Origin of the sequence: Pseudoalteromonas sp. ECSMB14103 (genome assembly GCF_000813065.1) — a bacterium.
Classification (GTDB): Bacteria; Pseudomonadota; Gammaproteobacteria; order Enterobacterales; family Alteromonadaceae; genus Pseudoalteromonas; species Pseudoalteromonas marina.
In genome coordinates this window covers 56,770-114,440 of the sequence record NZ_JWGY01000009.1, presented here as the reverse complement: position 1 = coordinate 114,440, position 57,671 = coordinate 56,770, and the positions used below count along the sequence as shown (strand labels likewise).

Below are 57,671 nucleotides of genomic sequence, written 5' to 3'. Positions count from 1 at the left end.
AATATCTCGCTTAATGGCCATGCGCAATATTGTATTTGGCTTAGGTTCACTGCAGGTGATTGTAACAAGCTTAGTGCTTATTATAATTTTGTACTGTTTAAACTTCAGTTTGCTTACCAGCTTTACTATTGGTTCGATTATGGCGCTGTCTTCAACGGCGGTAGTCGTTAAATTGCTCAAAGAAAGTGGTGAGCTTAATCAGCGTAGAGGGCAATTAGCAATCGGTGTATTGTTGTTTCAAGACATTGCCGTAGTCCCTTTACTTATTATTCTTCCTTTATTTGCCACAAGCGATTCACAAACAATTGGGTGGGCGTTAGCATTTTCTCTAACTAAAGGGGCTTTTGTTTGCGTATTACTGTGGGCTATTGGTAAATGGTTACTGCCTAAAGTATTCAGCGAAATAGCCTTAGTGCGCACTGATGAGTTATTTGTACTTACTACGCTACTGGTTGCTTTGTTTGCGGGTTTACTAACCTATATGTTTGGCTTATCAATGGCACTAGGTGCATTTTTGGCCGGGATGATGCTTGGTGAAAGTCATTACAGGCACCAGCTTGAAGCCGATATACGGCCATTTCGCGATATCTTAATGGGGCTGTTTTTTGTTACCGTAGGCATGCAGCTCGATTTACTCTATGTGTTTAGCAATGGTCTTATTATTGTTGGCGCATTATTTGGATTATTGGTTTTAAAAATAGCCGTGGTTGCCATCAGTGCACAACTTATGGGTGAACGAAAGCAGGACTCTTTAGCGTGTGGCATTATGCTGTGGCAAATGGGTGAATTTGGTTTTGTATTAATTGCTTTGGGTAGGCAGCATCAATTATTAACCAGCGAACACATTTCATTTTTAATTGCCCTTGGTGTGTTATCGATGGCGTTAACGCCATTTTTAATTGAAAAAACACCCTATATTTTAAGGCGTTTAGGGTTATTAAATAGCCCAAGCATTGCATGGGAAGGCGAGCCACAAGTAAGTGCACTTTACACAAACCATGTAGTCATCTGTGGTTTTTCGAGGGTAGGGCAAACTATAGCGCGCTTTTTAAAGCCAGAAGCTATTGAATATGTTGCTGTTGAAAGTAACCCCATACTTGTTCAAGAAGGTAAGGCTGCAGGTGAGCCTGTAATATTTGGCCACGTTAAACAAAAAGATATTTTAAAGTGTGCGGGCGTAGAGCGAGCGCGGTTGGTGATTATTACATTTACCGAGTTTGAACAAACACAAATAGTGATAGATGCAATAAAGCAAATAGCTCCAGAGGTAAAAATACTTATACGTACCCGAGACGATAGCCAGCTTGAAAAACTACGAGAGCTTGGTGTCACTGAAGTTGTACCAGAAACGCTTGAAGCAAGTTTAATGATAGTCTCGCATGTTTTGTCTATGTCGGGTGTACCCATGAGCCGAATTATTAGGCGAGTGAGTGATGAGCGAAGAAATCGTTATCAATTTTTGCAAAGTTTTTTTACAGGTGAGCATATAAACAACGATGAAAGTAATTCAGATAAATTAGAGTATTTGCATGTGGTTGCTCTGCCCGATAAAGCACATGCGGTTAATAAAAGTATAAATGAGCTTAATTTAGTAAAGCGCAAGGTATCTATTAAGGCATTGCGACGCCAAGACCGAGAAATAGACGCCCCTTCAGATCAAATCATTTTGCTTGCCAACGATATACTCGTTTTACAAGGTAAACCAAGGCGTGTGGAACGCGTAGAACATTTTTTATTAGACGGCATTGAATAAATTAATCGAGCCCTAAAAAAGCTCTTATTTCAGGTAGCTTAGCCATGCCGTCTTGATACCCTATTTCCATTAAGTGCTGGGTATAGCGTTTTTCAAATAATAAGTAGCTCGTTAAACTTGATTGAGAGTGCTTTTTAACACCAATAGTACGCAATAATACTTTTATCGCCCATGGCATATCGTTGTAATACTGTGCTGCAATGACATTAAAGTTTTGTGAGGGGTTAATAATAAAGCTATCTATTTGCTTTAGCTCTTGGTGTTTATCTCGTGCAGGTAAAAGCCCCAAAGTGCGGTTTATTCTATCTAAGCGTTCTAAGTCTGACTGCATGGTGTCGGTAAATACACTATCAAGCAAGTGTCCGGCTACAGCAGAAAGCCCAGGATAATGCGCAGTATATCCCGGTAGATGCGGCTCTTTAGGTTCATCTACACCAATGATAAATATTTTTTCGGCACCCAAATGTATTGAAGGGCTAAGTGGCGATAGTTGATGTATAGAACCATCACCAAAGTAATGATTATGAATATTCACGCTTGGGAACACCATTGGAATAGCACTAGATGCCATTAAATGCTCAACATTAATGCGTGTTGGGCGGCCTTCTCGTTTAGCTCTTTGCCAAGCTGTTTGTGTATTTGACTGAAAAAAAGCGACTGAATCACCTGTGGTATAGCTTGAGGCTGTAATCGAAAGCGCCTCTAAATAGTTTCGGTGTAAATTACGCTCTATGCGATGCAGGTCTAAAATTTCGTTAAGTAAACCACGTAAAGGGCGGTTATTAAGCAAGCTTGCTGGTGGGTGGTTAATATGCTCTGATTGAAAGCTAGTTAAAATATTACGCGCAATATGGCCAAATACACTTAAAAAATCACTTTTATACACCATTGAGGTCGAAAAGTTTTTCCAAACAGATTCTAATTTTCGCACTGCTAAGTGCGCACAAGAGGCATAACAAGCCAAGGCTGCAGAGTTTATTGCGCCTGCAGACGTACCATTTATTATTCTAAAAGGAAGAGGTGCCGTACGTGGCATACTATGCGCTAGCGCTTTTAAAACACCTACTTGATACGCCGCTCGAGCACCACCACCAGTGAGTAATAAGGCTGTTTTAGGTTTTTTGGGATCTATTTGCTTAATTTTCATATTGGTGGTTAAACTGTTCAACGTCTTTACTTTATTTATTAACTGTAAGTCTTTAAGCTAGAAGAATCAAAGGTTAACTGTTCATAGAGTTATAACTGTATAATTTAATGCTGAATTCAGCATGTCTAACTTAAGATAACTATTGATTTAATAAAAAACTCGAACAGAATGAATTTAATCCACTTAGCCTACTCTAAGTGATATCGCATTTTTATTTTTTATGGAGTTCGTATGTCAGACTCACCAGATGTTCAAAAACGCTCAACAAACAGTAACTTACTTCTTGCCATTATTACGCTAATTGTTGTTGCCTGTGTAGTTGCATTTATATTACTTAAACCAAGTGACGAACCGGTTGCGCGCATAGAAGCAACAGAGCCCGTTAAAGAGCGGCCAATAATGGAACTTAAGCCATTAAATGAACCAGATATAATTGAGCCAGAAGAGCCAACAACAGTTGAACAGCCCGCAGAGCTCGAAGTGCCAGCGCAGCGCATAGTTGAACCTGAACCTGAACCAGAAGTAGCTACGCTACCTGCCTTAAACGATAGTGATACTATGGTTGTTGCCAAAATTGACGAGTACCTAAGTGACTCTGTGATGAGCCTATTAGTCACTGATGATGTTATTCGTCGAGGTGTTGTTTTTATTGACAACTTAGCTCAAGGCAAAGTAGCTAAAAAACACAATCCTGTTATTAAACCTCAAGAAAGCTTTAGTGTTACCGAAGGGGATATTTTAACAATTGATCCAAATAGTTATGAGCGTTACACACCGTATGTAAAAATTTTTACTAGCATGAGTGCAGCGCAAGTGGTCCGTATGTTTGAAGAGTACCAGCCACTTATTAACGATGCATACACTGAAATTGGTTATGGCGATGACGAGTTTAAACAAACATTGAACGACGCTATCGATTTACTACTTGATACTCCGGAGCCTGAAGGCGCCTTACCACTTTTACGTGACTCAGTAACTTATCAGTATGCGTTTTCTGAGTGGGAGCAACTTCCGGCTGCTCAAAAACAGCTTTTACGCATGGGTCCAGACAACATGAAAAAAGTAAAAGCAGCACTTCGTAATATAAAAGCGCAATTAGAGAGCAAATAACAGTCACAAATTAAATTTAAAAGCCGCGATTGTATATGAAGTATGCAATCGCACCTTCTTTTTTGATTATCCCTTGAATAACACAGTAAAAGTAGAGATAATCTCTTCCGCGCCAACCAAGGCCCTCAATGGTAGTCTTATTGGTCCTCTCGCAACACTAGCAGGCGAACCTGGTCAGGCCCGGAAGGGAGCAGCCACAGTTTGTGACGTGTGTGCCGAGATGTGGCTGGTAAGACTGCCACCCAAATTCCTCATTTGGGTGACTACAGCTAATCAATTTAAAAAACTTTAACCAAATACACACAAGTTTATTTTCTGATATTCCCTATATTTCTGCTATATAGACAACACTTAGATATTGCGCAATAATGAAATAATACGTTAACGTTAACGCTACACATGTTAAATCAGATGCCCAAGGGTTGTTGTAATGTCTCAAAGAAGTAAGTGGGCACTAGCTATTTTATTAGGGTTAATAGGCGGGTTGGTTAACCTTTTACCCCTGTATTTTTTCGATAGTTCTGAATTTTTATTTGGACAATTTTTTGTTTTATGCAGCTTAGTATTCACTGGACTGCGTTATTCCTGCCTTACGCTCGCAATTGTCTCAAGCTTTTTACTCTATAGATGGGGGCACTGTTGGCCCAGCATAGTTTATTTGTTGGAGCTTTTATGGCTTTATGTTTTTTGTTTAAGGCGCTCTAAACCTATCTTACCCTTAGGTGCCGTATTTTGGTTTTTAGTTGGACTGCCTATCATTTGGGGTATAGGCCAGTTTGTAATGGATTTAGCATCGCTAACGCTTATTGTTGCAGTGTTTAAATACCTGGTAAATGCATTAATAAGCTTAGCACTCGTTGATTTGATGAGCATATTTGTTCCCTTTGCTAGTCGTGCTTATCAAGGACGCCCACTCGCCCGTATTCTTAGCTATGTTGTCAGCGTCATTATTGTTTTGGTTGTCCTTGTTACAAGTGTTTTTTTAGTGAACGATCATCACTCACGCATAGAGTATGAGGTAAATGCTCAGCTTGAAGAAAAAGCGAAATCAATTAGCACACAGTTGAATGACTATTTACAGTTTCATAAAAACGCGGTGGTAATGAGCAGTGATGCCATAGGTGGTGGAATTACTATACAACAACAGTTAACGCAGTTAATGGATTTATACCCAGGTTTTACTACAAGCTTATATGCAATGCCAAATGGCTATGTAGCTAAAAGTATTCCCAGCACATTATTAGAAGGACTTAGTGAAGAAAAGCGCTTTGTAAACGACCGCCCTTATTTCTCTCAAGCTAAACAGTATCCTCAAGGTTATAGCAGTGGTGTGTTTCAGGGGCGTGGCCTTGGTAATGAACCTATAGTTGCACTTTCTGCGCCTATTTACAGAAATGATGAGTTTTATGGTGTAGTGGAAGGGTCGTTAAAGCTTGAACGTTTAGAGCAATATATACCGAATTTGTTTAACCAAACTGGTGAGCTAATTATACTCGATGCTGAGCAAAGGATTGTTTTTAGCTCATTAGCACAATTTGACATTTTGGCTGACTTTAAAACTTTAGATTTTACGATAAGTAACTTGGGCGATAATCAACTGTTCCGTTCTGTTAATAATGAAGTATTTCATACCAATCAGTATGTTGATACTGTTAGTAAATGGCAGGTCATCACGTTTTACAATCGTAAGCACTTAACAAAGGTAGTAGCAAGTGCTTGGTTACCAACAATATTATTTAGTGCAGTGTTGATATTTTTAGTGGTGTTGTTTATACATCATTTGTCTAACTTATTAGTTCAGCCAATTATTGGTTTAACTAATTTAATGCATGGTTTTGATAAATCAGAAAAACAACATTTTAATACAGAGTCTAGTTGGTACGAAGTACTGCAGCTACAAGAGCAGTTTAAGATGCTGGGAAGTGCGTTAAGGGACTCAATAGAGAGCTTACAAGCGTCTAATATTAAAAATCAGGATCTAAATAAACAGTTAAGCCAATTTAACCAGCAATTGGAAGTTAAAGTGGCAGAGCAAACAGATGAGCTAACAAAAGCAGTTAAATCTGCTAATGAAGCTAATAAAGCTAAGTCACAGTTTTTGGCCAATATGAGTCATGAACTGCGCACGCCTATGAACGGGATCTTAGGTATGGGTGAGGTATTACTTCGTGATACCACCCTTACCGATGAGCAGCGTGACCTTCTTGAAACACAACAAAAAAGCTCAAAAAATTTACTACAAATATTAAATGATATTTTAGATTTTTCTAAAATTGAAGCTAACGCTATGCAAATAAGCCCCCGTGCTACTTTGCTTGCTCCGTTTATAGAAAATATACACTCGTTATTCTCACCCATTATTCATTCTAACAATGTTGAGTTTATTATTCAGCGCAGCCCAGACTTACCCGATTGCTTAAATGTAGATGACTTACGTTTAAATCAAATAATTATTAACTTATTGTCAAATGCACAAAAGTTTACTCAGGCTGGGTTTGTGCGTTTATCGTTTGATTACAAAGATGAGCAACTGACGGTAAGTGTGTCTGATAGCGGAATTGGGATTGAAAAAGAGCAGCAACTATTACTTTTTAGTGAGTTTACCCAAGCAGATGCTAGCGTAGCTCGTAAGTATGGCGGTACAGGGCTTGGGCTGGCTATTTGCCAAGGTTTGATTAAAAAAATGGAGGGTGAAATAACCCTCAATAGCGTGCCAGGTTTAGGCAGTACGATTAAGTTTTCGATACATGCACCTGAAGCGAAAATTGTCGATTTAGCAAAACGTGTACAAGAGCAATCTTTACCAGATTTGATCAATAAGCATATTTTGCTAGTAGAAGATAATCCTATAAACCGCCAAGTAATTGCAAAAATGTTAGAGCCAACAGCTGTTACTATTACAATGGCAAACGACGGCTTAGAAGCGCTGAAAGCATTAAAAAATAATGTGTTTGATTTAATTTTAATGGACTGTCAAATGCCTAATATGGACGGTTATGAATGTACTATACGCATTCGCGAAAATGAAATAGGGGAAGATAAAAGGGTTCCAATTATCGCTATTACAGCCAATGCATATGAAGAAGATAAGCAGCGTTGTTTAGATGTAGGTATGGATGACTTTATTTCAAAACCGGTTAACTCTCAGGGTTTATATAGTGTTATTGCTAATAACCTTACAAAGATAGGTTAAGTATAATTGATAAAGGCCAGACAAAATATGGCCTTTATGAATAGTGCTTTAATTTTATATAAAATCGAGAGTAAGCAGTAACCTAGGGGCGCTATTAGTTCCAGCCAACGGTGGCGAGCGATGCACTAAACCTGCGCCTTCGTTTTCATCCCAGTATTCGCCTTTAAGCAGTGCAACATCTCCTTCTGTTAGCTGGTTAATATTATTTAGGCTATTAAATAAGCCAGACTCTTCATCGGGTTTACCTAAATTACCAGTACCTAGCTTTGAGCGGCTTACATCGCTGTGATTTAACCATTGCGTTGCAACGCCGTGATAAGTAGTCACTAATCGACACGGAATTTTGTCTACATGAAAACGCGGGCACATAGGTTTTTCTAATATTTTTAGCCTTAAACCGGCGCGTTTTAAATCAAACAGGCAGCAAAACATTTCAACCAACAGTGCAATGTCTTCACACAAAGCTTTAATTTCATCGCGGTTATTATCTTCAGGCTTAAGCGCTTTTATTAATTGATCAAACGCATCATCGGGCGATACCGCAAGCTCAATTGGTTTTAAAGCATTAGCGCTAATGAGTGTATTAACTGCACTTGTTAATGTTTGCTCAAGGTCTCTTTGCCAAATAACAATGTTAGTGTCTTGGTTATAAATTTGTGGCAATACATTGGCGTCACACTCTATAGCTGCTCTTCGATATAGCGGTTCAGCCGGTTTTACTTGGGCTGTTATTGGGGCTAGGGCATTCATTACTCTTCCTCCCAAATAGGAAACGGGTCGTTAAAGGTTTTCCAAAAATCTTTACCTTTTAGAACAGCATCTTCTGGGAGTAGGCAGTCATCAAGCGCTTTAATCATGGCTTTTTTATCTAACGACTGACCAATAAACACAAGCTCTTGGCGCATGTCACCAAAGGGCTCTAACCACTTACTGTTTATATCAGCAAGTAGTTCGGGCTCTGTGGGCCAGTCTTTTTTAGGTATTGCTTTATAAAACATGCCTGCAAACCCGTAATGCGCTATACCGCCAGCTTGGCTCCACTGCGCGCAAAATAAAGGACGTGTTGCTAACCAAAAATATCCTTTAGAACGAATAAGCTTGCCAAATTGCTCGGTGTTGTGCAAAAAGTTATAAAACTTTTCAGGATCAAATGGGCGGCGCGCGGTGTAATTAAAGCTGCTAATACCATACTCTTCGGTTTCGGGAATATGTTCACCACGCATTTCTTTAAGCCAACCCGATGCTTGTTGGGCACGTTCAAAATTAAATAAACCGGTGTTTAGCACTTGGTTAATATTAATATGCCCGTTTGAAATAGGAATAATGTTAGCTTGAGTATTGAGCGTATTTAAAATGGCAGTGAGTCTATTTAATTCATCGTTTGTAATTAAATCAGTTTTACTAATTAAAATAACATCAGCAAATTCAACTTGGTCAACAAGTAAGTCGGCTACGCTTCGCTCGTCGTCTTCTCCTAATGATTCGCCGGTATCTTGTAAATCATTTGCTTGTTCGTAGTCGTTTAAAAAGTTAACCGCGTCAACCACTGTTACCATGGTATCGAGGGTGGCAACATCACCAAGTGAAACCCCGTTTTCGTCGGCAAAGGTGAATGTTTCGGCAACGGGGAGGGGCTCAGATATACCTGTAGATTCAATAATGAGGTAATCAAAACGCCCATCTTTGGCAAGTTTGCCCACTTCAATAAGTAAGTCTTCTCGTAGTGTGCAGCAAATACAACCGTTACTCATTTCGACTAGTTTTTCGTTACTGTGATTGAGCGATACACCACTTTTAATAGCGGCTGCATCGATATTTATATCGCTCATATCGTTTACTATAACGGCGACTTTTTTACCTTGTCTGTTATTAAGAATATGGCTAAATACAGTGGTTTTACCAGCCCCCAAAAAACCTGATAACACTGTGACGGGCAGTTTATTTATCATTTAATAATCTTACTAAATTGCAATTTTGGATATGTTATATTATATCAATATTGTATTCCAGTAATGCTAATTAATTTATTCACAGTTGAGTTGCCAATTTAGCGTGTTGCTCAAAACTCTTCATTCGAAAAATAAGGATGAATATGAAATTATTTACATTGCACATATTAATGATAGTCGTTATCATTCGCGTTGTTTTGTAATCGTCTTTTCTGGATCAACATGTTTAACCAAAAATATTTGGCGCTCAGTATTGCTGCGTCTTTTTCTGCTTTTTCTAATGTAGCATTTGCCGAGCAAAATAACGAAATTGAAACAATTGAAGTAACAGGCCGTGCTCAGCAGTTTTACCTAGAAACCGAAAGTAAAATTGGGACTAAAACGGATTTAGATCTTATTAAATTACCGCAATCTGCGCAGGTATTAACCGAGCAACTTATTATAGACCAAGCTGCGCGCGACATTACCGATTTATACCGTTCAATAGCAGGGGTAAGTGAGTACAGTTATTCGGGTGTAACTTTTCGTGGTTTTAGAGACGAAGCCAATGTATTTTACGATGGCGTACGTGGCGATCCTTACTCGGGCTTTGGTGTACCCCAATTATTTAATGTAGCGCGTGTAGAAGTATTAAAAGGCCCAGCCTCTGCGTTATATGGTGGTGGTGAGCCAGGCGGTATGATCAACTATGTGACTAAAAAGCCCTCGTACACGCAAAGCAAAGAGCTAAAGCTAACGCTTGGCAATTACAACACACGTGGTGCATCACTTGATATGACCGGCGGTTTAACCGACACCATGGCGTATCGTGTAGGTGGTTATTACGAGGAGCAAGACAGCTTTCGTAATAATGCAGATTCAAAAAACAGTGAGTTTACCGGTGGTTTATTATTTGATTTAACAGATTCAACCACACTAACCACAAGTGTTGACTACATCAAACAAGACTTAGGCGGTAACCGTTTACGTGGTGTACCGGTAGGTGATAACGGTAATTTTTTAGTTGACCCAAGTTACAACGCAAACGAAGCATTTGACTACCAAGACATGGAAGCGTTAGTGCTGCAAGCCGAGCTAAAGCATTACTTTAATGATGATTTTTCGGTAAGTAGCACACTTCGTTACATGGATAACGAACGCGACCAAGCCTACCATGAGTCGCAAAGCTGGGTAGATGTAAACGGCGATGGTGAAGCCAACATTGATGACGAAACCATTAAACGCGAATACCGAAAGCAATACCGCGCCAACGAAGAAACAAGCTTAACCACCGACTTTGTTTATAGCTTTGAGCAAGGCCAATTAGCGCACCAAGTATTGTTTGGTGGCGACTACCACATAGTCGATACCGAGTACGATTACTTACGCGCCCGTTATGAAGCAGACGGTGTGGCTAACTTAAAAATATTTGACTTAAATTACGGCGAAACCGACCCAAGTACTTATAACCTGACAGACATGAACCGCGATGGTGTTGATACTGACCGTTTTGGCCTATACGTACAAGATGTTGTAAGCATTAACGAGCAATGGACCGTGATTGCCGGCCTGCGCTATGACCATTTTAAAGAGCTAAACAAAGAAACCGGTTACAGTTACTCAGATAACGATATAACACCGCGCGTGGCTGTTACATACCAACCTGTTGAAAACACATCGGTATACATAAATTACTCAGAAAGCTTTAACCCCGCATCATCAGGCGATCAAGAAGATGTAGAGGGCGAGGGCAACTTAACCCCAGAAACCGGTAAACAAACCGAGATTGGTATTAAAAACCAATGGCTTAATAGCAAAATTATGAGCACCTTTGCTATTTACCAAATTAATAAAGAAAACGTAGTAATGAGTAACCCAGACGACACTGGCGCGGGTGACGGCATTGCAGCGCTTTTAAATATAGGTGAGGTAGAAAGCCGTGGGTTTGAAACAACGCTGGTGGGCGATTTAACCGAGCACTGGACGCTAACTGCTAACTACGCATATAACGATACACTGGTTGTTGAGGGTGTAACGGGCGATACTATTTCAAGCACCTACGGTGATGGCTCTCGTTTTGCTAATGCCCCGCGCCACCAAGCTGGTTTATGGTCGCGTTTTGCGCTTGATAGCATCGACTCGTCTATAGCATTTGGCGCAAATTACGTAAGCGAGCAAATAAGCCAAGATGGCCAAAAAGTTAAACCTTTTACTGTATTTGATATGAGCTGGACTACCCGCTTTGATGATGTGTTATTAAGCGTAAATATTAATAATATATTTGATAAAGAATATGCAGTAAGTGGCTTTAGTGAGCGTAACGGCCACTTCCCGGGCAGCCCACGTGAAATAGTAGGCCAAGTAACCTATAAATTTTAAAGTAAATTAAGCGCGAGCTTATCTCGCGCTTAATTTTTATCACTATTAAAATTAGCGGCTTCTTGCGCTGTGTTAATAGCTGTAATAGGAAAGGGGATCACAATACCTTCTTGGTTATAGCGTTTGTGCAGCGCTTTAATAAAAGCAGATTTAACCCAAAACCGATTAAAGTACTCTTTTGCGCGCAGCATTACGGTAAAATTAATACTTGAGTTATCAAAGGTGTGATACACCACAAAGGTATTGTAATCATCAACGCCCCACTCATGGTCAATCAGTACTTGTCGCGCAACTTCAAGCGTTACTTGCTCTACAAATTCTAGGTCTGAGCTGTAATGTACGCTTACATCTACAGGTACACTCAGCTCTTTTTCGGGGTAAAAGTAATTAATAATACGCGATTTAGAAAGCTGACTATTAGGAATAATAATCATATTATTTGGCAGCATTTTAACCCACGTAGAGCGCCAACCAATTTTTTCTACAAAGCCTTGCTCCTTTGACTCAAGCTCAATAAAATCCCCGACCCGTATGGGTTTATCTATAACAAGCTGCACGCCCGAAAAAAAGTTTTCAAGGGTGGGTTGTAAGGCAAGTGCCACCGCCAATGACGTAATACCAAGAGATGCAATAATAGGTGTAATTGAAATACCCAATGTGCCTAATAAAACCAACAACCCTACTGAAAACAATGTAACGCGAATAACCCCCTTAATAATACTTTGAGAATTGAATATAACGGCAGATTGTTTAGCGTAGTGATTAACCGTGCCAATAATAAAGTGATTTAAAAAGAAAATAAGTGCAAGTAAAGCTAATACAATATTGATGCTGTTGAACGGAATTCGGTTCGCTAACTCGGGGTCAATAACGAATGTATCGTGCTCCAAAATGGTGATTAGCACAATAAATGTGCAAAGTGTGAGTGGTTTAGATATTGAATCAAGAAGTAGGGTATCGAAGGTAAAAGTGGTTTTTGATGTCCACTTTTTTAACCAATACATTATAAAAAAACGAATAAAAAACAAGAGTATAGTTATGAGTAAAAGGTAAGCTGCTGTACTCAACCAAGGGGTGTTGTTAATAACGTCAAGCGTATTTTTGAGCATAACTTAAACCTAATAAATATATTTATATTTATTACAGCAAGTTATGTACCTATGTTTAGAATAAAAAAGGTGTATTGCCGAGACAAGCTCGGCAATAGAGGATTATATTTTTTTGGCCAACCACATTCCACCCAGTACCGAGGCAAAAAACAGCCAAAACTCCATTTTGAGTGACACTAACTGAACCAAGCCTGGGCCTGGGCAAATACCACTCAATCCCCACCCTAAACCAAACAAAACAGAGCCCGTAATTAATCTACGATCTACATTTTTTAGATTACTCAGGCTAAATGTTTCACCAAAAAATGGGCTGTCTTTTTTAGAAACCCAAAACCACGCCAACATCATTATTCCCATGGCTACCGCCATTACAATAATTAAACTGCCATCCCAGTTCTCGCCAAAGGTTAAAAAATTGAGTACTTTATCAGGGTTAGTCATTCCACTAATAATAAGACCTAAGCCGAAAATAAAGCCTAAAAACACCGATGTAATTGCTTTCATGTTTTATCCAATTAAGTTAGCAGTGATAACGGCAACAAGCATAAACACACATGTTGAAACCCAAGAGCGAGTAGAAAAACGCGACATACCACACACGCCATGCCCGCTTGTACAACCATTTGCAAGTGAGGTACCTACACCCACTAAAAGTCCCGCTACAATAATTAACCAAGAAGGTATATTTAAATCGCCCTCTAATAATTCAGGTGCAATAAATGAGGTAGCAACGCCTGCAATTAGTAAGCCTGCAATAAAGCATACTTTCCATACATTATCGGGTTTTAATGGGGTGAACAGCGATTTAACTAATCCTGAAATACCGGCTACTTTGCCAAATAAAACCAGTAATAGTGCGCAGGCTATACCTATTAAAGCACCGCCTAAAGCGGCTGAAATGGGCGTAAATTCGGTTACCATTTTAAATTCCCCAAACAATAGATACACCAACACCAGACTGTTGCATTTCAATTGATAATTGTTGGTTAGGCGCTAAAAAATTTGCACCCGATACTTTTTTAGCTGGCGAGTAAAAAGCCATAGCGTTTAATTGTACTTTTTCGCTAACTTTATGACTAAAACCCGTTGTAAAATGCCACTCTTGTACACCCGGCGCTAAAATATTAAATAACACCTCAGACGATGGAATAGGCTGTTGCGTGTATGAAACACCAAAGCGAATTTTTTGTTTTGCAGTGCGCTGCCACTGATAGCCTAATTTATATATATCCATATCTTCCCAGCCAAACCCAGCACCTGCGCTTGCACCTAAAGGTGCAGACATTAAGTTACTCATTGGATTGGCAATGCTTTTAACTTCACTGTAGTTTATTTTTTGCCAATCAAATACAACCTGGTTTGTAGGCGTTAACTTATAAGCGGCACCAATTTGAATCGAGCTTGGTAAATCAAAGCCACCGTTTTCTGCGAATAAACCTTTATAGCTATCAAACTCATCCATAGACACCGATGATCGGTAACTGGCACCCCAGCTAAACGATGTGCCTACGGTTTGAGTTATACCCACTTGTACACCTAAACCTGTGCTGGTGTCGGTGCCATTATTTGTAAGCGCTTGGGGCGATTGCGAAAAAGGCGCAAAGTTTCCAAGGCCTGTCGCTTTAAACTGTTGCACAACATAAATAGGTGAAACCCCCACTTTTGTTTGCTCATTTAACTGGTAGTTAATAGTTGGGCTAATAAACATCTGCTTTAAATCAACGCCAGTCGTGCCAGCATAAAATGCGCCTTCGGGTTCTGACTCGGCGTTGTAGTCGGTGTTCATGCCGCCATTGCCGTAAACTAATAAGCCAATATTTATTTTGTCATTGAGCTGGTGGCCAATGGCAAATTCAGGAATGGCAAATAACGTGTTATCACTTTTTTGGGTTTTTGCTTCAAGATAAAGCGCATTAGGATAAAACGTATCTACAGATGAAGCTGTGTATTTTCTATCAGGTGAAAATAACTCTAACCCAACTGAAATTTCAGTGTCATTTACATTAAAGCTAGCAGGATTATTTGCACCCGACATCAATTCTTCCGATAGCGCAACACCTGCACCTGCCATGCCTTTGTGGGTCATGCCATAACCATGAGTAAAATACCCATTGGTAGCAAGTACGTTAAAAGAACCTAGGGTAAAGGTTAGGGCCAAACCAGATACTAACTTATTTTTCATTTTGACAGACATACGTAGTTGGAAAAGGCGGACAATAGCTAATTTTCTATATTCAAAAAAGGAATTTAAATCGATTACTTATAGTAAAAAAGAATATTAAGGGTGGGTAGTGAATTCAATATTTAGCGCAGTAACTTCTTAATCCTTGCATACAACTGTTGAATCAATCATTTAACTAAAAAACACAAAGCGGTGAGAGGGTTCACCGCTTTTTATTGGGCTAATTACATAGACTCAAGTGTTTTACCTCGGGTCTCTTTAATGTATTTAACAACAAAAAATATACTAATAAGTGCCGATAACGCATAAAAGCCGTACGCACCTGCAAGGCCAATATTAGCCAGCATAATAGGGAAGGTCATGGTAATGGCAAAGTTAGCAATCCACTGTGCGCTTGCAGCAACAGCAAGCGCTGCGCCGCGAATACGGTTATTAAACATCTCGCCTAATAACACCCACACAACCGGGCCCCAACTTAAACCAAAAAATACCACAAATAAGTTAGCCATAATAAGCGCAAATGTACCCATGTTATCGCTAAGTGCAAGCTTGCCTGCTTCATCAAGGCCTGCGCTGCCAAATATATAAGTAAGCGCACTTAAGCTAATAAACATACCCACACTGCCCACAAGTAAAAGTGGTTTCCGACCAATTTTGTCAACAAGGGCAATAGCAATAAAGGTCGATACAATATTAGTAGTACCCGCTAATACATTTATAAATAGCGATTGCGACTCGTCAAACCCAGCAGCTTGCCAAAGCTCAGAGCCGTAATAAAATACCACGTTAATACCTACAAATTGCTGAAATACACTCAGCGCAACACCCGCCCAAACAATTGGGTGTACTTTTTTACTGCCATCAATAAATAAATCACGAATACTCGGCTTTTTATCGCTATGCAAAGAGCTTTTAACATCGCTTATTTGCGCATCAGCACTGTCGTTCGAAATTTTACTAAATACCGTTTTTGCATCGTCTACTTTACCTTGCGCCACTAAATAACGAGGCGACTCAGGAATAAACAACACACCCACTAAAAACAGTATTGCAGGCACAAGCTCAACCCAAAACATCCAGCGCCAAGCGGCTATATCAAGCATTAAAATGTTTTGCGCACTACCTGCTGCATCAGCAATTAAATAGTTACTTAAAAACGCAGCAAACAAGCCCAATACAATAGCGAGTTGTTGAAGTGTAGCTAAACGACCACGAAGTGCGGGTGGTGCAACCTCTGCAATATAAGCCGGCGCCAATACCGATGCAGCACCAATACCTAAGCCACCAAATAAGCGGTAAAAAATAAACTCGGCCGAGCTTTCGCTAATGCCTGAGCCAAACGCACTAATAGCAAAAATAATCGCGGTGATGATCATAATGGCACGGCGACCAAATTTATCAGCCAGTGGCCCCGCAGCAAGTGCCCCCACGGCGCACCCTAATAATACCGAGGCAACATTAAATCCCGTAGCCACACTGCTTGAATTAAAAGCATTACCGAGTGCCGACACCGTGCCGTTAATAACGCCCGAGTCAAAACCAAATAAAAAGCCACCAATAGCAGCCACGGCCGATATAAAAATTACATAAAAAAGAGAGCATGTGCCCAATGTGTGGGCCGAGCTATTACTGCTCGGCGAGATAGGTGATGTCATAATTGTGTGTCCTGGTTTTTATTATTGTGTACTTTACTAAATTGAGACGTGTGGTGCAGCGTATTTTAGGCGAATTTTATCAGGGCTAACTCTCTCATAATCAATATTAAAATTATTGTTTAATACTTCTAATAGTCCTTTAATATCGCCCGTTTTGAACATGCCAGCTACTTGTACTTGTTTGAGACGGTCATCTTCTGAAAGCTCAAAATCTATATTTGTATAGCGGCTGATTTCAGCCATGGCTTCAGCAAGTGATTCACCTCTAAATATTAAGCTACCTTTGCGCCAAGATAATCTAGCGGCTACATCCATAGGATCAACTTTTTCGACCGCTTTAGCAATTTTACCTTTAAAGCTTAAATCAAGTTTTTCTCCCTTTGACACGGAAGTTGAACTATTTGATAAATACTGTCCTTGTTTATTAGTCCCCAGGGAAAGGTTGGGTAACGATTCGGCTTTTTGCTCTGCAACAAGGACTTTGCCATCTGTCACAATGAGTTCTATTTGCTTTTGACCTACTTCTACATTGAATGCAGTACCAACAGCCTGAATAACTTTATCACCAGCGATAACACTTAAAGGACGCGTTTTATCGTGAGCTACGTCTATATGAATTTCGCCACGCAGTAAATTTATTACGCGAGAGTGTTGGGTATACCTCACTTGAACGAAGCTATTTGTGTTTAAGGTGATTTTGCTTTTATCAGAAAGCAGTATGTCCTTACTTTCACCTACGTCGGTTTGAAAATTAAGTTGTTTAGCAACCACTGCTGACTGATTAACTGGGTAAAAAAATGAAAAGTTAAACGCTTCTTGAAAAAGGCTAAGTGCAACCGCTAATAAAATAGAAGCAGCAGTTGCACCCAACCACATAGGGAGACGTTTTTGTTTTACTGGTGTTTGTGGAAATAAATCTGACAAACGACTGAGATCGTCCATTTTATCCCACAGCTTTGCTACCTCAAGTAACACTTCTACATTTTTATAAGATTGTGCTAACCATTGCTTTAGCGCTTGCTCTTCAGATTTAGTCAATCCACGATCAAGTTTAGCCAGCCACTCACTGGCTTCATCAAGGCGCGAATCGTCGCTAGTGTTACGCTCGTTTATGTGATGAATATTAGTCATTCCTACCTCCTGCATTTAGCTGGGAAGAAGTATTTGGTTGCTCATAAACACTTTTTTTAGATTGACGCATAAATTGCGTACAACGTTTCATGCCTGTTGCTATATGTTTTTCCACGGTACTTTCACTAAGGTTTAATTGAGCAGCAATTTCTCGCTGCGAATAACCATACACTTTTTTTAATACAAACACTTTGCGGCACTGCACGGGTAAAAGCCGTATGGCTTCACAAAAATTAGAAAACTCACTATCGGTTAGTGCTTTTTCATACATTTCGTCTTGCTGATGCTCCGCTAAGAGTTGCTCTAACGCTTCCATGTTGTCGATCCCATCGACTAGGCGTATATTGGCTTGCTTTTGGTAATCGAGCGCTAAATTTCGCGCCGTTTTATAAATAAAAGATTTTGGTGAGCTTATGTTTTCAGTGTTTTTAATCTGACAAATTCGCACATAAGTTTCTTGCACTATATCTTCAATTTCATGTGGCGGCACTATGCGTGCAACTACATTTGAGAGACTTTTGCGCGAGGCCAAATAGACCTTATAAAAAAGTGTGTCTTTCGTCATTTAGTGTGTGTCTCGTGTGTGTGTTTACGGCAATTATTGTTATTGCTTTGCCACTACAAACTAAGACGAATGGTAAGAAAAAATCCGCCATTAAACTTAAAAAATAAATCAGCATTTTATTTTTTAAATTTAATGTTCATTAACCGCACGGGGCATAAAGCTTGTAATGTAAAGGCGAAGTGTACTACAGTTTTTTTCATTACAAATACCTCACCAGGTACTGATTATTCATTTTAAAAACTTTAACTTTTTAATTAATAAGTAAAAAATGGCAATTTGGACTGTATTTTTAATCGTTTAAAAATACAAGTAAAAACGCTAACAATAAAAATAATCAAGGCAAAAACAAATTAGCATGGCAAGTCAAAAAAATAATTTATTTAAAAAAAATAAAAAATATTTATGGAGGAAAATAAAAAGTCACTCGTCTTTGTTCAGTGTATGGCCAAAAACTATACACAAGGAATATGTGCATTTGCCGCTTTGTTTACCAATTTATGTGCTGGTTTTTAGCTTATTCACCACCGAGGTAAAAGCGAGCCCTGTAAACGATAAAGCAGTGTTTAATATTCCTAGACAAAGGGCCGATTTATCGCTAATAAATTTTGCCGAGCAAGCCGATATTACTTTGCTTTTTCCGCTGGATAAAATTCAGCAGTTACAAACAAATACTATTGCTGGCGAGTATTCAATAATAAACGCATTACAGATTTTACTCGATGGCACAGGTTTGCAACCGCATGTTAGCGAAGATGGGCAAATATCTATTTTAATAGATCCAAGCTTCGAGAGAACTGACAACATGGCTAACTATAAAAAAAATGGCGTGTCGAGTGCTGTACTAGCTGTACTAAGCACAATGGCAACGCTCCCTGCAGTAGCAGAGACAGCAGCACAAGAACCAGAAATAATTGAAGTACGCGGAATTAGAGGCTCGCTTGGCCGAGCTATGGATGCCAAAAGAGAAGCGGGTGGCGTGGTTGACTCCATTTCAGCTGAAGATATTGGTAAATTTCCTGACACAAATTTAGCTGAGTCTTTACAGCGTATTACAGGGGTTTCAATAGACCGTTCAGGCGGTGAAGGGCAGCTCATTACAGTACGTGGTTTTGGCCCTCAGTTTAATACAGTGCTTGTAAATGGACGCCAAATGGCCTCTGAAAATCAAAGCCGTGCCTTTAGTTTTGATACCATTGCATCAGAGCTGGTTAAAAGCTTAGACGTATTTAAAACCTCAACAGCCACAAAGCAGTCAGGTGGTATTGGTTCAACAGTCAATGTAAATACAGCGCGCCCATTTGCTATTAATGGCTTTAAAGTTGCGGGCAGTGTTAAGGGTATTTACGATGAAAATAGTGAAGAAACTACACCTGAGATATCTGGGTTAATCAGCAATACGTTTAATGATGACACACTGGGTGTGTTATTTGCTGTTTCTCGCCAAGAGCGCGAAACACGCTTAAACCAAGCGCAGGTAGATGGCTGGTTAGAAAATGTAGGCGTCCCAAACCCGCAAACTCAAAGCGGGCAAGCATACACCGGTAATATTTTTTCGCCGCGTAACTATGATCATAAAGTTACTACAGAAACACGTACACGTACTAATGCAAATTTAGTTATACAGTATGCACCCTCAGATGATTTAGTCATAACAGCTGATGGGCTTTATTCTGATTTCGATGTAGAAGCAGACACCACGTCATACGGGCATTGGTTTACAGCGCCAAACATAGAAGGCTTTGGCGGGGCTGCAGGCCCAACCGTAGACGAAAATGGTACTGTGGTTGATTTATATCAAGAGGTAGGCCTTGCTACTGATATGCACGCTAAAAAGTTTGATCGCTTAACAAGCTCTAGCGCATTAGGTTTAAACTTTGATTGGCATGTAAACGATAATTTAAATATGAAATTTGATTTAAGCCACTCAAAGGCTGAGCGTGAGGCTAATAACGGTGGTGGCGATCAGCTGTCCTTGATTGGCTATGCTAACCGAGTTCGATTTGAAGTAGATGGCGGCATACTACCTTACGCAAGTGAGTTTGCCTCTGCTAATCCCAATATTTACAGCGGTCAGCAAGAGCTTGACGGTGTTGCCTATAACCCTGCTGTTACGCCCGATGGCGTATCAAACCATTTAGATACCGCCAATAGCCGAGCACATGTAATGCTACGCCGTGGTTGGGCTGTAGAAGATACCGTGGATCAATTTCGCTGGGATAATATTTGGTATAACGATGGCACCTCTGGCCTAGTTTCGGTCAAATTTGGCGCTATGTATTCAACAGAAACTAAAAACCTTGATCGTTGGGACAACGAAGGTGTTGGTATTCACTGTACTTTTTGTGGTTACCCGGATGATCCAAGTATGGATGGCTTAGCGCAATTCGTATTTGACGCAGGGGATGACTTTTTAGGTGATGTAAGCGGCAGCGGTCGAATGCCAACGTCATGGCTTGCACACGATGGCGAGGCAAATTTTGCTTACCTTGAGCAAATAGCTGCGGCGAATGGTCAGCCTATTAGTTTTGACGCAGTTAAACGTAATAAGTCGTTTGAGATCACTGAAGATACGTTCTCGTTTTATACAGAGTTCGACTTTGAAGCTGAACTTGCAGGCATGCCTTTATACGCAACAGCGGGCTTTAGATACGAAAGCACTGATGTAAAAGTAAAGGGCACAGATGAGCCGGTTAGTGCATTAACCATTTTAGATAAAACAGAAATGCTCGCTAACTTTGGCGGTGTAGAAAATATTTCAGCAAGTTCAGATTACGAAGCGATTTTGCCTAACTTCAGTGTAAAGCTTGAAATAAGTGATGAGATAATAGCACGTGCTGCGGTATCACAAACAATTACACGGCCAACACTCGACAGTATGTCGCCTGTAACAGTAATTGAAACAACTCGCCAAGGCGGCAATTTAACATCGAGTTCTGGTAACCCAGCGCTTGAGCCATTTACCTCTGATAACTTAGATTTATCGTTGGAGTGGTATTACGCTGATGCCAGTTATTTATCTGCGGGTTACTTTAGAAAAAATGTTGCTAACTTCATTATTAATACGACCGAAGACTTAACCTTTGAATTGTCTGGCGGCGGATTGTTAACTGACCCCTCTACAGGTAACGATGTAGACAACCCTGATGCTGCCGACTCTACGGCTGTATTCACTAATACATTACCAAATAATAGCGAATCGGCGATTGTTGATGGCTGGGAAGTCGCCTTACAACATAGTTTTGATAGTGGCTTTGGTTTTATGGTTAATGCAACATTTGTAGACAGCGATGCAGAGTTAGACTCTGCAGATATAACTCAAGTTTTTGCATTAACAGGCTTAAGCGACTCTTATAATGTGGTTGGCTTTTATGAGAATGGACCATTTCAAGCGCGTTTAGCCTATAACTGGCGCGATAGCTTTGTTCAGTCACTTACACAGCTAAATGGTGATGGTGTAACCATTGTGGAAGATTACGCACAACTTGATGCTAGCGGCAGCTATGACATTACCGAAAATGTATCGGTATTTTTTGAAGGTATTAACTTAACCGAAGAATATGTGCACAAACGTGGTCGTTTTTCTAATCAATTATTGTTGGTTGAAGATAGCGGAAGACGTTTTGCGTTAGGTATTCGCGGTAGTTTTTAACTTTAATCAATAAAGTGGCTTTTACATTTAGTAATAGCCACTTTTTAACCATGCCTTTATAGGTAACAAGTATGAACCAGCAAAATAAAAAAATAAAAACAGTGGTTGTCGTTGGTGGTGGTATAGCGGGCTGGCTAACAGCCGGACGATTAGCGGCGCACCACAAAAGTAATACCCCGGATGGCCTTAATGTTGTTCTCGTTGAGTCTCCAAATGTACCAATTATAGGTGTTGGGGAAGGTACTTGGCCTACCATGCGCATTACATTAATAGCACTTGGTATTAGCGAAACTGATTTTATACGCGAGTGTGAAGCAAGCTTTAAGCAAGGAGCAAAATTTGCCAAGTGGGTGGATGGCTCCGAGGATGATTTTTATTATCACCCATTAGTTTTGCCACAGGGCTTTTCAAAAACAGATATGGCAGGGCATTGGTTAAATAATGCCGCTGAGTCCACGTCTTTTTCAAATGCAGTGTGTTACCAAGAAGCTATTTGTGAGCAAGGGCTTGCCCCTAAAACTATTCGCACACCAGAATACGCAGCTATAGCCAACTATGCCTACCACTTAGACTCGGCAAAATTTGCCGTTTTTTTACAAAAGCATTGTACGGAGCAGCTTGGCGTTAAACATATTTTGGCTGATGTAACACAGGTTAATAGTGCTAAAAATGGCGATATTGCAAGCGTTACCACAAAGCAACAAGGTAAAATTAGCGGTGATTTATTTGTTGATTGCACCGGCTTTTCATCATTGTTATTAGGCGAGCATTATAGGGTTCCTTTTATGCCTTGCGATGATGTGCTATTTATTGATACCGCCTTAGCAGTGCAAGTCCCTTATGATAATGAAAATGAGCGTATTGCATCCCACACAATCTCAACAGCGCAAGAAGCAGGTTGGATATGGGATATAGGGTTACAACACCGCCGTGGTGTAGGTTACGTGTATTCGAGTAAATATAGTAGCGAAGCTGAAGCACGAGAAAAGCTCAAAGCGTATGTTGGCGATAAAATAGAGTCGTTAACAATTAGAAAAATCCCTATTAAAAGCGGCCACCGCTCACACTTTTGGCAGAACAACTGTGTTGCGGTTGGGCTTTCAGCTGGTTTTTTAGAGCCGCTTGAAGCCTCTGCATTGGTATTAGTAGAAATGTCAGCGCAAATGATAAGCGAACAACTCCCCCAGACCCGCGATATTATGGATATTACCGCCAAACGCTTTAACGAGACGTTTACCTATAGGTGGGAAAAAATAATCGACTTTTTAAAACTGCATTATATTTTATCAAACCGTGACGATAACGCATTTTGGCGTGATAACAGAGACCCAAAAACGATTCCTCAAAGCTTACAAGATCTAATGAAGTTGTGGCAATACCGCGCTCCTGCTGATCACGACTTTACAAGTAATAATGAGGTGTTTCCAGCGGCCAGTTATCAATATGTTTTATACGGCATGGGCTTTAAAAGTGATTACAGCACAACTGCCTATATGCTTAAAGACACTGTTTTCGCTAAAAGTCAGTTTGATAAAAATAAGAGCATGATAAACCAAGCAGTCACTAACTTACCTAGTAACCGAGAGCTGCTTAATAAAATTAAGCACCATGGTTTTAGTGCTATCTAGCTTAAAAAATTACACATAAAAACAATAAAGAGACACGCATGGAAAATTTAGTCGCATTAGAGCAAAGTGCTCATCAGCATATAAAAATAGATACACAAAAAGCACAATCACACGCTAAAAATCTTAATATGATCCCCGTAGTTATGGCGGAGCTTAGCCAAATTGCCGTTCAGCAGCCTATAGTTTTTGCAAAAAACTCAGAAACAGGCGAGTTTACACTCAATGCTTTATTAGGCTTTGAGCAACATGAGAACTTGTTTTATCAGCAATCACAGTGGCAGGGCGTATATTTACCGCTTCAGTTACAGCGTCAGCCATTTTTTGTTGGTGATACGCATTCGCAGCAGACGCAATACCCTGTGTGTATTAATTTAAACAGCCCTGCAGTAGTTGATAGCTCTGCGCAAAGCGAAAATAATTTAGAACCAATTTATACCCAAAGCGCAGAAGAAAGTGGCTATTTTAAACAAATAAAGCAGTGTTTAGGGCATTTACTACAAGGCGAATTAGACAATAAAAAGTTAATTGATGCGTTGTTAAAGTATGAACTACTACAGCCATTATCGCTTGAAGTAACGTTTGAAAATAACAAAAAAACAAAGTTAAACGGCCTATACACTATTAATCAAGAAAAGCTCTCACAACTTAATAGTGATCAAATTACGCTTTTACATCAAAGTGCTTTATTACCTGCCATTTATACAGTAATAACCTCACTTGGTCAGATATACCCATTAATAGAGCGTAAAAATGCGGTGCTTAATTTAGCCGATGATTGATTTTACACTTAACAAAAATATGGTGTTACACATACACACTGTAGGGGAGGAAAAAACCCCAATAATTGTTATTGATGATTTTGTTAATAATGTAGATGCGCTAATTAATTTTGCTGTGTTTTCTCAAAATACGAGGGAAACATTTTACGCACAAGAAAGTGATTTTTATCCAGGAGTAAGAAAAGCAGCACCGCTTAGTTATATAGAGCAGCTAAAAGCACTGTCGCCAATTATTAATTCACACTTTAATATGGCAGATAAAAGCGAGTTTGATGTAATACTTTCTGCCTTTTCAATTGCATGCACTGAACCTGATAAACTCAGGCCAATACAAATGCTTCCCCATTTTGACACACCTAATATGAACCAACTTGCTATGGTGCATTTTTTATGTGATGAAACACATGGGGGTACTTCATTTTACAAACATAAAGCCCTGGGGTATGAACGCATAACAAAAGAGCGACTCATGCCATTTAGGCAAGCTATAAAGCAACAAGCCATGGCACAAAAGCTTCATAAAAACCCACATTATATAAATGGCAGCACAGCTTTGTTTGAGCAAATTTTCAGTGTAGAGGCAAAGCTAAATCGGGTTGTTATATATCCAAGCAACTTATTGCATTCTGGTAATATAAATGCGGCTAACGATTATGCTCGCGATCCAATTAATGGGCGTTTAACTATTAGTAGCTTTGTGGTTCTGTGCTGACTATTAATGTGTTGTTTGCAGCGGGTAGACGCTAATTCATATGATTATAAATTGATTTTTATAAATGGTTTTTAGAATTCATATATCTTAAAGTTATAAAAGGGGATTTATTGCCACCTCTTTTATAAAATAAAATACTTTAAATTTACCTAAAATGTTAACAAAAAGATGACAAAGATAAAATAATATTCTACTGTAAGGTTGACTGTGTATTTTTTGTTCTTCTTAGAGTGAGTGTAAAAATTAAGCTCTACTAAGTTGTATGTTTTCGCAATAAATATACATTTGTAATCTACCTAATTATTTTAATTTATAGGGATAATTTATGAAAAACATTTTAGTTATTACATTAACAGCAACAGTACTTTTAGGCTGTTCAGCAACAAGCAACATCTCACTGAAAGAAAAAGACCAAGCATATGCAAAGTACTTGTCTGAAGAAAACCTAGCAGGTGAAGATAAAATTAATAGCTTTAGGTTCAAAGGTTGGAAACCACTATCTGATAAATTTTTAATTATTTCGGCGGCACATAAGAAAGATTATTTGATTGAGACTCAGGGTACTTGCCATGATCTTAATGAATCACATGGAATTGAGTTAAACCGCTTTTCTAATTTTGTTATACATAAGGAAGGGGATTCAATTTCTACCATTGAACAACCTACAAAAAAATGTTTTATAAAATCGATTTACCCACTTACTGCTGGCCAAACAGAGCATTTAGAAAGTATTGGAAATCCTATCCAAAGTTGAATTTAATAACAACAATAATAGTTGACCTTTTAAGGTCAACTATTATTTAAGAAACGTTGAATAAACGCATTTTTAGTTCTAGATTTAAAATCAAAGCCATGCCAGGTTAATGTTACACCTCGTAAATACCTAAATCATAAACTCTTCAAAGTACTCTTTTTGTAATTCTATAGTCAGTGCTTTAGGGCGAATACCTTGTACTAAGCTGTACACTTCATCCTTTGTGTAACCTGCTGAATTTAAAATAAGCGCAGCAACCAACCCTGTGCGGCCAGTGCCGCCTTTGCAATGTATGGCAATGGTTTGTTTTTTCTGTATGGCTTGTAGTATATCTGTTTTGTGGGTGTTCCAACTTGATGTAAAAGGCTGTTTGGGTGCTTCGTCGTCATTTATTGGTAAATGAAACCAGGTTATATCGTGCTTTTTGCACTCACTATTAATTGTTTGTACGTTGTTTTTTTCAAGCTCCTTTTGCGGCATAAGCGATAACAGCATGTGAGTGCCAGCGGCTTTTAATGTAGCGATTGAATCCGCTAGGTTTTGCGTTTTTGTACCAGGGCAAGGCGTAAAAATAATATTTGCGCCGTTATTGAGTGATAAAACATCGTATGGGTGCGCGCTCATGGTAAGTCCTTTATTTTTAGTAAATTTACTTTTATACGCTCACTATAGCGTGTTTTAGTTACAAGTTTAAGATTGAATAATAAGCACAAATGCTAGATACTGTTTTTATATACAGTTGTGGCGGTATTATGAAAAAAGAATTACCAGCAAAATACTATTTAGCGCATTTTAGAGAACTTATTGAGTTTGTAACAAGTAAATGTATGCATTTACTTGAGCCTAAACATAGTGAATTTATTAGTAAAATTAACCAACTAGATGAGCAAAGCCAATGCATGTTGGCGCGTGTGTATTCGCGCAAACCTTATTTAGTGCAGGCGCAATCGCTTAATTATGAAGAAATAACTTCGCCGCATCAGGCTATTTATACGCTAAAAACAGCGGGTATTTTATATGAGCCAAACGCAAAGCATTACAAGCAGCTTATAGCGCATTTAACCAAGCCCATACTGGTGGAGTTACTCAGTAATTACAGTGAGCAAGTAAGCTTTAAGAAAAGCGCAGCTAAAGGGGAGTTGGTCACTATTGCGTGTCAGTTTTTTAGTGAGCGCGCAGATGATTTAGCCCCTTTATATAGCCAATATGTGATAAATAACCGTGAAGATTATTACGAGTATTTTGAGTTTTTATTTGGAGGGCGCTTAAGTAGTGGCGATGTAAACCATCAAAACCGCTTTGTTATGCGCGATTTAGGGTTAACCGCTACCCGCGAAGGGCACAGCGAGAGCTTATCGCGCTTTAACACACTAGCTGAGGCGCAATCTAATTACGTTTTAAATCGTTACCGTTTAGCGTTTAAAAACATTGGCAAAACAGCCGGTAATACAAAAGATGAAACCTTTGATGACAAAACACCTTACACCGAGCTTGCGCATTTAGTTTTAGCGCAACCGGCGCATGGCGCACAAGCGCACGACATTAAAAACAAACTGCTGGTTAGGCTGTACAAACAGCTTAAAAATACCGATAGCGAACTTGCCTTTAGCCTACTTGAAGGCTGCACCGATTACGCTGAAGCCCAAGAAATTCAAATAAGAGAGCAATACCGTCTAGGTAATAAAGCGTGGGTAAAAGCGCAGCTAGAGCAAATTATAGAAAACCCGCTCACCGACGATTTACTGTACTTTGCTGATGATTTTTTAATGCGTAAGTTTAATAAACAAACGCGTTCGCGCTTAAGTACTATGCTGGCCGACACCCAGTGTGTGCTGGAAATTGACGAAATTTACCGAGGCGATGTAGAGCAAGGCGTAAATGAGTATTACAGTGCAAAAGGGTTAACGGTTTTTAATACCGAAAACACCTTATGGCAAAGCTTGTTTGGCTTAGTATTTTGGCACGAGTTATTTATTGAGTCGCCATACCCGCCGTGTAATGAATTTGATATTTACCCGCAAGTTTTACAGCTTGGTAATTTTTATGAAGCACAAAGCACGCAAATTGACGCACGTTTAAAAAGCTGTAGCACTAATCAGGCGCTGCTTAATTTGGTATGCAAACATGCCGCGCAGTATTTTGAGCAGCCCAATGGTTTATTTAGATGGCGCAGCAATTTATTAGAGCCACTAGAGGCACTTATTTTAAACAGCCCGCTTGAAGCGTTAATTGCGCACTTAACGGCTATGAGCAAACACTATTTACAGTTAAAAGATGGTTACCCCGACTTAATGGTTATTAATAATGGCCAAGTACATTTTGAAGAGGTAAAAGCCCCAGGGGATAAGCTTAGGCGCAACCAACTTACCACTATTGATAATTTAAAAAATGTAGGTTTTACAGTACATATTGCTGCTGTTAAGTGGTTTGTAGACCCTAACCGTATTTACAGCGTAGTTGATATAGAAACCACGGGCGGCTTAAAAGGCGGTAACCGTATTACCGAAATAGGCGTAGTTAAAGTGCAGCACGGTAAAGTGATTGATACCTGGACGACTCTTATTAATCCGCAGCGCCATATCCCAAGCTTTATTACTAAATTGACCGGCATAAGCGATGGCATGGTTTACAACGCACCTGTATTTGCCGATATAGCACAGCCACTACTAGATAAACTCGCAGGCAGTATTTTTGTAGCCCATAACGTAAACTTTGATTACGGTTTTATAAAAAAAGAATGCGAGGTTGCAGGGCACTTTTTTAAAATGCCAAAAATGTGCACCGTGGTTGAATCGCGCAGAGCGTTTAAAGGCTTAAAGTCGTATTCGCTTGGTAACCTTAGCGCGTATTTTAATTTAAACTTAACCAGCCATCACCGCGCATTGACCGATGCTACCGCCACTGCCGAGCTGTTATTGCTGATCCAAAACAGTGAAACGCTAACGCAGTAAACGAGTATTTTATATTTAAGAGCATGAAAATTAAGTAATTAAGTAACATTATTATAATTTTTTATTTATTTTTGGAATAAAGTGTTTTTGTAAATCGTCTTCTTTATGTCAATCCGACAAACTAGAGGACAAAACAATGACTAAATTAAATAAAATTGTAAGCGTAATGATGTTAAGCGGTGTGTGTACTTTTACAGGTGCAGTGCACGCCGCAGATATTGAACTATCTCAGTCAACGTCGGCGCAGCAACAAACATCTACATCTATTACGCTTTCACAAAATGGTTTAACAGCCAGTGGCAGCAACGAGTCAAACGTATCTAACGATACACAAGTAACGGCTGATGACTCGCAAAACACAGATTCAACGGCGAATAACACGCAAACTCCAGCGCAAGAAAGCAGTGAGGCCGCAGAGCCTGCAAATAAATTAGTTGCATCTGCAAGCGGATCTTTAAATAATGCATTAAATGCATCGGCCTCGTCTTTAAATGCCACAGCCAATTCCACAAGCAATACAACAGTCAATACAGCGCTTGATGCAACAGCGCAGTTAATCTCATCGGCGGGTAATTTAACAACCGCTGTGAGCCAGTCGTCATTACTTTCTCTTACCTCTGAGCAAGGCGCTCAGCAAGACACTACCGACACACCAGCCGATGCCTCTTTACTTTCAAATGTGGGCAGCGCTACCGATTCAGTTACACAAGCTGATGCAACAAATGCGCTTAATGCCGGTGAGCTTACAAACCAATTAGCAATTACTAATACGGCTGCAAACTCAGTGAGTTCTGCACTGCAAGTGGGTGATGCAATTAATACCAGTAATGAAGTAGTAAGCAGTGTTCAGCAATCTTTAATTGCCAGTGTGCAAGATAGTACGGTTAGCAGTTTACAAAGCACGGTACAGCAAAGTGTTAGTGGGCAGGTGAGTGCAGCGGTCACTGATCAAATTAGTAACGATGTAGCACTTAGCACCGCAAGTGAAGTAGTAACCAACATTACTAACGATTTAGACCTAGGCCTTTAATACGCCAAGTGCTTGCACAAATGCCGAATAGGGAAACCTATTCGGCCTGTTGGAGAATAAATATGAAAGCAGTTATAACCGCCACTTTGTGTGTTTTTAGTGCTCAAGCGGTGCTTGCACAAACTAACCACATTAAAACAGCTGAGCAAAATAAGCCCTTTAAAAGTAGCTTTGAGCTAAATGCAGATGCAGAAGTTGGGGTATTAAGTAACTCGGCGCTCTCTGTTCAAGAGCTTGACGATATTTCGTCGCAAAGCGACAGCGGCATAAAAACCGCAGCCGGTGTTAATGCAAAATGGCAATTAACCAAAAGCGCTAAATTAACCTCAAGCTATAAGTTTGAACAACAAGACTACGATGAGTTTGATCAATACGATTTAGATCTGCATCAATACGGTTTAGATGGCAGTTATAGCTTTAATAGCCATGAGCTAGGGGTTCGTTACGATGGGGCAAAAGCAAATGTAGATGGCGATACATTTTTACATTTTAATCAAGCCAGTGCCTACTATGGCCATTTTTTAAACCCGCATACGTATTTGCGTATGAGTGTAAAAACCAAAGCTAAACGTTTTGCTACTGCAAAAGCACGTAATGCCGACGGCGTAGGTGGCGATGTAGCGCTTTATCATTTTATAAATAATGGCCAAACCATGCTAATGGCAGCGCTAAGTGCTGATAAAGAAAACGCCGACGACAACCAATACGACTTTAACGGCTACGGCTTTACTACTAAAGTTACGCACAAATTTACGGCCTTTAATGTAGCGAATAAAGTGGGCGCAGGCTGGCGTTATCAAAATAAAGATTACGATGAGCAAACAACGGATGATTTTTTTGAGCAAATACCGTCGCGAGATGAGCACAGAAATGTCGTTAATGCGTTTTATAACCTAGCTGTGTTTGAGCACGTAACACTAATAGCCGAGGCTGAATATGGCGATTATCAATCAAAGCTTAGTAGCAATACCTATACGCAATCGGTTTTATCGGCGTCAGTTAAAGTGCACTTTTAGGTGGGTAAATAGCACCATAACCAAAGGTGGTGTCTTTGCCTTGCTCGCCTAAATCGACGGCCAGCGAAGTAAGCTCGTTAAGTGCTTTAGTTTTATTATTACCATGCTTTAACAATAAACAACTTAATGCCGCGCTTACATGCGGCGCCGCCATTGACGTACCCGACTCCCTCCCAAATTTTCCATTGCCTTGGCTTGTAACAACATTTACACCAAAGGCTGTAAAGTCTATGTAATCACCTTTATTTGACCATCTATAAATTTGGTTATTTGCATCAATAGCACTTACCGCTATCACGCTTTTATACGCACCTGGGTATAACGGCTGCGACGCCGGCCCTTGGTTACCTGCAGCGGCTACAATTAACACGTTTTGTTTTATTGCTGCAGTAATACTTGCTTCTAAAACTGCGTTATTTGGCCCTGTTAGGCTCATATTTATTACGGGTATTTTATTACTGACTAGCCAGTTAAGTGCTTCTACTATGGCAAATAATGTAGCCCCTTGAGCATATTCAGATTGCCTATAAAACACCTCGGCACTGTAAAGCATGGCACTGCCTAAAAGCGGGTTAAGTTTTGCGCCTTTACCTGTAATTAGCCCTGCAATGGCGGTGCCGTGTAAATTTGGCGAGCTTAACCCTTGTGGTAAAAAGCTTTGCGTGGTGATATTTGCACCTTCAAAAGCACTGTGTTTGGTATTAATGGCGCTGTCGATCATGCCAATTTTTACGCTTTGTGTGCAGTAGGGGGCAATAGAGTTATTTGGTGTTACTTTTTCGGTAGGCTCGCCAGTTTGCGCCTGGTATATGTGGTTTCGGTCAAGTATTGCAGACTCATCTAAGTTAAGTGCTTTTAATAACTCACTTTTAGAATTAACACCTTGGGGCACGTTAAAGCGCACTAAGCTCATGTTTAGTGCGTTGTAATTTTTTACCGATACAATGGTTACATTTTGCTGCTTTAGGGTATTAAGTTGTTGGCTATTTGCCATTAATAACCATTGGCGCTCTATTGCTCTAAAGCCGTTTTCTAGCTCTACTTCAACAAATGCGGTATTTTGGCTATTTATATTAATGTTAAGCACATTGGGTAAGCTGCTAATTGGCTCACTAATTTGCGCTTTTAGTTCATCAATCGACACTTGTGGTACAGGCACCGGAAGCGGCAGGCGCTGTGCTCGTTCTATTGTTTGCTCAATACGCTGCTCTATTGGGTTTAACTGCCCAAGCACTTGATCGACTCTCACTATATTGGCAGAACTCGTTGCGCTAAATATGCAAAGCGAAGCGGCTATTATGTGTTTAACGCGTGTGTTTTTAATATTCATAGTGGGTTACTTCTATTAAATTTATCATGCTTGTAGTTAACGTTTAACACATAAAAATATTTCATTATTCAAATTATTTTGATTATTTGGGAATAAATGTTTTTTTGAATCGTCTTCTTTATAAAAGGGGTAAAAATCAATGAACGAAACATTAAAAACCTTATTGCCCATGCTTAGGCGTTTTGCCTATTCGCTAACGGGTAGTAAAGCAGATGCAGACGATGTAGTGCAAATAACAATTGAAAAACTATTAGTAAAAGGCATTCCGGATGACGTTGAGCCTGCTAAATGGGCGTTTAAAATTTGCCGCAATGTGTGGATAGACGAATACCGCTCACGCAAGGTAAGGCAAAATACGGCCCAGGCCGATATATTACCAGAGCCAATTACAAGTAATGAGCACCAAACGCTAGAAAACAAACAAATGCTTAAAAATGTAAATACAGCACTTGGGCAATTACCCGAAGAGCAACGTGCCATTGTATCGCTGGTGGCAGTGCAGGGCATGGCCTATAAAGACGTAGCACATACACTCGATATACCTATAGGCAGTGTAATGAGTAAATTATCGCGAGCACGAAGTACACTTTATAACTTAATAAAACCCGACTTTAAAAAGGAGCAAGTATGAACATTAACGACGAAACACTTAGCGCCTTTTTAGACTCAGAGCTCAGCGAGCACGAAATGGAACAAGTGCGTAAAGCCCTTGAAACCGATGATGAACTAGTAATGCGACTTGCAGAGCTAAGCGAAGTAGACATGCGAGTAAAAGAGCACGCAACAAGTATTGATGACGCCCCCCTTAGTGACTCATTAGCTAAAACGGTTGCAAAGCTTGATACAGCAACGACAAAAAACACGTCGAATAGCAATGTAGTAACGTTAACGCCTTGGCAAAAGGTTAAGCACTCGGCTAATAAAGGCTTAGCAATAGCTGCAAGCGTTGCCGTGGTATTTGGTATTGCAATGACCAGTTATTTACAACCCAATGAGTCGCAAAATTTAGTAGCCAGTAGCATAGCCTCAGCCCTTAATACACAGCTAAGTAGTGGAGAGTATGAGCAAAGTGATGGCTCAGTATTTAGCGCGCAGCTTAGTTTTAAAAATCAGCAAGGTGAGCTTTGTAGGCAGTATGCACTAAGTTCAAACAATACAACGCAAACAAGTATTGCATGTAAAACGCAAGGCGGTTGGCAAATTAAAGCGCAAACAGCTACGCAGCAAAGTAATAATGGCGCGCAATATCAAACGGCGTCTAATAACAGTCAGTTAGATGCTGTTATAGATAGCATGATCAGCGGCGCACCACTAGATAGAGCGCAAGAGCAGCAAGCAATTAGCGCAAAGTGGCAGTTAAACAAATAATAATGTGTATAAAACGAGGTGAATTATGAAAACATCTATTTTAATTATCAGTATTTTACTTATGGCGGGGTGTGCATCTAAACCTGATTACCGCGCCGCGAATAATGGCTCACAAGGTTACAGCGAGCAAAAAATTAGCGACGATCAATACAGAGTAGAGTTTAAAAGTGTGTCAAACAACGTAGCAGATGCCGGTGACTATGCATTGTTACGCGCGGCTGAACTTACCCAAGCGCAAGGCTACGACTGGTTTGTTGTTACGAATAAAGAAACCTTTGTTGAGTCTAAATCGCAAGCGCCCGCGTCAACTATTAGTGCATCACACAGTCAGCAATATGAGCGAAGCTGCGGTTTATTAACTTGCGAAACACGCGCACGCCCAACAAGCAGTGTAGGCGTGCAGGTGAGCAACAATGATAAACGCAAAGAAGTACACACCCTGATTGATATTAAAATGGGCAAAGGCATTAAACCCAGCGACAATAGCTATAGCGCACAAGACTTAATTGAAAACTTAAGCAAAAAAGCACAAAAGTAAGCGCTTTGTAAAAGCACTTAGCGTGTTTTAGCTAGGTGCTTTTTTCGCGGTAAAAATCCAGTAACCAGCATAGTGCCCACAATAACAAATAAAGCGCCTAGTAACGTGTTTGGCCCAATTTGCTCATCTAAAATTAAATGTCCCCAAAAAATGCCAAATAGCGGAATTAAAAACGTGACCGTTAAAGCTGAGGTTGGGCCTATATCTTCAATAAGTTTAAAAAATAAAATATAAGCAAGCGCTGTACACACTACGCCAAGGGCTAAAACGCCAAGCATAACGTTGGTGGTTGGTACTTCACGCATTGGCATAAAAAGTATAAGGGGCAGTACCATAAAACTTGCTGCCCACATTGAGCCGTGTGCGTTATCAAACGGTGCAAGCTTTGGCGCATTTTTTGTGTAATGAGATGCAATGGCATAACAAAATGAAGCGCTTAGCGCTGCTACAATAGCAATAAGTGACTGAGTATTTAGTATAAGATGGTTTTGCCCAACTAAAATTGCCACACCTACTAAACCCAACAGCAAGCCTAAAACCATACTCTTAGTTGGCTTGGTTTTACTCCAGATAATACCCACAACTGCGCCCCAAATAGGCGTTGTAGAATTTAAAATAGATAACGTAGATGCGCTGATAGTTTGCGCGGCATAAGCAAAAAGTAAAAAAGGCAGGGCGGAGTTAAGAGCGCCAATTATAAAAAAGTGCTTTTTGTGTTTAGTAAACGCCAAGCGACGTTTTAAATACAGCGCAACTATAAATAGTGTGAGTGCCGCAAAGCCTACTCTAAATTCTATTAAGACTGCGGGCCCTAAACTAGTGGCGGCCATGCGCATAAATAAAAATGACGCGCCCCAAATTGCAGCCAGAAAAAATAATCGAAGTAAACTTGCTAAGCTCATGATAATATTTTAATTATACGAATAGAGTTATAGAATAACAGGCTTTACGAAGAGTGTAAGCCAGATTCGGTACTCGCATATTAAAAATAATAAAGGATTAGTTATGGTTAGGTGTTTACTGGCTACAGTAATTTTGGCTGTGAGTTTATTGAGTGGGTGTGGGTCGACCCCAGTTACTTTATACAGCGATAATACAATGAAGAAAAAAGAATACAACGGTATTAAAGCCTATAAAAATGGGCTGTACGAGCAAGCTTTTAATGATTTAAAAGAGCCTGCAGCACTTGGGTATAAAAGCGCACAATACACCCTAGCGTTTATGTTTTTAAAAGGTCAATATTTAGACCAATCAACCAAACTTGGCATGGGGTGGTTAGGTGTAGCTGCAGAAGCTGGCGTTGAAAATTGGTCATATCAATATGATACTTTCTATGCCGCTGCAACATTAGAAGAGAAGCAGCAAATAGATGCAATTGTTGCGCTCTACATTGAGCAGTTTGGTGTTAAAGCTCAAAACATGACTTGCCGAAGGTCAACATCAGCTAGAAGAACATTTGGCGAAATTAAAATTGATTGCACTAAGCGTGACGGAGCGGTCACTGTGTATGAAGTAGACACAGTTGAAAGAAGCTAGTTGTTAACTAGCTTCTTTTCAAAGTCACTTTTTACTATATCGAGCGCTTTTAAGACTTCTTCAGGCTCTACGTCGTGTTGCTCCAGTATCATAATTAAATCAACAGCGAGTTTAATATGCGTTGGAGCTTCCTCAAGAGGGTTGGTCATTTAAGTTTTTCTTTTTAGATATTTGACTAATAGCCACATCAATAGCGGTTTGAACACGTTCTTCCATGTGTATGCGTTCAGCTTGTGGTAAATAAAACGCCATATCTACGTCGTAACGAATGTAACGAGGTGGCAGTTGGTTTAACACGGTACAGCAAAAGTCGGCCATAACGTCGTCGTCATATTTTTCGTCTAGTTTTCGTTTTATGATTTCTTCAACAACAATTTTTTCGTAATAGTTATGTATATCGTCGTGTAATCGCATGTTCCTACCGCTTTGTTATGTTCCATTTAAGTAAGTCTATACTAAGGATTGTTATAAATCGATAGCCGCTTTAAATAGTTGTTTATGCACATTGATTAAGCTGTCTAAATTACGTTGGTAACCGCCGCCTAAACCACACATAAGGGGAATGTTATGTTGCTTACAAAAATCAAGAACAAAAAGATCTCGTTCATAAACACCTGTAATAGATACATTTAATAAACCTAGCTCATCTTTTGTGTAAATGTCTGCGCCCGCGTTGTACAGAATAATATCTGGCTGATGGATACTTACACACAGCGCAAGTGCGTGTTGTAATGTGTCGATATACTCATCGTCGCCAGATTTAGCAGGTAAAGAAAAGTCGTAATCAGATTGCTGCTTTAAACGCGGAAAGTTTTGCTCGCAATGAATTGAGCAAGTAATGATATTTTTATGGCTTTGCTGATTAATAATCTGCGCTGTGCCGTCGCCTTGGTGCACGTCGCAATCAAAAATCAGCACAGTTTTAGCTTTATGAGTATTTAATAAGTGTGTGGCCGCTATGGCTAAATCGTTAAATATACAAAAACCACTGCCGTAATCGCTATAGGCATGGTGATAACCACCGCTTAAATTGCAGGTTAGTCCGCTTTTTAAAGCCTCTTCTGCTGCTTGAATACTCCCACCGACAGACAGCAATGTTCGTTCAACTAATTGAGCCGAATAAGGAAAGCCCATCTTTTTTATCGCTTTATCAGATAAGTTCCCAGTTAAAAAATTATTAATATATTGCTCGCTATGACAAAAGGCCAATTGCGAGGGGCGTGCCTTGGCGGGCTGCTTGAATGCGGTTGGTAAAAAGCCTAAATGTTCTATTTCGGTTTTAAGCCGTTGATATTTTTGAATTGGAAAGCGGTGCTTTTCGGGCAAAGGCAAATTTGAATAAAGAGGGTGGTAGTATAGCTGCATGAAAAAAGGGCTAACGGAGTTGCTGTTTTTCTACTTGTTGTATTTTATCTTCAGTGGCTGAAATGGCTTTTCTGCATCGACCTAAACGTGCGTGAGTACTTAATATTTCAAGGTTAAGCTTTTGAGCTTTTGCTGGGGATGCATTTTCCATTTGCATTTTTCGCTCTTCTATCATCAGCATTAAGCGGCGTTCAAACTCATGGTTTTGTTTTAACTCGTCGTAAAGTTCATGAGAAGACTGCATCACTTTTTTTACAGCTTGCTTATAAACAGCTTGTTTTGGGCGAGGTTTAAACCGACTTTTATTTTCTTTTTCCCAAATTGGTGTTGATTTAATGACATTAAATACGGCCTGGACTTGCGATGCAATTCGCTCTAGCGCGTAGGTATAAGCATGGCGGTGATCGCTTGGTGGTAAGCTTGCTACTTCTTCTTCTATTTCGTTTACGTAATCAGCCAGGTTCATGCTTTTAGTTTGAAATACAGCGCGGTCAAATAGGCTAGGTTGTGCTTGCATATAACGGTTTTTAGCAAACAATTTAGCTCTGTCAAATTGCTCAGCTTGTTGCTTGAGCGAAGTAACTTGCTGTTGTAGTTTTTCTAATGCATTCACTTGCATGCTAAAAGTAAGCCTCGTAAATGAGTTTTAATGCTAAAAGTATAACCATGGTATTAAAAACAGGGCGTATAAATTTACTACCAAACCTAATTGCAGAGTGCGCACCAAACCAGGCTCCTAACATAATAAAAAAGCCCATTGTTATACCAAGCAAAAAGTTTACATGCCCTAAAGCTACAAAGGTTATAAGAGAAATAAAGTTAGACACAAAGTTCATAGAGCGGGCTAAACCGCAATTAAGAAGCAAGTTCATTTTATAAAGCATGCCGTTAGACGCGGTCCAAAATGTGCCGGTGCCTGGGCCTGCTAATCCATCAAAAAAACCGAGTGCTAGGCCTTGGACCCACTGCTTTACTTTCATTGCATTGTTGAGTTTTGGTAACTCATCACCTTGTGTGGTGCTCAAATTTCCAAATAAGCTGTAGCAGGCAACAACAATAATTATAATTGGTAGCAACTTATTTAAAAAATCGATGCTTAAATAATCAACAATAACCGTGCCTAGTAGCGCGCCTATTGCGGTTGCAATAATTGATGCCAACCAAAACTTGGGGCTAAAAAGGTTTTTTTTGTAATAGGTAAAACTTGCTGTTAACGAACCAAAGCTCGCAGCGAGTTTATTAGTACCTAATGTTAGGTGCGGTGGTAAACCGGCCGTAAGTAATGCGGGCACGGTTAACATGCCACCGCCACCGGCTATTGCATCTATAAAGCCTGCTGCCAATGCAACAGCACATAAAATTGCCCAAGTTGTCGGGTCGAGTGCGAGTTCAAACATTAATAGTCTATTTGTCTTTTAAATGGTGGTAGGGTGTCGAGCATGGCTTTACCGTAGCGTTTGGTTACTAAACGCCTATCAAGAATAGTAATACAGCCTTCGTCACTCTCTTTTCGCAGCAGTCTACCACAGCTTTGTACCAATTTCTTAGCAGCATCTGGGACTGTAATTGTTAAAAACGGATTACCGCCTTTGCTTTGCACAAATTCTGCTTGCGCTTCTTCTATTGGAGAGGTAGGCACAGCAAAAGGGATTTTTGTGATAATGAGGTTCTCTAAATATTTACCAGGTAAATCAAGACCTTCTGAAAGGCTTTGCGTACCAAATAAAATACTACCTTTACCACTATCAATATTTTGGCTGTGTTTTTTAAGCAGTGCTTCTCTCGACATCTCACCTTGTACTAATAAGTTAAAACCTTTTGTTCTAAGAAACTTTGCTACATGGTCCATTTGCCAGTACGAGGCAAACAAGACTAAGTTTGCCTTTTTAGTGCTTAAATACTCTGGCAAAGTGGTTGCTAAGTGATCGCTAAAGTCTTTATCGGTAGGTTCAACTTTAGACACGGGAATGCGTAATGTTGCCTGTTTTGGGTAATCAAAGGGCGAGGGAACCTTTATAAATTTAACGCCTTCCTCTTTTGCTAAACCACTTTCATAAGCAAAATGGTCAAACGAACCAAGTGCACTTAATGTGGCAGAACATAAAACAGCGCCGGCGCACTCGTTCCAAAGTTTGTCTTTTAGGTAGTAGCCTACTTCAATGGGGCAGTCGCTTAAAAGGTGGTCATGATGACTTTTATATTCAAGGCGTTTTATCCAACGTGCGTGGGGTATGCCTTCTCCTTTGTTGGCATAACTAAACCATAATTTATTTAGTTGCTCTAAGCGATTAATGTAGTGACCGCTTTCAGCAAGAATAGGATCGGCAACATAAGGTTTTATGTCGCCGTCGCTCACATCTTGTGTAAGGGTGTCGTGCATTTTATTTAAACAACGTAGTGCATCTTGTGTGGCTTCGCTTATATCTTTTGCTTTGCTGTGAAGCGACTTGGGGATTTCACCATGTTCAAAACGGTATGTGTCGTCTTTTGAATATTCAAAGTCAGCATTATCAAGAATATCTCGCACTACTTTTAGATCTTTATTTGCATCGTTTATACTATCGCAAAGCTTAAAGTTTTGACCTATGGCTCTTTGTCCTACTAATATTTTTGCCATTTTTCCGCTGAATTTAGTGAGCTTATCGAGCCATTCTATTGTGCCTTTAATGGTTGCTGCAGCAGACGAAAAGTCGCGTGTTATATGGGCTAAATGGTGTGCTTCATCAATTACATAAATAGTGTTGTCTGGTTCGGGTAAAATTTTACCACCGCCTAAATCTAAATCAGCCAGTAGCAAAGAGTGATTAATAACCAACACATCCATTTGCATGAGTTGTTGGCGAGCTAATTGAAATGGGCAAGTCAAATGCGCTTTCATTTGACGTTGGCAAGCATGCTTGTCGCAAGCAATTAAATTCCAAACTCTGTCGGGAATTGTATCTGCCCAGCTATCTCTATCGCCTTGCCATTTTTTATTTACGTAAGCATCGTATAGCCCTTGCAAGCATTTGCTTTCCATATCACTTAATGGAGAGGTAAGCGTTGGCATAAAGTCCATTTGAGTTTGGCTATCACCATTAACAGCATTATGTAGTTTATGAGCGCAAATATAGCGGTGGCGCCCTTTAACTAAATCAAACTTAAAGTCGAGCCCAGAATGTGTTTTAAAAAAAGGCAGTTCTTTTGCGATTAATTGCTCTTGCAATGCCACGGTAGCCGTAGAAATTACTAGCTTCTTTTTTTGTGCCAATGCTAAAGGCAAGGCCCCCAAACAATAAGCAAGTGACTTACCGGTACCTGTGCCAGCTTCTATGACGCAAATTCGTTGTTTTTTGTGATACTCACCAGCCAATGTTTTTGCAATTTCTGCAACAAGGTAATTTTGACTGCTGCGCGGCCTATAATCATTCAGGTTTTTAGCCACATGCTGATGCACTTGCCTAATAGTTTTTTTTAGAGAGTCAGAAAGCATGGAATGATTTGCCTAAAGTATGTATATAATTACAGTGTGTATATTAAGTGGGATCGTGCATTGACACAAGCAATCTATCAGGGCTTTATTTTATCAAGGCAACAATATTCGTCTAAACATAGTGAGGGGATCACACTATGCTATTGGCTTGCATCCGATCACGGCCCAATTAAAGTTGTTATTGAAAATCAGCAAGCTGTGTTTTTTATCTCACAAGATCAACAGCAACATGCCCAGCAGTTATTAGATAAAGCACGTATAAGTGTTAATTTTAAAACAATTGAAATGAGTCACTTTAGCGGCAAAGCCTGTGTTGCCTGCTATTTTAATAATACCAGCAGTATTTATAAGGCACGAACATTATTTGAAAACACCATAACTGTTTACGAGGGTGATATTCGCCACAGCGATCGCTTTTTAATGGAGCGCTTTATTAGAGGTGGTGTTTGGGTTACTGGAGATGTTAGTCAAAAAAATGGCTTTTTACTTATACAAAACGCAAAGTTGAAAGCAAATACAGATTACACGCCCAAGCTTAAGTCGCTGTCATTAGATATTGAATGTGATGGGGAAGGAGTTCTGTTTTCAATTGGTCTTGTTGGTAATGGACTTGACTGCGTTTTAATGATTGGTGAACCACACAATCATAGTGAACAAATCAACATTGACTGGTGTTTAGATGAGCTTGAGTTACTTACAAAATTACATACTTATTTAAGTAGTAATGATCCCGATATTATTATTGGGTGGAATGTAATAGAGTTTGATTTTACAGTACTTAATGCCCGTGCTGAAGCGCTTGGAATTTCCCTTAAATTGGGCAGAGATAACCAACCAATTAATATCAATACGGGGCACTATACACGCCTTACGTTGCCAGGGAGATGTGTTGTTGATGGAATTGACACTTTAAAAAATGCGACTTACCACTTTGATAATTACTCTTTAGGGAACATTGCCGAAAAAGTATTAGGTGAAGCCAAACTAATTCAATCAGACAACCGGTTAGGCGAAATTATTCGTCAATTTAATGAGGATAAACTGAAGTTAGCGGCTTACAACCGCCAAGACTGTATTTTAGTTAATCGTATTTTTACTAAATTAAACTTATATGAATTTGCTATTGTTCGCACACAGCTAACAGGCCTTGAGCTTGAACGAATGGGCGGCTCTGTGGCTGCTTTTACTAATTTGTATTTACCCTTGCTGCACCGCAGTGGTTATGTAGCCCCTAATTTAGGGGACCATGGTTTGTCTTTTGACAGCCCTGGTGGCTACGTGATGGACTCATTGCCTGGGCTTTATAAAAATATTCTGGTTTTAGATTTTAAAAGTTTATACCCCTCTATTATGCGCACTTTTTGTATTGACCCTCTAGGATTAATAAAAGGGTTAAATGCCCCTAATGATGCAATACAAGGCTTTAATAATGCAGTGTTTTCTCGTAGTGAGCATCATTTACCAAAGTTAATTGAATACCTAACTAAAACCCGCCAAAACGCCAAAGACACCAACCAACCAATGTTATCGCAAGCAATTAAAATTATTATGAACAGCTTATATGGTGTACTTGGTTCCAAGGGATGTCGATTTTATGATCCTCGTTTATCAAGTTCTATTACACTGCGCGGCCATGAAATTATGCAAACGACGCGTAAATGGATGGAGGAGCTTGGGTACAGTGTTATTTATGGTGATACAGACTCAATTTTTGTAAAAGTGGATGAGAGCTTAACTGCCCAATGCTGCAATAAAATTGGTAATGAATTGATGACTCATATTAATCATCAGTGGGAGCGGCATATAGCGAAGCATTTTAATTTAAAAAGCTATTTAGAAATTGAATTTGAAACCCATTACAGTCCCTTTTTTATGCCTACAATTCGCGATAAAAAAACGGGCTCTAAAAAACGTTACGTTGGTAAAGTAGTAAAAGGTGATGAATCTAAAATCGTCTTTAAAGGTATGGAAACCGTGAGAAGTGATTGGACTGAATTTGCCCAGGAGTTTCAAAAAGAGCTATTTGAGGCCTTGTTTGATTCACAGTTTGAAATTGCCCAACTTGACGAAATAGTAAAAGATTATACTAAGCGACTTTTTGCCGGTGAGTTTGATCAAAAGCTTGTTTACAAAAAACGCCTTGGTAGAAATCTAAACGATTACGAAAAAAATACTCCACCACATGTACAAGCGGTAAAAAAACACAAGGCAGAACATCCTGACTTTGAAGTAAGGCGCGGGCAAATTATAGAGTATGTTTATGCGATGTCAGGGGCAGAAATATTTAATGGAAAAAATGCACTTAATTACCCATTATATCAACAGAGACAGCTGGTTCCGATATCTGCAGCAATATTTGATGCCTTAGTGATAGATAATAAAAAAAACAACCTCGGTCAGCTTTTTCTGCCTGATTTTTAAGCTCTTTGCTTATTAAATTTGCGTTGAACTACAAAACTTACAAAAGTAAATATTTTAATTTGAAGTGAAAAAAGCAACAAACTGTTAATGCACTAAATTTAGATTGTGTATTTATTTGTTAATTAACAATAGTTTAAGATTTATTTTTTTTTGATGTAATTTACGTTTAGCTCTTTTTAGTAATTAATTATTAACGCAACGTTAATTCCTTGTTGACCTTGCTCTTTCACTAGTATTATCATTGAAGGCACAGTGATTGGGGTACTCAATACGTTTTGTACCGCTAGACTGAAAAAATTATAATTAATAAATGTATTCCTGGGAGAATCAAATGTTAAATAACAAAGTTTCAAAAGCAGTTCGCTTAGCGATCGCTTTTGGCGCAGCATCTACAGCTGCATTTTCAGCAAGTTCTTTTGCTGCAGAAGAAGATTCTGCAGAAAAAGTTGAGCGTATTGAAGTAACTGGTTCACGTATCAAACGTGTTGATATGGCTGGTGATTTACCAGTAACAGTTATCGACCGTACTGCAATCGAGCTTAGTGGTGAAACTTCAGTAGCTGATTTATTACGTAATACTACATTTAACAGTCTGGGTTCGTTCCGTCCGCAGTCTGGTAGTTCTGCTCAGGGCGCTACTACGGTAAGCTTACGTGGTTTAGGTTCTGACCGTTCTCTAGTTTTAGTAGATGGCCGTCGTTTACCTAAGTCAACTCTTACTGGTTCAAGCCAAGATTTAAACTCAATCCCAATGGCAGCTGTTGAGCGTGTTGAAATCCTTACTGATGGTGCTTCTGCACTTTACGGTTCAGATGCTATCGGTGGTGTAATTAACGTAATTTTACGTAAAGACTTTAATGGTGCAGAAGTTACTCTAGGTTCTGGCCGTATTGAGCATGAAGGCGGCGACCGTGAAAATGGTTCTGTACTTTTCGGTGCTTCTTCAGACAACTCTCGTGTACTTGCTGGTGCATCTTGGAGTGGTCGTGACATTGTTTACGCTCGTGACTTCCCATGGTACAGCCCAGGTGGTTCAGTTTATTCAAACAACTTCACAACATTCACAACTACAGATGGTGAAAGAGCAAGTAATTTTGATTTCTTCTCTCCAGAAGCTACATGTGAAGGCGTAGGTAATGAAAACTTCTACCGCATTGGCGCACGTTGTGGTTTTAACTTCGCAGCAGTATCTGCTGATGAAGCGTCAATCAAAAACCGCTCAGCTTTCGTTAAAGCTACATACGATGTGAACGATGACTGGAGTATTTACACAGACATCAACATCGCACAAACTAAATCATTTGGTCGTTACGCTCCAGGTCTAGATACAACAGCGTTTGACGCATCAACAGATACAGTATTTGTTAGTGCCGATAGCCCTAACAACCCAACTAACCCTAACAGCCCAATCTACGATGCTTCTCTAGAAATGGAACAGCAAGGTTTAGATTTCTGGCATCGTTTTGCTGCGTTAGGTAACCGTGACAACAACTTATCTACAGAGCTTAAAGATATCGGTTTTGGCGCTAAAGGTATGATTGGTGACGTTTCTGTTGAAACAGGTGTTCGCAAAACAATTAACGAAAGCCACAACGTAGGTACAGGTTACATCCTTCGTAGTATTGCTCGTCAATACATCAACGACGGTACTTACATGCTAAATGACCCGTTCGGTGCATCTGAAGAAGTTAGAGGCGCAATGACGGTAACTACTTCACGTACTGGTAAGTTTAACCAAGAAGAGTTCTATGCAAATGCTGCGTTTGACCTTATGGAAACTGACGCTGGTGCAATTCAAGCATTCGTAGGTTTTGAATACCGTTCAGAAGATTATGCTGACGTATACGATTCACTTTCTGCAGCAGGCCAAGTAGGTGGTTCTTCAGGTAGCAGTGCAGGTGGCGCACGTTCAGTTCGTGGTTTATTCTTTGAAACATTAGTTCCAGTAACTGAAGAGTTTGAGCTTAACTTTGCTGGTCGTTACGATGATTACTCTGACTATGGTTCAGATTTCTCACCTAAAGTGTCAGCACGTTACAACCCAATCGATGACTTAGTACTTCGCGCATCATGGGGTAAAGGTTTCCGCGCTCCTTCATTACCAGACCTAACTCAACAGCCTTCTGAATCAGCGGATTCAGTTTCTGATGAAGCTACATGTTTAGCAATTGGTGAAGCTGCAAATTGTTCTTCACAAATTAACGCATTAGTTATTGCTAACCCTGATTTAGGTTCAGAGCAGTCTGACCAATACTCACTTGGTGTTGTTTACCAAGTAACAGATGCGATTTCTGTAGAACTTGATTACTACAACATTGAAATCACTAACCGAATCCGTGCGTTCTCTGCTCAATCTATCATTGATGCACGTTTACGTGGTGACTCTGTGCCAGATGCGTTCACTGTATCTCGTTCACCAAATGGTGCTATCACTCAGCTAGTACGTGGTTTTGGTAACGATGGTAGCTTAGAAACTTCAGGTATCGACTTTAAAGCTAATTCAATGTTTGAATTTGGTGATGCTGGTACTTTAAGAACTAACTTCAACCTATCTCACATTGTAGATTACAGCACAGATGGCGGTCGTAACTTCGTTGATGATCCAGGTGTACCGCAAATGCGTCTAAACCTGTCTAACGTTTACTCTATCTCTGATTTTGATTTCACTTGGAATCTAAACCTGATTGATAGCCAGTGTGAAGACATCACTGCAGATGGTGAGTGTGAAGGTCACATTCCTTCATGGGTAACTCATGATCTACAAGTTGCGTACAACACACCTTGGAACGGTAAAGTGAGCTTCGGTGCACAAAATGCATTCGGTAAACAGCCACCACTTTTCGCTTCTGGCGGTCGTGACTACAACTTCGATCTTTACTCAGGTTTTGGTCGTACAATGTACTTAAACTTTAAACAGTCTTTCTAAGTTTTTAGTTTAGATATAATAAAGAGTGACTCTTGAGTCACTCTTTTTTTTGGAGAAAATAAAATGCACTGGGATCATTACTGGGACCTTACAAAAGCTTTATCTAGTTTTGGTGATGCAAATACAGCCCTAGGTTACCCAGAAGAAGTGTTAAACTTTTGGGATGGCGTTGTATTAGAAAAAGGAGAAGGTGCTGTTTATCTTGATTTAGCAACCGGTAAGGGAGCTTTAGCAATCTGGCTACAATGCCTTTTAAAAAGAAAAAACTTATCTGGCTCGGTGTATGGCTGCGACTTAGCAAACATTGATGAGTTAAAAATTACTAGTGATGTTGACGAAATTAATAGTGCTATTAACAAAGTTAAGTTTCAGTTTAATACTTCATTAGAAAACCTACCTTATCCAAATGAGTACTTTGATATATTAGTTAGCCAATTCGGTTTTGAGTATTCTAATTGGTCACACTCTTTAAATGAGGCACGTAGAGTGCTTAATAAAGATGGTGAAATTATATTAATGATGCATCACCCTGACTCAGTAATAACCAACGACTGTAAAAGCGGTTTGAAAATACTTAATTGGATGTTGGAAAACAACATATTAAATGAACTTGAAAGCTTAGTAACTTTGAAGCTTCAAGGTCATATTGAGTTATTTCAGACACGAAATAAAGAAGTGATTCAAAAAATTCAGAGCTTAAATATATCCAATGATGAAGAAAAGCTCTGGTTTGCAGATATAATGTCTAAAGTATCAAAGATAATGCTAAATATTGATCAAACTAGTAAAACAAAATTAAATAGCTTACAAAATGCTTTAAGACAACAAATTGAAAGGTTATTAGATCAAACTTCTGTTGCATTTAGTGAAGATGAAATTTACGAAAAATTTGAAGCTGCAAAGCTTGAAAATATGAAAATGTCTATAGCGACATTCAATGTAAATAATGAACTGTTTTGTTGGCAAATAAAAATTTCTCCAAAGGAAATGTAGCTTTAATTTAGTTAACAGTTTATATCAATTTTGCTTTTAAAAAAGTTGAGAGTTTTTTAGTTATTTTGTGTTTTAATTTTAGTAATAGCATTTTCTTATTTTTTAAATCTTTATTCTTTGTCATAGTTATTTTAAATTAAAGTATCTATACTTATTTTGTTATGTTTATAAATTTAAAGAGATATAAATGAAAGAAGTTCGAGCTTTTATAAAGACTGCATCCTTAACTGAACTTGAAAAAGCACAACAATTAGTTACTGATGCAATTTCAAAATATACCCAACAGCAAAAAGCAAAACAGGAAGTTTTGGATCTTTTAAAAGAAAAAGGACTTACGTTAGAAGATTTACAAGACACATCCGCAGATAAGCGCACTAAAGTTAAAGCTAAATATCGCATTGAAGTTGATGGTGAAATCATTGAGTGGACTGGCCGTGGCCGCCGCCCAAAAGCGTTTGAAAATGTTGATTTACAAAAACACCTAGCTTAACAATATAAAAGAGAGGCGCAGCTTCTCTTTTTATTTCTTGCCAATAATTTAAATAAAGCTAAAAAACGTCATCCGTTATTAGATAAAGTATTCTTATTCAAACCCAATTATTTTCCCATGAGCTATAAACTTAGACCCTATCAGCAAGAGGCGGTTGAACGCACCGTTGTTCACTTTAGAAAAACGAATGATCCCGCAGTTATTGTGTTGCCAACAGGTGCAGGTAAAAGTTTAGTCATCGCTGAGCTTGCCCGTATAGCTAAACAAAAAATATTGGTCCTTGCTCATGTTAAAGAACTTGTAGAGCAAAATTCACAAAAATATAAAAGTTTTGGTTTAGAGGCGAGTATATTTTCCGCAGGTTTAAAAGAAAAATCTTTAACCCATCAAGTCACTTTTGCTAGTGTGCAGTCACTTTCACGTAATTTGGATAAACTCAATGAGCATTATTCTTTACTTATTATTGATGAATGCCACAGAGTAAATGGTGATAAAAAAAGCCAATACGGCAAAGTTATAAGTGCATTACAAGCGTACAACCCGCATTTAAAAGTATTGGGCTTAACGGCTACGCCTTATCGTTTAGGCATGGGGTGGATATACCATCACCATTATCATGGTTTTGTTAAAGGGACGACAGAAAGCCCATTTAAACGTTGTATATTTGAATTGCCGCTTAGGTACATGATTAAAAATAACTATTTAACCCCACCAAATGAAGTTGATGCTGCCATTAACCACTACGATTTTTCGTCTCTAGAGACGAATGCGTTTGGCCAATACACTGCCGATGATATGAACGCGCTTTTAAAAAGTAACGAGCGAGCAACTCAGGCTATTCTTAAACAAGTGATTGCATATAGCGAGCAGCGCAAAGGTGTAATGGTTTTTGCGGCAACAGTTATGCATGCCCAAGAAATATTAAGCTACTTACCAACAGCCCAAAGTGCGCTAATTACAGGCGATACGCCTAATATTGAACGCGATAAAATCATTTCTGCGTTTAAAAGTAAAACGTTAAAGTATTTGGTTAATGTTTCTGTGTTAACAACTGGCTTTGATGCGCCACATGTAGATTTTATTGCCATCTTGCGTCCTACAGAGTCTGTAAGCTTATACCAACAAATTGTAGGTCGGGGCTTACGATTATCAGAATCTAAAACCGATTGCTTAGTGATTGATTATGCCGGAAATGGTTTTAATTTATTTCACCCTGAAGTAGGGGATAAAAAAGGCGACAGCGATAATGAACCTGTACAAGTACTTTGTCCAGGTTGTGGGTTTGCTAATATATTTTGGGGTAAAACGGACTCTGCTGGCAAAGTTGTTGAGCATTTTGGTAGACGTTGCCAAGGGTTATTAGAAGACGTTGAAGGTAGCAAAGAGCAGTGCGATTATCGTTTTAGATTTAAAGAGTGTGAGGAATGTGGTGCGCAAAACGATATTGCTGCTCGAAAATGCCACGACTGCGGCGCTATAATGGCTGATCCTGATGACAAGTTGCGTAATGCGCTAAACTTAAAAGATGCATTAGTGCTTCGTTGTAGTGGGCTAACAGTAACTCAACTTAAAGACGAGCTAATCAAAGTTACTTATTTTGACGAAGACGGCACTAGTTGTGGTGAAGTTTATAACCTTGCCAGTAAAGGCGGTCAGTTTATCTTTAATAAACAATTTGGCAAACGGCTTGCGCATGGACAAAAACCAACAGACTTTAAAGCAGCAGAACAGGTAATTAAAGCGCAGCTCGACTTGGTGCCCCCTGACTTTGTGATTGCGCGAAAAAGTAAAAAATATGGTTGGAAAGTAGCAGATAAGCTATTTGATTATAAGGGGAGTTTTAGAAAGGCAAATCAGTTAAGTCGTTAAACTTAACTGATTTTTAATATATTAAGCGGCGTCTTCGTCCATTAATCCCCAGCCGTCACCGTAACCGTTATAGCCATTCGCTATACTTTCTAGGTACTGTTCAGCTTGGCCCAGTAATGTGTGCTCTGGTACCATTTGTACATGAGTAATTACTTCCCAAACGCCAGTGTCTTTGCATTTTTCGACGTCAGCGGTTTGTACTAATGCATCAGAAACAATATCTTTAGCAAACTTATCAGCATCGGCTTGTTGCTCAAATAAAATGAAAAAGTCGATTTGCTGCATTTTGCTTAAATCGACGCCTGCAGCGGCTATTTCGGCTAACAGCTGGCCGTTTTCGTCATCTGGAAATTGCATTAAAAACTCATCTAAAAATAATTTTGTGTTCGTTGGCACTATTGTAACTAAAATATTGTCTTAACGCGTACTAATTTTATCTTCTTCACATTTCATATTTAAACTGAGTTTGTCATTAAGTTAATGTGTTGGTCATTATGGCTATGTTAATATGCGCCACATTAGCTCGTTTTAAGTAGTATATAAGAGTAAGGATATTTGCTTGTTTATTAAGTTTTTACGTTGCATGTGCATTGCCATTGTTTTTATGACTGCAAATTCCTATGCGGTAGAAAAAGTCATCGAAGACTACAAAATTAAAGGCATAAATGGTGATTTAGAAAAAAACGTAGCGCTATACCTAAAGCAGCTTAAAGGTGAAAAACCAACAAGAACCCTTCAACGTTATGCTAAAAGCCAGGTACAAAACAGCATAAAAGCACTGGGTTACTACAGCCCAACAGTTGAGGTTGAATTTGATAAAGACGATAGTGAACTCGTTGTCAAAATTGAGCGTGGTCCTGCAACACGGATAGACGCCATTAATATTACATTAAATGGTGAAGGGAAGAACGATAAACAATTACAAACCCTTATTAAAAATACCAATTTAAAACAGGGTGATGTGCTAAACCATGGTAACTATGAGTCAGCGTATAAAAAAATAGAATCCATGCTTTTGGAGCTTGGCTATTTTGATGCTAAATGGCCTGCCCGCAAATTAGAAGTTTCAATTAAAAAAAATAGTGCCGTTGTCACGTTTGTGATTAATACCGGTGTGCGTTATCAATATGGCAGTATTGAAATTACCAGTGATACGCCAGCTGAAAAATATATTCGTTCTTTGTCACCATTTACTCAAGGACAACCTTATAAATCAACTTACATAGCCGATTATAACCTTGAGCTTTCTAGCACACCTTATTTTGCTAGTGTGCGTGTTTATGCTGATATTACAGCGCGCAAAAACGCCCAAGTTCCTATCAAAGTTGAGGTTGTACCTAAACCTGCAAATAGCTTTGAAATTGGCGGCGGTGTGTCTGAAAGTGAGCCTAGGTTTCGTTTTAAGTGGAGTAAACCTTGGATCACAGAGGATGGCCATTACCTTGATACAAATATGAATATTGCTGAAAAGCAACAAGATCTCTCTATGGCATACACCGTTCCTGTAGATGACCCTAATGATGATTTATGGCGTTTTTCTGTAGGTTATAAATTAGAAGACGAACTTGCAGATGATGTCTACAGCGAGATATTAACCGCACAATTACAACGGCAGTGGCTTACAGAAGAAAAATGGGTAAGAACAGCGTTTTTACGCAGAGATCAAGAGACGTATCGTCTGGGCGATGATCCAGAAGAATCAACCGAAATGTTAATGCCCGGGATTAGTTATGCTCGCAAAAGTTTAAAAGGCGGAACGACTCCTTATTGGGGCGAGCAATGGCTTATATCAGCAGAGTTTGGCCTAGATGATGCGCTTTCCAGCACGAATTTATTGAGGGTTCAATTACAGCATGCATGGCTTCGTACATACCTTAATAAGCATTTAGTTTTTCTTAAGGCAAACATTGGCGCAATGCTAGTTGATGACATAAATAATGTACCGTATTCACTGCGGTTTTATGCCGGCGGTGATCAAAGCGTTCGTGGTTTTGCTTATCAGTCAATTTCGCCAGAAAATGATGATGGTGAACTAATAGGGGGTAAATATTTGCTTGCTGGCACTATGGAGTACAACTACCAGTTTGCTCAAAATTGGCGTGCAGCATTATTTGTTGATGGTGGTACGGCTACGAATGATTTTTCAGATGAATTTGAAGTGGGTGCTGGTTTTGGTTTTCGATATTTAACGCCTGTGGGCCCTGTACGAATAGATCACGCTTGGGGCTTAACTAAAGATAGCAAAAGTACCCGTTTGAGTATTACCATAGGGCCAGAAATTTAATGTCAATATTAAAAAAAATAACAGCCACAGTAAGTGCAATTTTAGTTTCGCTAATTATTAGCGTATTTTGTTTATTATTTACTGCACCCGGTAATCAATTTATTGCCTATACGGCAAATAAAGTTGTTGATGGATTACACATAGAAATTAAAGATGGTCGCTTTATTTATAACGATGCGTTTAATGTTCGTTTTAAAAATAATGGTTTAGATTTTAATGCCCAGCAATTAAAAATCGATTTATTTTGGTGGCAGTGTGATGGTATCTGTGTTGATAATTTAAGCGCTAAATCTATTAAATTAACCTTGCCAAAAACAGTTGAAGCGCAAGATGAAACACCCTCTGAGCCCCTTGAAAAAATTATTTTACCTTTTAATGTTTCAATAAAAAATATAGCGGTTAATGAGTTTACATTAAACCACCCTAGTGCAGATGTGAGCGTTAATAACTTTAAACTATCAGCTAAAGCTGAAGGTTCAAAACTCACAGTAAAAAGCTTAAATATCCCGAGTATACTTGTTGCTTTAAAAGAGCAAGAACAACCTGCCAAGGCGCAAACTGCTCAAAGCAACAAAGCTGCACTTACGCAATTACCAGCACTTCCTGATATTAAATTTACATCACCCATTGATTTAGCCATTGAAGCCCTTGATATCGCAAAGGTAACAATTGAGCAGGGCGATGCGCAGCATAATATCGAAAACATTTCGCTGCAATTAAGTGTAGAAGATGCCGTGATTAATTTGCAGTCGCTTTCAGCTACCTATGAGCAGTGGCAGCTTAATACCCAATTAGATGCAGAGCTTTTAGGTAACTTGCCTGTAAAAGGCTTAGTGACTTTAAAAAGTGACGAGCACCAAGCAAACTTAGAGTTAAACGGTGATTTAGCTGACTTAACTATACATTTAGAAACGAGTGGCCAATATCCGCTCACGTTAACAGCGAATGCTAATTTAAAGCAAAAAAATTACCCATTTGAGCTAAGCGGCAAAATTAACCAATGGCTTATTGATGCGCAAAGTAATGAGCTTAAAGTTAAAAATGTAAGCCTTAAAGCAACTGGTAATGCTGATGACTACCAACTCAACTTACAGGCAAACAGCCAATTAGGTGCTTATCCGGCTGTTAATCTTAATACTCAGCTGACTGGTGGTTTAACTCAAGCCGTGCTCAAAACATTAAGTATTAAAGCCAATGAAAGTAGTGCGATTATAAAAGCTAATATTGATTGGCAACAGGGCATTAAAGCGAGTTTTAACGGCTCGCTTTCAAACCTAAAATCGCAGTATTTTACGGATGCTGCAACTAGCGATGTTTCAGGGCAATTTAAAGGTTCATTCAATGCGGAAGAAGGCTCGTGGCAACTACAAATGGATGATACTAAGCTAAGCGGATTATTAAACGAGGTACCCCTTGAGTTTGCGTCAAACTTTCAGCTAAACAATACACTAGAGGCAAATATCGACAGCCTTTATTTAAGTAGTGGCACGAATAAATTAGTACTTAGCGGCCAAGTTGACGATACATGGAAAGTTGACGGTAAAATAACACTTAAAAGTAATAAAGAGGCAAATATGCCATTTATTGCCGATGGCAACGCCGATTTAAAAGTAAGAGGGCAGAGGCTAACACCTTCTGTCGATTTAGCGTTAATACTTGATAGCTTCACTTTTAATGAAATCAATATAAATAAACTGACGGTAAAAGGGCAGTTAGATACAGCCGCTGATTGGCAAACTGACGTATCGTTAAGTGTTGGCTCGGCGCTTGTGGCTGATGAGCAAATTAATAGTGTAAAAGTTGATATTAACGGCGATAAAACAGATCACCAACTTACAGCATCTGTAGATGCCGAGCAGGGTAGTGCAGAGCTTGAAGTAAATGGCAAAATTAGTAACGCTACCTGGAATGGTGAGTTTAGTAATGTAACGCTAAGCGACAAAAAGTTAAGCTTTAGCAACACTAAAAATATTGCTGTTATGTTTAACTCGCAAAACGGTAATTTTGATTTGAGTGCGCACTGTTGGGCTTCTCAGCAAAGCGAGCTTTGTATAGACACGCTAGCTCAATCTAAAGAGGTAGGCCAGTTAAATGCTAAGTTAAACAATTTAGCACTTGAAGAGCTTAAACACTTTTTACCCGATAACATTCGCACCCGTGGTGATGTAAAAGGTACTGTGGCGCTTAATTGGAATGCAGGCGCTCTTAAAACATTACGGGCAAGTTTAAATGCAAGTGACTTGACCACTGTTTTAACCTCAGAAGAAGATCGCTTTAAATTACCGATAGAAACACTCAGTATTAGTGCTTTTTCAGACTCTCAAAAGGGGCAGCTCGAAGCTAATTTAGAGTCAAGCGTACTAGGTAAAATTGATACATACATTAATATTGACGACATACAAAATACGCAGGCGCTTAATGGCACTATTAATATTGATAAAATATTACTTTCAGACTTACAGCCATTTCTTGAAACTCTTGAGCAATTAAAAGGTGATATTAGCGGTAAGGTCGCACTTGCGGGTACGTTAAAAGATCCACTATTAAATGGTGAGCTTAACGTAAACGATATAAACCTTGAGGGTGAACAGCTTCCTATTGCGCTACAAAAATCAAATATAAACATATTATTTGATAAAACGACCGCCACAATAGAGGGCAATTTAAACGACAATCAAGGTGGCAATGTAAAGCTAAACGGTGATGTTGATTGGCAAGGTGAACAACCTGAAGTAAATGTAAATGTGCAAGGCGAGCAGTTTTTTGTACGCGCACAACAAGGCGTTACTTTTAAAATATCGCCAGATTTAAAAATAGGGTTAGCTAATAATGCACTTAAATTAGCGGGTGAAGTAGTTGTACCTTATGGTCGTATTACGATTGAAGAGCTTCCAGAAGGCGCTGTGCAGGTTAGTGACGATGAAATTATTGTTGATCAAAAAACTGAAACCAACGAAAAGGTACCATTTGACTACGACATAGACTTAAATGTGATCGTTAAAAATGACGTTAAAGTAGAGTCGTTCGGATTAGAGTCTAAAGTGGCTGGTGATTTAGCGATTAAAATGAGTCAAGGTGTTCCAATTATTGCAACGGGTGAGCTCAATTTAATAAATGGCACTTATTTAGCATTTGGCCAAGATTTAATTATAAGAACTGGCCAAGTGGGCTTTAGTGGCTCCATTGAACATCCCTATTTGAATATTAAAGCAATCAGAAACCCAGCTAATACAGCAAATGGTGTTATAGCTGGTATTACGCTTACGGGAAATGTTAAAGAACCCACTCTAAAGCTGTTCTCTGAGCCTGCAATGGATCAGGCGCAAACCTTAGCATACTTACTCAATGGACAGCCGTTAGGAGAGGGAGAGGGAGCATCAAGCAACGCTATGCTTGCCCAGTTATTACTTTCTCAAGGGGTTAGTAGAAGTGAAGGGGTTGTGTCAAAGGTAGGTGAAACGTTTGGTCTTTCTGATGTTAGCTTAAGTTCGTCAGGAAGTGGTGATAGCACTAAGGTAGAAATTTCAGGCTATGTTGCGCCTAGCTTGCAAGTTAAATACAGCGTTGGGGTATTCGAGTCACTTAGCGAAGTGGCCATTCGTTACCAGTTGTTGTCGCAACTCTATATAGAGGTAACCAGTGGTTTATACCAAAATGTTGATGTGCTCTATAAATTTGATTGGGACTGAACTATAAGCTCTACAGCCTGATGAACTGTCAGGTTGAATTTGCAGCAGCCTGTTTGGTATTTGGGCAAGGAAGAGCCTATGTATTATGGTTATCACCTATAAATTGGCGATAACCTCGCATTAATGTCAAACAGACCCTAGGCAAGTTAGATTGCTTAAAGCTACTTTTAAATAATAAAAATAAAAGGTTGAATATGAAAACACGTTGTTCAATTTATGTAATGGCACTTTTGTTGAGCGGCTGCGCAACAACAACGAACAATAAATCCGTAATAAATATACAAACACCACTTAGTGCCAATGATGTAATAAAAAATGCAACTGCAGATGAGTGGCAAGTAGTCGATCCTCAAAATATTTTAAAAATAACCTTACCTACTGGTTCGGCTTACATAGCATTAAATCCGCAACTAGCTCCAAAACACACGCAACATATTAAAACGTTGGCGCAAGAAGGCTTTTATAAAAACACCCGTGTCTATCGTTTTGTAGAAGGGTTTGTAGCACAAGGTGGCGACGGCTCGGGTAAAAAAGAAATAAAAACAGCGAATAAAACCGTACCTGCAGAGTTTTATTTACCAACATCGCAACCATTAAAAATTACCGAGTTAAAAGGCGATGGATACGCGCCTGTTACGGGGTTTTTAAATGGTTTTGCTGTTGCGCAAAACCAAACACAGACTCAAACATGGCAAGTGCATTGCAATGGTGTATTTGCAATGGCACGCGCTAATGATATAAACAGCGCAAGTACTGAGTTTTTTGTCACTATTGGGCAAGGCCCTCGTTACCTTGATAAAAACATTACCGTGTTTGGGAGAGTGCTTGAGGGTATGGAGCACTTTAATCGTTTGCAGCGTTTACCCACTGAGGGACTGGTGTTTAATCCAATAACGAATATTGAAGTGTTGGCTGATGTTAATAGCGATGCAACAGTATTCAAGGTAATGAAGACAAACTCAGCATCGTTCAAGCAACTGATAGATGCACGTAAAAGCCGAACGGAACCCTGGTTTGTCCAATCGTATAATTACGTTGATGTATGTGGTATGCCTATCCCAACAAAGCGCGTTATTTAAATATTAAAAAAGGAGCTGAGGCTCCTTTTTTAATATTTATGTTTTGGTGTTTAACGTATTTACTGACGATTAATCTTAACGGCAAACGGTGTTTCGTTATAATGCGTAGAACGGTATGGGTTTATGTCTAATCCGCCTCGGCGTGTATAACGAGCATACACTTCAAGCTCTTTAATGTTGAGTTGCGTGGTTAAGTCACTATAAATGCGCTCTACACATTGCTCATGAAACTCGTTGTGTGTTCTAAACGATATTAAATAACGTAGTAGCGATTCACGACATATCTTCTCGCCTGTGTATCTTATAATAATGCTCGCCCAATCTGGTTGAGACGTTATTAAGCAATTAGATTTTAGCAAATGGCTATTCAGCGTTTCGGTCACTATCTCATCGCTATGTGCTTTAAGTGAATAGGCATCAATATCATAGTTATCTATTTCAATATCTAAATCATCAATGCATTCCCCAGGAAGAGCAGTACAGGGTAAACAGTTAAAATCGTCCGCTTTGTATAGGGTTACTTGTACCGGACTATTAACTGCGTCTGATAAGTCATCGATTAAATGTTGCTTAACTGTGTTTATGCTCTCAAAACGAGTTTGATTAAAGCTGTTTAGATAAAGCTTAAACGATTTAGACTCAATAATGTGGCTGCTTTGGCATGCAAAAGTAAATAAGGCGACAGCCACTTGCGGTTTACCTTTGGCGTTTAACCACGAAAGTTCGTAACCTGTCCAAATATCTTGGCCTTTAAATGGCAGTTCGGCTTCATCAATATTTAAAGCATCACGATTTAGCTTGCGCGCAATTGGGAAAAGCAAGCTTGGTGTATAGTGGTCTACATATTCAGTAGATTGTCCTAATACACTGCCTTTAAGGTCTGGAGAGTTGCTGTAATCTGTCATGTTTGCTCTTAAATAGTTACAATGTGCGCATTATATCTAATTTAATTGAGTTTCACAGTATGTCTGTAGCATTGCTTTTAGAACAACTTCACCATCAATTTAGCGAAAATACCCTCAAAAACACTGCTAAGTACCCACTTATAGCACACGATGAACAATGGCCGAGTCCGTGTGAGCTAGGCGAGGTTGACGAGCAAGGAAATATTCAATGGCAAGGCGTACGTCAGCAGCCAGCAGGCTCATTAAACAATTTAGCTAAGGCATTAGAGCTTGAGTTTCCAACAGCGTTAAGCGAACTTTATGGGCACATGTACGGTGGTAGCGTATTGGCAATTATTGACGGACATCAAATTGAACTGTTGCAAGCATGGAATAGCGACGACTTCGATATGCTTCAACAAAACATCACTGGTCATGTTTTAATGAAACGAAAGCTAAAACAACCCGAAACTGTGTTTATTGGTTTAACAGATAAAGAAGATTTACTGGTCAGTGTGTTAATTCATACCGGAGAGGTGTGTCTAGAGCACGTCGGTAAAAAAACGCACCATGTACTTGCACCAAATATAGAGTCGTTTTTAAAAGCGCTTGAAGTATAAAACGTCATTAATAAATCAGCTTAGCAATATCGCTGAGCTGATTTTAAAAAGTCATTAGAGAGGCTATTGAAAATCCCACGACACATTAGAGACTAAACCACACGGTTCACACCTAAAATCAAATAGCCCAAACCAA

At 39.3% G+C, this 57,671-nt stretch carries 47 protein-coding genes and 1 other RNA gene (2 of these 48 only partly in view); 26 read left to right on the top strand and 22 right to left on the bottom strand.

Translation table 11 applies throughout. The features are described from left to right. Positions 1-1,753, top strand: partial view of a monovalent cation:proton antiporter-2 (CPA2) family protein gene (locus tag RF53_RS14640; RefSeq protein ID WP_006793610.1) — the 3' portion only. It extends 221 nt beyond the left edge of the window; only the last 1,753 of its 1,974 coding nucleotides appear in the window; the start codon falls outside the window, past its left edge; its stop codon occupies positions 1,751-1,753. A 1-nt stretch (position 1,754) separates the two neighbouring features. On the opposite strand, the gene RF53_RS14635 is transcribed toward RF53_RS14640, so the two are convergent. Beyond that, complete coding sequence (locus RF53_RS14635; RefSeq protein ID WP_033019545.1) at positions 1,755-2,900, bottom strand: patatin-like phospholipase family protein; 1,146 nt, start codon at positions 2,898-2,900, stop codon at positions 1,755-1,757. A 231-nt stretch (positions 2,901-3,131) separates the two neighbouring features. Here RF53_RS14635 and RF53_RS14630 point away from each other — a divergent pair, with 231 nt between their 5' ends. The 3 genes from RF53_RS14630 to RF53_RS14620 all read left to right on the top strand — a co-directional run bounded on the left by RF53_RS14630 (position 3,132) and on the right by RF53_RS14620 (position 7,203). Further along, complete coding sequence (locus RF53_RS14630) at positions 3,132-4,010, top strand: DUF3014 domain-containing protein (RefSeq protein ID WP_039038110.1); 879 nt, start codon at positions 3,132-3,134, stop codon at positions 4,008-4,010. A 138-nt stretch (positions 4,011-4,148) separates the two neighbouring features. Beyond that, positions 4,149-4,245: signal recognition particle sRNA small type (gene ffs / locus RF53_RS19305), an RNA gene on the top strand. 195 nt (positions 4,246-4,440) lie between these two features. Further along, positions 4,441-7,203 carry a response regulator gene (locus RF53_RS14620; RefSeq protein WP_039038109.1) on the top strand — a complete coding sequence of 921 codons (2,763 nt, stop codon included), beginning with the start codon at positions 4,441-4,443 and terminating at the stop codon, positions 7,201-7,203. Positions 7,204-7,257: 54 nt separating this feature from the next. On the opposite strand, the gene RF53_RS14615 is transcribed toward RF53_RS14620, so the two are convergent. Continuing rightward, a complete protein-coding gene (locus RF53_RS14615) occupies positions 7,258-7,953 on the bottom strand; it encodes a DUF1826 domain-containing protein (RefSeq protein ID WP_039038108.1) in 696 nt (231 codons plus the stop codon). Continuing rightward, positions 7,953-9,152 (bottom strand): zinc metallochaperone GTPase ZigA, encoded by a 1,200-nt coding sequence (zigA, locus tag RF53_RS14610; protein WP_039038107.1) that lies wholly within the window; start codon positions 9,150-9,152, stop codon positions 7,953-7,955. The genes RF53_RS14615 and zigA overlap by 1 nt, the downstream gene beginning before the upstream one ends. 222 nt (positions 9,153-9,374) lie before the next feature. On the opposite strand from zigA, the gene RF53_RS14605 reads away from it, so the two are divergent. Further along, positions 9,375-11,510, top strand: coding sequence for a TonB-dependent siderophore receptor (locus tag RF53_RS14605; RefSeq protein ID WP_039038106.1), 2,136 nt, complete (start codon positions 9,375-9,377; stop codon positions 11,508-11,510). A 29-nt stretch (positions 11,511-11,539) separates the two neighbouring features. Here the strand turns inward: RF53_RS14605 and RF53_RS14600 are convergent, their stop codons facing one another. The 7 genes from RF53_RS14600 to RF53_RS14570 all read right to left on the bottom strand — a co-directional run bounded on the left by RF53_RS14600 (position 11,540) and on the right by RF53_RS14570 (position 18,152). After that, positions 11,540-12,619, bottom strand: coding sequence for a mechanosensitive ion channel family protein (locus tag RF53_RS14600; protein ID WP_039038105.1), 1,080 nt, complete (start codon positions 12,617-12,619; stop codon positions 11,540-11,542). A 102-nt stretch (positions 12,620-12,721) separates the two neighbouring features. Next, entirely contained in the window at positions 12,722-13,123 is a 402-nt protein-coding gene (locus RF53_RS14595; RefSeq protein WP_039038104.1) for a DUF6691 family protein, read from the bottom strand. 3 nt (positions 13,124-13,126) lie between these two features. Continuing rightward, positions 13,127-13,540, bottom strand: a complete 414-nt coding sequence (locus tag RF53_RS14590) for a YeeE/YedE family protein (RefSeq protein WP_039038103.1) — start codon at positions 13,538-13,540, stop codon at positions 13,127-13,129. A gap of 1 nt (position 13,541) precedes the next feature. Next, positions 13,542-14,801, bottom strand: coding sequence for an OmpP1/FadL family transporter (locus tag RF53_RS14585; RefSeq protein ID WP_039038102.1), 1,260 nt, complete (start codon positions 14,799-14,801; stop codon positions 13,542-13,544). 224 nt (positions 14,802-15,025) lie between these two features. After that, complete coding sequence (locus tag RF53_RS14580) at positions 15,026-16,456, bottom strand: sugar porter family MFS transporter (protein ID WP_039038101.1); 1,431 nt, start codon at positions 16,454-16,456, stop codon at positions 15,026-15,028. Positions 16,457-16,492: 36 nt separating this feature from the next. Beyond that, positions 16,493-17,587, bottom strand: coding sequence for a FecR family protein (locus tag RF53_RS14575; RefSeq protein ID WP_052242906.1), 1,095 nt, complete (start codon positions 17,585-17,587; stop codon positions 16,493-16,495). Then, positions 17,580-18,152 (bottom strand): RNA polymerase sigma factor, encoded by a 573-nt coding sequence (locus RF53_RS14570; RefSeq protein WP_033025389.1) that lies wholly within the window; start codon positions 18,150-18,152, stop codon positions 17,580-17,582. The genes RF53_RS14575 and RF53_RS14570 overlap by 8 nt, the downstream gene beginning before the upstream one ends. A 355-nt stretch (positions 18,153-18,507) precedes the next feature. On the opposite strand from RF53_RS14570, the gene RF53_RS14565 reads away from it, so the two are divergent. The 5 genes from RF53_RS14565 to RF53_RS14545 all read left to right on the top strand — a co-directional run bounded on the left by RF53_RS14565 (position 18,508) and on the right by RF53_RS14545 (position 25,674). Continuing rightward, positions 18,508-21,801, top strand: a complete 3,294-nt coding sequence (locus RF53_RS14565; RefSeq protein WP_082014447.1) for a TonB-dependent receptor — start codon at positions 18,508-18,510, stop codon at positions 21,799-21,801. A 71-nt stretch (positions 21,802-21,872) separates the two neighbouring features. After that, positions 21,873-23,429 (top strand): tryptophan halogenase family protein, encoded by a 1,557-nt coding sequence (locus tag RF53_RS14560; RefSeq protein WP_039038100.1) that lies wholly within the window; start codon positions 21,873-21,875, stop codon positions 23,427-23,429. A 38-nt stretch (positions 23,430-23,467) separates the two neighbouring features. Next, positions 23,468-24,208, top strand: a complete 741-nt coding sequence (locus tag RF53_RS14555; RefSeq protein WP_039038099.1) for a SapC family protein — start codon at positions 23,468-23,470, stop codon at positions 24,206-24,208. Beyond that, entirely contained in the window at positions 24,201-24,920 is a 720-nt protein-coding gene (locus RF53_RS14550; RefSeq protein ID WP_039038098.1) for a DUF6445 family protein, read from the top strand. The genes RF53_RS14555 and RF53_RS14550 overlap by 8 nt, the downstream gene beginning before the upstream one ends. Before the next feature lie 325 nt (positions 24,921-25,245). Then, entirely contained in the window at positions 25,246-25,674 is a 429-nt protein-coding gene (locus RF53_RS14545) for a DUF6491 family protein (protein WP_039038097.1), read from the top strand. Between the two features lie 129 nt (positions 25,675-25,803). On the opposite strand, the gene RF53_RS14540 is transcribed toward RF53_RS14545, so the two are convergent. Then, complete coding sequence (locus RF53_RS14540; protein WP_039038096.1) at positions 25,804-26,298, bottom strand: phosphatase domain-containing protein; 495 nt, start codon at positions 26,296-26,298, stop codon at positions 25,804-25,806. A gap of 89 nt (positions 26,299-26,387) precedes the next feature. Between RF53_RS14540 and RF53_RS14535 the strand changes: the two genes are divergently transcribed. The 3 genes from RF53_RS14535 (at position 26,388) to RF53_RS14525 (ending at position 30,671) form a co-directional block, all read left to right on the top strand. After that, a complete protein-coding gene (locus RF53_RS14535; protein ID WP_039038095.1) occupies positions 26,388-28,625 on the top strand; it encodes an exonuclease domain-containing protein in 2,238 nt (745 codons plus the stop codon). 136 nt (positions 28,626-28,761) lie between these two features. Beyond that, on the top strand, positions 28,762-29,655 hold the full coding sequence (locus RF53_RS14530) for a hypothetical protein (RefSeq protein ID WP_039038094.1): 894 nt from the start codon (positions 28,762-28,764) through the stop codon (positions 29,653-29,655). A gap of 62 nt (positions 29,656-29,717) precedes the next feature. After that, on the top strand, positions 29,718-30,671 hold the full coding sequence (locus RF53_RS14525; RefSeq protein ID WP_039038093.1) for a hypothetical protein: 954 nt from the start codon (positions 29,718-29,720) through the stop codon (positions 30,669-30,671). On the opposite strand, the gene RF53_RS14520 is transcribed toward RF53_RS14525, so the two are convergent. Further along, positions 30,655-32,001 carry a S8 family serine peptidase gene (locus tag RF53_RS14520; protein ID WP_039038092.1) on the bottom strand — a complete coding sequence of 449 codons (1,347 nt, stop codon included), beginning with the start codon at positions 31,999-32,001 and terminating at the stop codon, positions 30,655-30,657. The two genes, RF53_RS14525 and RF53_RS14520, sit on opposite strands and share 17 nt — an antisense overlap. A 139-nt stretch (positions 32,002-32,140) precedes the next feature. On the opposite strand from RF53_RS14520, the gene RF53_RS14515 reads away from it, so the two are divergent. The 3 genes from RF53_RS14515 to RF53_RS14505 are packed head-to-tail and all read left to right on the top strand — an operon-like array spanning position 32,141 to position 33,907. Continuing rightward, complete coding sequence (locus RF53_RS14515; protein WP_039038091.1) at positions 32,141-32,632, top strand: RNA polymerase sigma factor; 492 nt, start codon at positions 32,141-32,143, stop codon at positions 32,630-32,632. After that, a complete protein-coding gene (locus RF53_RS14510; protein ID WP_039038090.1) occupies positions 32,629-33,369 on the top strand; it encodes an anti-sigma factor family protein in 741 nt (246 codons plus the stop codon). The genes RF53_RS14515 and RF53_RS14510 overlap by 4 nt, the downstream gene beginning before the upstream one ends. 25 nt (positions 33,370-33,394) lie before the next feature. Then, positions 33,395-33,907, top strand: coding sequence for a CC0125/CC1285 family lipoprotein (locus RF53_RS14505; protein WP_039038089.1), 513 nt, complete (start codon positions 33,395-33,397; stop codon positions 33,905-33,907). Between the two features lie 17 nt (positions 33,908-33,924). On the opposite strand, the gene RF53_RS14500 is transcribed toward RF53_RS14505, so the two are convergent. Next, positions 33,925-34,809 (bottom strand): DMT family transporter, encoded by an 885-nt coding sequence (locus tag RF53_RS14500; RefSeq protein ID WP_039038088.1) that lies wholly within the window; start codon positions 34,807-34,809, stop codon positions 33,925-33,927. Between the two features lie 103 nt (positions 34,810-34,912). On the opposite strand from RF53_RS14500, the gene RF53_RS14495 reads away from it, so the two are divergent. Continuing rightward, positions 34,913-35,443, top strand: coding sequence for a sel1 repeat family protein (locus RF53_RS14495; protein WP_039038087.1), 531 nt, complete (start codon positions 34,913-34,915; stop codon positions 35,441-35,443). On the opposite strand, the gene RF53_RS19300 is transcribed toward RF53_RS14495, so the two are convergent. From RF53_RS19300 to dinG, 6 genes are read right to left on the bottom strand one after another with little or no spacing between them, the layout of a single operon-like run. Further along, complete coding sequence (locus RF53_RS19300) at positions 35,440-35,592, bottom strand: YbaM family protein (RefSeq protein WP_006793581.1); 153 nt, start codon at positions 35,590-35,592, stop codon at positions 35,440-35,442. The two genes, RF53_RS14495 and RF53_RS19300, sit on opposite strands and share 4 nt — an antisense overlap. Continuing rightward, complete coding sequence (locus RF53_RS14490) at positions 35,576-35,857, bottom strand: late competence development ComFB family protein (RefSeq protein WP_006793580.1); 282 nt, start codon at positions 35,855-35,857, stop codon at positions 35,576-35,578. Before RF53_RS14490 ends, RF53_RS19300 begins: the two co-directional genes overlap by 17 nt. Before the next feature lie 51 nt (positions 35,858-35,908). Continuing rightward, on the bottom strand, positions 35,909-36,808 hold the full coding sequence (locus RF53_RS14485) for a histone deacetylase family protein (RefSeq protein WP_039038086.1): 900 nt from the start codon (positions 36,806-36,808) through the stop codon (positions 35,909-35,911). Between the two features lie 10 nt (positions 36,809-36,818). Continuing rightward, entirely contained in the window at positions 36,819-37,427 is a 609-nt protein-coding gene (locus RF53_RS14480) for a primosomal replication protein (protein WP_006793578.1), read from the bottom strand. A gap of 1 nt (position 37,428) precedes the next feature. Beyond that, positions 37,429-38,205 (bottom strand): TSUP family transporter, encoded by a 777-nt coding sequence (locus tag RF53_RS14475; RefSeq protein ID WP_039038085.1) that lies wholly within the window; start codon positions 38,203-38,205, stop codon positions 37,429-37,431. Next, entirely contained in the window at positions 38,205-40,280 is a 2,076-nt protein-coding gene (dinG, locus tag RF53_RS14470; protein ID WP_039038084.1) for an ATP-dependent DNA helicase DinG, read from the bottom strand. The genes RF53_RS14475 and dinG overlap by 1 nt, the downstream gene beginning before the upstream one ends. A 60-nt stretch (positions 40,281-40,340) precedes the next feature. Between dinG and RF53_RS14465 the strand changes: the two genes are divergently transcribed. From RF53_RS14465 to RF53_RS14445, 5 genes are all read left to right on the top strand, one after another. Then, a complete protein-coding gene (locus RF53_RS14465; RefSeq protein WP_039038143.1) occupies positions 40,341-42,701 on the top strand; it encodes a DNA polymerase II in 2,361 nt (786 codons plus the stop codon). A 331-nt stretch (positions 42,702-43,032) separates the two neighbouring features. Next, entirely contained in the window at positions 43,033-45,627 is a 2,595-nt protein-coding gene (locus tag RF53_RS14460; protein WP_052242905.1) for a TonB-dependent receptor, read from the top strand. A gap of 63 nt (positions 45,628-45,690) precedes the next feature. Beyond that, on the top strand, positions 45,691-46,620 hold the full coding sequence (locus RF53_RS19150) for a class I SAM-dependent methyltransferase (RefSeq protein ID WP_052242904.1): 930 nt from the start codon (positions 45,691-45,693) through the stop codon (positions 46,618-46,620). Positions 46,621-46,807: 187 nt separating this feature from the next. Then, entirely contained in the window at positions 46,808-47,110 is a 303-nt protein-coding gene (locus tag RF53_RS14450; protein ID WP_006794071.1) for an H-NS family nucleoid-associated regulatory protein, read from the top strand. A 117-nt stretch (positions 47,111-47,227) separates the two neighbouring features. Beyond that, positions 47,228-48,979, top strand: a complete 1,752-nt coding sequence (locus tag RF53_RS14445; RefSeq protein ID WP_039038082.1) for a DEAD/DEAH box helicase — start codon at positions 47,228-47,230, stop codon at positions 48,977-48,979. 21 nt (positions 48,980-49,000) lie between these two features. Here the strand turns inward: RF53_RS14445 and RF53_RS14440 are convergent, their stop codons facing one another. Then, positions 49,001-49,336: a ribonuclease E inhibitor RraB gene (locus RF53_RS14440; RefSeq protein ID WP_008129315.1), complete on the bottom strand. Its 336-nt coding sequence runs from the start codon at positions 49,334-49,336 to the stop codon at positions 49,001-49,003. A 202-nt stretch (positions 49,337-49,538) separates the two neighbouring features. On the opposite strand from RF53_RS14440, the gene RF53_RS14435 reads away from it, so the two are divergent. The 3 genes from RF53_RS14435 (at position 49,539) to RF53_RS14425 (ending at position 56,031) form a co-directional block, all read left to right on the top strand. Further along, entirely contained in the window at positions 49,539-51,263 is a 1,725-nt protein-coding gene (locus tag RF53_RS14435) for an autotransporter assembly complex protein TamA (RefSeq protein ID WP_039038081.1), read from the top strand. Beyond that, complete coding sequence (gene tamB, locus RF53_RS14430) at positions 51,263-54,952, top strand: autotransporter assembly complex protein TamB (RefSeq protein WP_039038080.1); 3,690 nt, start codon at positions 51,263-51,265, stop codon at positions 54,950-54,952. Before RF53_RS14435 ends, tamB begins: the two co-directional genes overlap by 1 nt. A 194-nt stretch (positions 54,953-55,146) precedes the next feature. Continuing rightward, entirely contained in the window at positions 55,147-56,031 is an 885-nt protein-coding gene (locus RF53_RS14425; protein WP_039038079.1) for a peptidylprolyl isomerase, read from the top strand. Between the two features lie 59 nt (positions 56,032-56,090). Here the strand turns inward: RF53_RS14425 and queF are convergent, their stop codons facing one another. Further along, the gene (gene queF / locus RF53_RS14420) at positions 56,091-56,936 is read right to left on the bottom strand and encodes an NADPH-dependent 7-cyano-7-deazaguanine reductase QueF (RefSeq protein ID WP_039038078.1); all 846 of its coding nucleotides are present in this window, start codon (positions 56,934-56,936) and stop codon (positions 56,091-56,093) included. A gap of 59 nt (positions 56,937-56,995) precedes the next feature. Between queF and syd the strand changes: the two genes are divergently transcribed. After that, positions 56,996-57,535, top strand: a complete 540-nt coding sequence (gene syd / locus RF53_RS14415) for a SecY-interacting protein (protein ID WP_008129321.1) — start codon at positions 56,996-56,998, stop codon at positions 57,533-57,535. A 63-nt stretch (positions 57,536-57,598) separates the two neighbouring features. Here the strand turns inward: syd and RF53_RS14410 are convergent, their stop codons facing one another. Then, a protein-coding gene (locus tag RF53_RS14410) for a Zn-ribbon-containing protein (RefSeq protein WP_006794063.1) crosses the window boundary here: on the bottom strand, positions 57,599-57,671 show its 3' portion. Its footprint extends 701 nt past the window's final position; only the last 73 of its 774 coding nucleotides appear in the window; the start codon falls outside the window, past its right edge; it ends in the stop codon at positions 57,599-57,601.

Excerpts from the sequence above, each read along its gene's own strand:
- RF53_RS14620 (WP_039038109.1), top strand. The coding sequence starts at position 4,441 with ATGTCTCAAAGAAGTAAGTGGGCACTAGCTATTTTATTAGGGTTAATA.
- RF53_RS14485 (WP_039038086.1), bottom strand. The coding sequence starts at position 36,808 with ATGCAGCTATACTACCACCCTCTTTATTCAAATTTGCCTTTGCCCGAA.
- RF53_RS14425 (WP_039038079.1), top strand. The coding sequence starts at position 55,147 with ATGAAAACACGTTGTTCAATTTATGTAATGGCACTTTTGTTGAGCGGC.
- RF53_RS14580 (WP_039038101.1), bottom strand. The coding sequence starts at position 16,456 with ATGACATCACCTATCTCGCCGAGCAGTAATAGCTCGGCCCACACATTG.
- RF53_RS19300 (WP_006793581.1), bottom strand. The coding sequence starts at position 35,592 with ATGACCAACCCTCTTGAGGAAGCTCCAACGCATATTAAACTCGCTGTT.
- RF53_RS14570 (WP_033025389.1), bottom strand. The coding sequence starts at position 18,152 with ATGACGAAAGACACACTTTTTTATAAGGTCTATTTGGCCTCGCGCAAA.
- RF53_RS14525 (WP_039038093.1), top strand. The coding sequence starts at position 29,718 with ATGAAAGCAGTTATAACCGCCACTTTGTGTGTTTTTAGTGCTCAAGCG.
- RF53_RS14560 (WP_039038100.1), top strand. The coding sequence starts at position 21,873 with ATGAACCAGCAAAATAAAAAAATAAAAACAGTGGTTGTCGTTGGTGGT.
- RF53_RS14590 (WP_039038103.1), bottom strand. The coding sequence starts at position 13,540 with ATGGTAACCGAATTTACGCCCATTTCAGCCGCTTTAGGCGGTGCTTTA.
- zigA (WP_039038107.1), bottom strand. The coding sequence starts at position 9,152 with ATGATAAATAAACTGCCCGTCACAGTGTTATCAGGTTTTTTGGGGGCT.
- RF53_RS14440 (WP_008129315.1), bottom strand. The coding sequence starts at position 49,336 with ATGCAATTTCCAGATGACGAAAACGGCCAGCTGTTAGCCGAAATAGCC.
- RF53_RS14615 (WP_039038108.1), bottom strand. The coding sequence starts at position 7,953 with ATGAATGCCCTAGCCCCAATAACAGCCCAAGTAAAACCGGCTGAACCG.
- RF53_RS14510 (WP_039038090.1), top strand. The coding sequence starts at position 32,629 with ATGAACATTAACGACGAAACACTTAGCGCCTTTTTAGACTCAGAGCTC.
- RF53_RS14600 (WP_039038105.1), bottom strand. The coding sequence starts at position 12,619 with ATGCTCAAAAATACGCTTGACGTTATTAACAACACCCCTTGGTTGAGT.
- RF53_RS14585 (WP_039038102.1), bottom strand. The coding sequence starts at position 14,801 with ATGAAAAATAAGTTAGTATCTGGTTTGGCCCTAACCTTTACCCTAGGT.
- RF53_RS14630 (WP_039038110.1), top strand. The coding sequence starts at position 3,132 with ATGTCAGACTCACCAGATGTTCAAAAACGCTCAACAAACAGTAACTTA.
- RF53_RS14545 (WP_039038097.1), top strand. The coding sequence starts at position 25,246 with ATGAAAAACATTTTAGTTATTACATTAACAGCAACAGTACTTTTAGGC.
- RF53_RS14520 (WP_039038092.1), bottom strand. The coding sequence starts at position 32,001 with ATGAATATTAAAAACACACGCGTTAAACACATAATAGCCGCTTCGCTT.
- RF53_RS14475 (WP_039038085.1), bottom strand. The coding sequence starts at position 38,205 with ATGTTTGAACTCGCACTCGACCCGACAACTTGGGCAATTTTATGTGCT.
- RF53_RS14635 (WP_033019545.1), bottom strand. The coding sequence starts at position 2,900 with ATGAAAATTAAGCAAATAGATCCCAAAAAACCTAAAACAGCCTTATTA.
- RF53_RS14555 (WP_039038099.1), top strand. The coding sequence starts at position 23,468 with ATGGAAAATTTAGTCGCATTAGAGCAAAGTGCTCATCAGCATATAAAA.
- RF53_RS14595 (WP_039038104.1), bottom strand. The coding sequence starts at position 13,123 with ATGAAAGCAATTACATCGGTGTTTTTAGGCTTTATTTTCGGCTTAGGT.
- RF53_RS14530 (WP_039038094.1), top strand. The coding sequence starts at position 28,762 with ATGACTAAATTAAATAAAATTGTAAGCGTAATGATGTTAAGCGGTGTG.
- RF53_RS14445 (WP_039038082.1), top strand. The coding sequence starts at position 47,228 with ATGAGCTATAAACTTAGACCCTATCAGCAAGAGGCGGTTGAACGCACC.
- RF53_RS14605 (WP_039038106.1), top strand. The coding sequence starts at position 9,375 with ATGTTTAACCAAAAATATTTGGCGCTCAGTATTGCTGCGTCTTTTTCT.
- RF53_RS14575 (WP_052242906.1), bottom strand. The coding sequence starts at position 17,587 with ATGACTAATATTCATCACATAAACGAGCGTAACACTAGCGACGATTCG.
- RF53_RS14550 (WP_039038098.1), top strand. The coding sequence starts at position 24,201 with ATGATTGATTTTACACTTAACAAAAATATGGTGTTACACATACACACT.
- dinG (WP_039038084.1), bottom strand. The coding sequence starts at position 40,280 with ATGCTTTCTGACTCTCTAAAAAAAACTATTAGGCAAGTGCATCAGCAT.
- RF53_RS14490 (WP_006793580.1), bottom strand. The coding sequence starts at position 35,857 with ATGCGATTACACGACGATATACATAACTATTACGAAAAAATTGTTGTT.
- RF53_RS14460 (WP_052242905.1), top strand. The coding sequence starts at position 43,033 with ATGTTAAATAACAAAGTTTCAAAAGCAGTTCGCTTAGCGATCGCTTTT.
- RF53_RS14505 (WP_039038089.1), top strand. The coding sequence starts at position 33,395 with ATGAAAACATCTATTTTAATTATCAGTATTTTACTTATGGCGGGGTGT.
- RF53_RS14495 (WP_039038087.1), top strand. The coding sequence starts at position 34,913 with ATGGTTAGGTGTTTACTGGCTACAGTAATTTTGGCTGTGAGTTTATTG.
- queF (WP_039038078.1), bottom strand. The coding sequence starts at position 56,936 with ATGACAGATTACAGCAACTCTCCAGACCTTAAAGGCAGTGTATTAGGA.
- RF53_RS14565 (WP_082014447.1), top strand. The coding sequence starts at position 18,508 with ATGGCAAGTCAAAAAAATAATTTATTTAAAAAAAATAAAAAATATTTA.
- RF53_RS14535 (WP_039038095.1), top strand. The coding sequence starts at position 26,388 with ATGCTAGATACTGTTTTTATATACAGTTGTGGCGGTATTATGAAAAAA.
- tamB (WP_039038080.1), top strand. The coding sequence starts at position 51,263 with ATGTCAATATTAAAAAAAATAACAGCCACAGTAAGTGCAATTTTAGTT.
- RF53_RS19150 (WP_052242904.1), top strand. The coding sequence starts at position 45,691 with ATGCACTGGGATCATTACTGGGACCTTACAAAAGCTTTATCTAGTTTT.
- RF53_RS14515 (WP_039038091.1), top strand. The coding sequence starts at position 32,141 with ATGAACGAAACATTAAAAACCTTATTGCCCATGCTTAGGCGTTTTGCC.
- RF53_RS14450 (WP_006794071.1), top strand. The coding sequence starts at position 46,808 with ATGAAAGAAGTTCGAGCTTTTATAAAGACTGCATCCTTAACTGAACTT.
- RF53_RS14480 (WP_006793578.1), bottom strand. The coding sequence starts at position 37,427 with ATGCAAGTGAATGCATTAGAAAAACTACAACAGCAAGTTACTTCGCTC.
- syd (WP_008129321.1), top strand. The coding sequence starts at position 56,996 with ATGTCTGTAGCATTGCTTTTAGAACAACTTCACCATCAATTTAGCGAA.
- RF53_RS14540 (WP_039038096.1), bottom strand. The coding sequence starts at position 26,298 with ATGAGCGCGCACCCATACGATGTTTTATCACTCAATAACGGCGCAAAT.
- RF53_RS14500 (WP_039038088.1), bottom strand. The coding sequence starts at position 34,809 with ATGAGCTTAGCAAGTTTACTTCGATTATTTTTTCTGGCTGCAATTTGG.